Origin of the sequence: Martelella alba (assembly GCF_006516955.1) — a bacterium.
Lineage (GTDB): Bacteria > Pseudomonadota > Alphaproteobacteria > Rhizobiales > Rhizobiaceae > Martelella > Martelella alba.
The window spans coordinates 1-55,442 of the sequence record NZ_VHLG01000008.1 but is presented as its reverse complement, the minus strand read 5'-3'; the positions used below and the strand labels follow the sequence as shown (position 1 = coordinate 55,442).

The window sequence follows — 55,442 nt, the reverse complement described above, 5'->3', positions numbered from 1 at the left end:
GCCGCGCCGATCGCACCGGTGCGCGCACCGGGCTTTACGGCAGCAATGCCGCGCAGCAGCGATTCGTATGTCACTTCGAGCAAACGCTCGGCATTGCGCTTGATCGTGCCAACCGGATACATGCGGCTCGAATCGCCATGCCAGCCGTCCTGGTAATAGGTGACATCCACATTGACGATATCGCCTTCACGCAGAGGCTTGTCGTTGGGCATCCCATGGCAGACGACATGGTTGATAGATGTGCAGCTGGAATATTTATAACCGCGATAATTGAGCGTGGCGGGGACGACCCCGTGGTCGAGGCCAAATTCCAGGACGAAACGATCGATTTCGGCTGTGGTTACACCCGGCTTTACCAGATCGGCCAATCCATCAAGGCAGGCCGATGTGATGGCGCAGACCGCGCGCATCGCGGCAAAAGCCTCTTCGTTATAAAGTCTGATCGAGCCGTCATTTTTCAGCGGCGCTGTCGCCGCGTCAACATAAGTCACCATTTCACTATCCAATCACGCGGCTTTGCACCGCATCCAATTCCAGCCCGACTGTAGCATGCGCAGTGATGCTGTCACGCCTTACGCGGCATTTAATGGCATAGACCTCAACGCCAGCGTCAAGCGCGACCGCGAAAGCCCGAGCATAGGCCGGGTCCATGTCGGTTGCAATTTTGAACATGCTGCAATCATCCCTTTGGATGAGATATAGCATTGCTGCACGCTTGCCTGATGCCACCATGGACGAAAGTTCCGCAAGATGCCTTGCCCCGCGCTCTGTCGGTGTATCGGGAAACTCGGCCAGGCCTTTCTGCCGGATGAAATGGACATTCTTCACTTCGACGTAAAGGTCCGGGCGATCCGGCCCGCTCAACAAAAGGTCAATTCGGCTCTTAAGGCCATATTTCTGTTCACGCCGTGTCGTCGGATAGGTGGCAAAATCCGAAACAAGCCCTGCAGCGATGGCCTCCTCGGCAAGGCGGTTTGGCAAGCCGGTATTGATGCCGACTATGGTGCTGTCCGCTTCAACCAGTTCCAGGCGGTAAGGATATTTGCGCTTGGCCATATCATCGCGCGAGAGCCAGATGCGTGATCCCGGTTCGCTCAGCCCGGCCATTGAGCCGGTATTGGGGCAGGAGCCGGTTATTGCGCTGCCATCCGCTTCAAGAACGGCGTCAAACAGAAAGCGCTTATAGCGCCGCACGAGGCGTGCGGGGAACAGGGGCGGATCAAAGATCATGCTTCCGCTTTAGCGGTTTCGCGGCAGGACGAAAAGCAAAAGATCACGAAATTGTAACTTGTATTCGAAAATACGAATATTAGTATATAAATAGTCCGGTAAATATCGCAGGCCGGTTTTGGAGGAGACGACCATGTCCCAGATTGCTAAAAAGCTGACGATTGCATTTGCTGGCGGCCTGCTGGCCTTTTCGGCCCTGACGGCAGCGCCCCTCACGGCTTCGGCCGAGACCCTGACACCCGCCGCCGTCGAGGCGCTCAATCGCGCTCTGGCCGATGAATATCATGCCGAAGCCTTCTATGCGGCGGTCATTGAAGCTTACGGCCCGGTGCGTCCCTTTACCAATATCATCGAGGCTGAACGCACCCATTCGGCAGAAGTGGCCGCGCTGATGGAGGCCTATGGCATTCCGGTTCCCGAAAATGACCAGATCGGTGCTGAAGACATTGTTTCGGCTGTCCCGGCAAGTCTTGCCGCCGCCTGTGCCGCCGGCGTGCAGGCCGAAATCGACAATGCCGCACTTTATGACAATGATCTTCTGCCCTCCGTTGCCAGCTATCCCGATATCACGACGGTGCTGACGTCTTTGCGCGATGCTTCGCAGACCAAGCATTTGCCGGCATTTACCCGCTGTGCTCAGCGGTAGGGGTTCTTGCCTAACGCAGCCAAAGCAGGCAATCTCTGGCGCGGGAGCGGCTGTGCTGTCGCTCCCGCACTGGATTTGCAAGGAGCGAGACGCATGATGGCTGCGATGCGGCATAAATTGGCCATGACCCCGGTTCTGGCCCTTGTTCTGGCGATGCCTTTCGGGCTTGCCGCTTGCGCAACGCCGCCATGTGATCAGCCGGACATATGCGACAAGGCTGAGGGCGCACTTCCGCAGCTGACGGATGAGCAGGTGACCCAGATGCAGGACGATCTCGGTGCGCTCGCTGGCGACAGCGCGCAATAGCGCTTGCCATTCGTCATTTCATCTTCGTCAAAGAAAACTTGCGCATCGTTACCGGTGAGGCGTAAAGAGAAACGGAATTTTTGGATTTTTGCCCCAAAATGGACGCAAGTGCGAAGAATTCTTGCGTCAGGGCATGCCAGAATGCTCCGCTTTCGATGATCCTGCGAAAAGGATCGCAACATAGTTCTCATGAGGACGACGATGGAAGAGTTTCATAAGGTTCGGCGTTTGCCGCCCTACGTTTTCGAACAGGTCAACCGTTTGAAAGCGAGCGCGCGCGCCGCCGGGGCCGACATCATCGACCTTGGCATGGGCAATCCCGATTTACCCACTCCGCAGTCGATCGTCGACAAGCTCTGCGAGGTCGTGCGTGATCCGCGTACCCACCGCTATTCATCTTCGAAAGGCATTCCGGGCCTGCGCAAGGCTCAGGCGAATTATTATGCCCGCCGGTTCGGTGTGAAGCTCGATCCCGACACCGAGGTTGTGGCGACGCTCGGTTCGAAGGAAGGCTTTGCCAATATGGCGCAGGCGATTACGGCGCCGGGTGATGTGGTTCTGTGTCCCAATCCGACCTATCCGATCCATGCTTTCGGCTTTTTGATGGCGGGTGGCGTGATCCGCTCCATGTCGGTGGAGCCGGATGACAGTTTCTTTCCGCCGCTGGAGCGCGCGGTACGCCATTCGATCCCCAAGCCGTTGGCGTTGATTATCAACTATCCGTCAAATCCGACGGCGCATGTCGCATCGCTTGATTTCTATAAGGAAGTCATCGCCTTTGCCCGCAAGCACGAGATCATCGTGCTCTCGGATCTGGCCTATGCGGAAATCTATTTCGGCAATGAGCCGCCACCCTCGGTGCTGCAGGTCAATGGCGCGAAGGATGTCGCTGTGGAATTTACTTCCATGTCCAAGACCTTCTCCATGCCGGGCTGGCGCATCGGTTTTGCCGTTGGCAATGAGCGGTTGATTTCGGCTCTGACGCGGGTGAAATCCTATCTCGATTACGGCGCCTTCACGCCGATCCAGGTGGCCGCGACCCAGGCGCTCAACGGTGATGGCTCGGACATTGCCGAAGTGCGCTCGATCTACAAGCATCGCCGCGATGTGATGCTTGACAGCTTCTCCAAGGCTGGCTGGGATGTAACCGCGCCTGAGGCGACCATGTTTGCCTGGGCGAAGATACCGGAAGCCTTTGCCCATCTTGGATCGCTCGAATTTTCCAAGCTCCTGGTGGAAAAGGCCGATATTGCGGTTGCTCCGGGTGTTGGTTTTGGTGAGCAGGGCGATGATTATGTTCGTATCGCGCTTGTGGAAAACGAACATCGCATCCGCCAGGCCGCCCGCAACCTGAAACGATTCCTGGCTTCGAACGATAGCGACACACATAATATTGTGTCTCTTGGCGCACATCGCTAAAAGGGTGGCGGTCGCAAGAGCGGCCGCCATGAAACTTCGGCCAGTAGGATTGACTGATGGCAGATGCCTTGAAAATTGGCGTCGCCGGTCTGGGGACCGTCGGCGCTGCGCTTGTGCGTATTATCCATGAACGGCAGAACAGCCTCGCTGTGGCCTGCGGACGCCCGATTACCGTCGTGGCGGTGTCGGCACGCGACCGGACAAAGGATCGCGGCGCCGATCTGACAGGCATGACATGGTATGACAGCGCAGCTGAGATGGCCCGTCTTGCCGATATTGACGTGCTGGTGGAGCTTGTCGGCGGCGCGTCCGGGATTGCCCGCGAGGCTGTCGAGGCGGCACTAGAGCGCGGCCTGCACGTGGTGACGGCCAACAAGGCGCTGCTTGCCGATTGTGGTGTCGAACTGGCATCGCTGGCGGAAGACAAGGGCGTGCTTTTGAATTTCGAAGCCGCCGTTGCCGGCGGTATTCCGGTGATCAAGGCTATCCGCGAATCGCTGACCGGAAACAATATTTCCCGCGTTTACGGCATCATGAACGGCACCTGCAACTACATCCTGACCAGGATGGAACGCGAGGGTCTGTCCTTTGATGCCTGCCTGAAAGAAGCGCAGCGTCTCGGCTATGCCGAGGCTGATCCGACCTTCGATATCGAGGGCAATGATACGGCACATAAGCTGGCGATCCTGACGTCGCTTGCCTTTGGTTGCCAGATCTCTGCCGATGACATCTATCTCGAGGGGATCTCGAATATCACGCTCGAGGATATTCAGGCGGCGTCCGAGCTTGGCTACCGAATCAAGCTTCTGGGTGTTGCCCAGCGTACCGAAGGCGGTATCGAGCAGCGTGTTCACCCGACCATGGTGCCGCATGACACGGTGATTGCCCAGGTGGATGGCGTAACGAATGCCGTGGCTCTCGAATCAGATGTGCTCGGTGACCTGTTGATGGTCGGGCCCGGTGCCGGCGGCAATGCGACGGCTTCCGCAGTGCTTGGTGACATCGCCGATATTGCCAAGAGCCGCCCTGGCACGCAGAGCGTTCCGGCACTAGGCCGCCCGGCGCGATCGCTGGAGCCCTATCGCCGCGCCCGCATGCGTAGCCATGAGGGCGGCTATTTCATCCGCCTGCGCGTGGTCGACCGCATCGGTGTGATCGCCGCCATTGCAAGGCAGATGGCGGAAAACCAGATCTCGCTCGAATCAATCGTTCAGCATTCGACCAATGGTGATCTCGACCAGCCGATCAAGACCATCATCCTCGTGACCCATGCCACGACCGAGCAGTCGGTTCGCCAGGCCGTCAGTGCCATTGAGGGCGAGGGCTATACGGTGGCCCAGCCGCAGGTCATCCGAATCGAGAAGCCCTGACGAATTCCGTCTTCTGCGCCGGTTGCTCTGCAAGGGGCAGGCAGGGTGAATACCGGCTTTCTGGATGGGCCGGGGCTATTTTTCACAAGGGCCGGGGATGTAACGTCTCCGGCCCTTGTGTCTGTCGGGGCGCTTGCGGCATTCACATTACATTCATGCAGTGGGGGGTAGCTTTCAGTCAATTTAATTGACCGTGGGGTTGATCATGCGGGAATTTCCCTCATTAGGCGAAATAGTCAGGATCGAAATTGAAAATCGCACAAGGCGCCAGGCAAGCGAACGAGGTCTTCTTGATCGGAACTGGGCGCTGTTGTTGATCCTTCTCGGCAGCACTGTCTTTTTTGTGTCGGCAATGGTCGAACTCATCCGGTGGCTATAGCGGACGGGTCGCGTGACCTGTCGCAGTCATGTCAAGGATCAGCTTGAACCTTGCCGGACTTGTGATAATGGAATGTTGGTGGCAACACGCATGTCAGCAAGATCAAACGGAGCTGGTTGAATTGGTCGGAATTTACACAATTGTTGCGCTAACATATCGATTTCTATCGCTATGTTGTCAGCGACTATGTGGCGCCATGGGCCTGTTTGACCGGAACTGGGCGGTGATCCTGACGATAGCCGGCAATCTTGTCGTCATCGGTGCCATCGCGGTTCTGCTGATTTAGCCGAGAGCAGCAAAGCGGGTTACTTTTGCCGCAAAATGACGTTAAACCATGGCCTTATTTCCCTATTTTGGAAGCGGGGAGCCATCGTGACGGACAGCACCGACAAGATCGTGAAGAAGCAGCGGGCTTTTCTGGGCGTTGAGCAATCGGCGGCCGGCTTCCGCTGGGTTGCGCGCCTTGACGCTGCAGGCGAGAACAGGGCGCTGGCGATTGCCCAGAATCAGGGCATTTCGGAGCTGATTGCCCGCGTCCTTGCGGGGCGGGATGTGGCGATTGAAACCGCGCAGGATTTTCTCAATCCGACGCTGCGCCAGCTGATGCCTGACCCCTCGACGTTGACGGATTGCGATGCGGCCGTGGAGCGGCTTGTCGCAGCCGTGCGGGAGCGTCAAAAGGTGGCCATCTTCGGCGATTACGACGTGGACGGAGCCTGTTCGTCGGCCTTGCTTTACCGGTTTCTGCGTCACTTCGATCTCGAGGCGGAAATCTACATCCCTGACCGCATTTTCGAAGGTTACGGTCCCAATCCGGCGGCGATTGAAAAGCTCATCGCGGGCGGTGCGCAGCTGATCGTGACCGTTGATTGCGGCTCTACAAGTCATGATTCACTGGCGCGCGCGGCTGAACTTGGCATCGATGTCGTGGTCATTGATCATCATCAGGTCGGTTCCGAGCTGCCGGCCTGCCGCGCGCTGGTCAACCCAAATCGCGATGATGACCTTTCAGGTCAGGGACATCTCTGTGCGGCCGGTGTTGTCTATCTTGTCATGGTTGCCACGCTGCGGGCGCTGCGCCAGGCGGGTGACCGGCGGGCGCAGACGCTTGACCTTCTTGCCTGGCTGGATCTTGTCGCGCTTGCCACGGTTTGTGATGTCGTGCCGCTGAAAGGGCTCAACCGGGCCTATGTGGTCAAGGGCCTGATCGTGGCGCGCAGTCAATCCAATGCCGGTCTTGCGGCGCTGTTTCGTGTGGCCGGGCTGAGTGGACCGGTGACGCCCTATCATTTCGGTTTCCTGGTCGGGCCGCGTATCAACGCTGGTGGACGGATTGGCGATGCTGCGCTCGGCAGCCGCCTTTTGACCATCAGTTCCGAGGATGAGGCTGGCGAGATCGCCGCACAGCTGGATGATCTCAATCGGCAGCGGCAGGCCATTGAAGCCGCCATGCTGGCCGAGGCGGAGGCCGAGGCAATTGCCGAATTCGGGACGGGCGAGGGGGCTGGTGTGATCATCACAGCGCGTCAGGGATGGCATCCGGGTGTGGTTGGTCTTCTGGCCTCGCGACTGAAAGATCGCTTCCAGCGTCCGGCTTTTGCCATTGCCTTTGATGCTTTCGGCCGGGGAACCGGCTCAGGACGCTCCATTGCCGGTTTTGATCTCGGACGGATGGTGCGAAAGGCCGTTGAAGCCGGGCTGCTGGTGAAGGGCGGCGGTCATGCCATGGCGGCCGGGCTGACCGTGGACAAGGCCAAGCTTGGTGCGCTCAGGGGCTTTTTTGAGGCCGAGGCCCATGACCAGGTGCTCAAACTGGCCTCCAATGCAACGCTCAAGCTTGATGGTGCCGTAAGCGCCTCAGGTGCGACCCTTGAGTTCGTCGACCGGCTCGAGCAGGCCGGACCCTATGGAGCCGGCCATCCGCAGCCGGTCTTCGCTGTTCCAGACCACAAACTCCGCGATGCCCGTGTGATCGGGGCAGGCGGCCATGTGAAGATAAGCCTCGAATCGCTTGATGGCCGCCACCTCGACGGGATTGCCTTCCGCGCGGCGGAAAAGCCGCTTGGAGAACTGCTTTTGTCGTCGCGCGGGCAACGCCTTCACGTCGCGGGTTCGTTTTCGGGCGATTACTGGCAGGGATCGCGCCGGATTCAGCTGCGCGTAACGGATGCGGCCATACCACGATAACGTTTCTTGGGGGCGGAGGCTCAAGATGAGTATGGGCCGATGTCCGGGCCGGCGTTGCTGGTACGCCCTAGGGGAATCGAACCCCTCTTTCCAGAATGAGAATCTGGCGTCCTAACCGATAGACGAAGGGCGCATCGCGGGATCCGCGCTGCGGCGTGGCGTCAGCCGCCTCGATTTTTCGAGGGAGGAGGTTGGCGTCGGGAGACAAGTGGCACGCCCTAGGGGAGTCGAACCCCTCTTTCCAGAATGAAAATCTGGCGTCCTAACCGATAGACGAAGGGCGCATGCCTTGTGCAGGGCGGCTTATAGTGAACCTTAAGCCGTCCAGCAAGCGAAAACTTCACTTTGAAGGAAATCCTTCAAGCCATTTTTTCCGGTACCGAAATACCAGTCGAAATGGCACGCCCTAGGGGAGTCGAACCCCTCTTTCCAGAATGAAAATCTGGCGTCCTAACCGATAGACGAAGGGCGCGTGCGTCTCGCTGGGCGCCCTTATAATCAGGCCTGCGCGGTGCTGCAAGCGCAAAAAGTCACTTTCTTCAAAAAAATGACATGTGTGAAGAAAATCTTTCAACTGGCCTTAATCGTTTGATTTGAAAGAGGAAATGACGCGCGGGACGACGCTGTGCCGCGCGCCGGTCTTTATGTTTTACCAGCTGCCGCTATTGCCCATCGATATCCAGGGCTCTTTCGGCTCGAGATCGCCACCTTTCTGGATCAGCTCGATGGAGATTCCGTCCGGTGAACGGACAAAAGCCATATGGCCATCGCGTGGTGGCCGGTTGATGATGACGCCACTATCGGAAAGCTTCTGGCAAAGCGCATGGATATCCTTCGTGCCGAAGGCGAGATGGCCGAAATTGCGGCCGCCGCCGTATTCTTCCGGATCCCAGTTATAGGTAAGCTCGATCTTGGGGACGCGGTCACCGTCCGCATCCTCCATATCGGCAGGTGCGGCGAGGAAGATCAGCGTATAGCGGCCCTTCTCATTTTCGATGCGGCGGACTTCCTTCAGTCCGAGGAGCTCGCAATAAAAGTGAAGTGAGGCGTCGATATCCGTGATTCGGACCATGGTGTGAAGATATTGCATCGGGTCTTCCAGTTGTGGTCAGCTTCGTTGAACGGTTTTGATGGTGCTGATCAATGCGGCCTTGCATCAATGATGCTGGGTGCTAGATGTTTTCCTCGTAGAGGGAATCAGCTAACCTGATCGTGATCTTTTTCAAGGAGCGGGGCAAGAATGGCCGAGCGGTCTTCATCAGATAAAGGCTTAGAAGCCCGGGAAGAAGCTTTCGAGCCGACTGATCTGATTGAGATCACAGGCGTCGTCAAATGGTTCGATGTCGGCAAGGGCTTCGGTTTTATCGTGCCTGACAATGGTAGGGGCGACGTGCTTCTTCATATCACCTGCCTCAGGCGTGATGGCTATCAGACCATTCTGGAGGGAACGCGCGTCGTCGCGCTGATCCATCGCCGTGAGCGCGGTTTTCAGGCGTTCCGCATTCTGTCCATGGATCAGTCGACGGCGGTTCATCCCTCGCAATTGCCGCCGGTCAGAACCCATGTTCAGGTGGAGGCCACCAGCGGGCTTGAGCGTGTCATCGTCAAATGGTTCAACCGCGAAAAGGGCTTTGGCTTCTTGACGCGCGGCGAGGGCACGGAAGATATCTTTATCCACATGGAAACGCTGCGCCGCTTTGGTATCACGGAACTTCGCCAGGGACAGAGTGTGCTGGTGCGCTTCGGTGATGGTGCCAAGGGTTTGATGGCTGCTGAGATCCATCCCGACAATCCGACCGATATCGTGCGTTCACACTAGCGCGCCGTGCATCCATTCGGATGCACATGGCACGATGCTGTAGGCTTTGATCGTGTTGATGGCAGACGGCCCTGTTTTGGGCTGGTCTGATGGGCTGAGCGGTGCTCTCCTGGTCTGATATGAACACTTCGCGTTGCATATTTTCATTTTTTGCCTGAAAGGTTGCCGGATGTTGCGTTTTGTAGCGGTTTCGATGGCCGCATTCCTGTCGTTTTGCGCGGTGGCTTCGGCACAGGAGCCTGTCAGTTTCGAGAAATCGACCCTGATTTTGCACACGATGAGCGGTGATCACGCCCTGAATATCGAACTCGCCAGGACTGAGAAGCAGCGCGAACGCGGGTTGATGTATCGCGATAGCCTGGATGCCGGTTATGGCATGCTGTTTGATTTTGGTGGGACGCGGAACGTTTCGATGTGGATGGCCAATACCCGGATCCCACTCGATATGCTCTTCATCGACAGGGACGGGGTTGTTGCTTCGATCTATGCTGGCGCTGAGCCCTATTCCAAACGGATCATTTCGTCGGGCGGCCCGGTGGCTTACGTGCTGGAATTGCCTGGCGGTGACGCCGGCGCCTATAGCGTTGTCGTCGGCGATACGGTCAGCGGCGCCGACATCGGCAGCAAATAGAACGGGTATCAATCAGTCTGGTTCATTTTTCCTGTTGCGATCCTCGGTCGTTCAGTGTATCCGGGCCACGTCTTTGGCGGAGTGTAGCGCAGTCTGGTAGCGCATCTGGTTTGGGACCAGAGGGTCGGGAGTTCGAATCTCTCCACTCCGACCATTTTTATCATTTGAAATCGATAGCCGTTTTTCGCCCCGTCACTACGGGATGCCATTTCCGTGGGGCGATGAGGCATTTCCAGAGGCTGTCTCCAGATTCTCGGCGATCGATGCGGTGGTGCGCATCGGTTTTCGGAAGAGCCAGGATCAAGCTTTTTATATCAGTCGGCTGCTCTGGATCTTTTGCTTCAACATGGCCTCGCCTTTTTCTTGCTTTTTCAACACCGGCGCATCGGTCCGGGCGTGATGCCATTCATGCGCGATCAGCGCATCTATTCGGGATTTCTATGAAATAGGTTTTTCGATTCAGATAAATAGGGCGAAATCGCGGTCGATTCTGCCGGACTATTTCTGGTGTTTTATATGTCCGCCGTCATTTACATAGCTACCTCGGTTGACTCAATAACCTCCCTGGCGTTCATCTCTGCAACATCATATCTGGGAGGCGATTGATGCTTGACGCTCGTTTTGACTGCCCGTGCTGCAGCCCTGTTCTTTTCAACCTGTTTTCCATGGTCCGCGGCAATGCAACCGGCTCTGCCAGCGGACTATTCTGCGCGGCAGAGACGACAGGTGCGACAGTCGCCGGCAGTCCGGATCGCATCCGATTGTTTCACGGTGGAACGATCCTGACAGTGAATGCCGCGTTCTCCGAGGCTGAGGCCATCGCCGTCAAAGGGGACCGGATTATCGCCGTTGGAAAACTTGCTGATGTTCAAGCCGCCGCCGGTCCGCAGGCCGAGCGCATTGATCTCGAAGGCCATGTGATGCTGCCGGGTTTCGTGGAGCCGCACACCCACATGATGACGGGGTCGCTGATTGCCGACCTCACCATATATGTCGGCGCTTCGAAATTTGCCAGGACGTCGGATGTTCTTGATCATCTGAAGCAGGTTGCCAGCCAGACGGCGCCAGGAGAGTGGATTGTCGCCCGCAATTTCGATCCCTCGCTGCAGGAGGGGCCCGAAGCCCTGACCTTTGCCGAGCTTGATGCGGTTTCGACCCGACACCCGATCTTCATTCTCAATTCGTCCCTGCATCTGGCCTATGCCAATCGCGCAGCCTTTGCCGCTGCTGGGCTTGGCGAAGATGTCGAAAACCCGCAAGGGGCTGAATTTGTCCGCGACGGCGACGGCCGGCTGACCGGCACGATCAAGAACAATGTCGCCTATCTGAAGATCCTGAGCCACTATCCAGCCTTCCGGACGGCAGATCCCGCTGAAGCCCTGATACGGCAAACCGATGCCTTTTCCAAACTCGGTCTGACAACGCTCAGTGATCTTGGTATGGGCGGTCTTGCCGGTATCGAAGACTGGAATGCCTTTCTGAAGGCAGCCGCCTCGGGCAAACTCCATGCCCGTATGCGGGTCTACCCCTTCTACACGCAGGACAAGGCCTGGGATGATGCGGGGCTGCTGCCCGGTGCAGGCAATCCTCATGTCCGTGTTGCCGGATACAAGCTGATTGCGGATGGCTCCAATCAGGGCTTCACAGGTCTTCAGCGCGATCCCTATCTGCATAGCGAGACCCGTGGTCTTGCCTATATGTCACCAGAAGAAATGACCGCTCTGATGATCAAGCGTGGCGGTCAGGGCTTCCAGATATCCGTCCATGGCAATGGCGACCGGGCGATCGACAATATTCTCGATTCGCTTGAAGCAGCGCAGGCGGCAGGTGTTCAGGTTGCGGAGTTGCGCCCGCGCATTGAGCATTGCTCAATTCTGCATGATGATCAGATTGACCGATTGAAGGCATTGGGCGTTTCGCCGAGCTTTCTCATCGGCCATGTCTATTACTGGGGGGTCGCCATGCGCGATCTTCTGTTTGGTGCGGAAAAGGTTCAGCTTCTCGATCGCTGCAAAAGCGTTGAGGATGCGGGCATCGGCTTCACCATTCATTCCGACTTTCTGGTCACCGATCCAGATCCGCTGCTCATGATCCAGACCGCGGTGACGCGCAAGACCTGGAAGGAACCGGATTTTGTCGTCAATCCCGACGAGCGTGTCAGCGTTGAAACGGCGATCCGGGCGATGACATCGGAGGCCGCATGGCAGCTGAGTTCCGAGCATGAAATCGGGAGCCTCGAAACGGGCAAGTTCGCCGATATGGTCATTCTCGAAGAAGATCCCCGCAAGGTCGATCCCGATACGATCAAGGATATCAAGGTTCTTGAAACGTGGATGGGGGGGCAAAGGGTCTATGCAGCCTGATATTCAGGGCGGCAGGCAAAGCTGCTGCGGCACTGCCTGAACCGCTTCTTGTCTGGGCCATCGTTTCAACCCGCTATCGGGGGTAACCATGTCGTTTAAATCCACCCTGAAATGGCAGGGATTGATCATTCTGCTGCTGGCACAGTTTGGCACCATGGCCGATAATGCCGGTGTTTCGGTGTCGGCAACGTCGCTGGCGCTGGCGCTTCATGCGCAAATGTCGCAGATTGCTGTGGCGAATGCCATGTATCCGCTGATTGCCGGTTCATTCATGGTCAGCATCGGCACGCTGGGGCTGTTTTTAGGGTGGACCCGCACCTTCCAGATCGGTGTTGCCCTGCTGATCCTGGCCGAGCTGATTGCGGCAACCACCCATGAGATCGCAATCTTCAATTTCGGAGCCCGAAGCCTTGCCGGTTTTGGCGCCAGTTTCCTCATCCCGTCAGTGCTCGGCCTTGTCTCGGTGCTTTATTCCGGCCGCGACCGCGTGGTCGCCTTTGGCGCTATTGGTGCTGTTGTCGGCATCGCCAATATCATTGCGCCGATGATCTTCGGCTTCATCATTGATGCTTTCAGCTACCGGGTCGCCTTCCTGAGCCTCTGTGGTTTTTTCATCCTGCTTCTGGCCGCGAGCCTGCTGCTGCCGGGGGAAGCCCACAAAGAGGATCTGAAAACCTATGATCGCGGCGGTGCCGTTCTGGTCTCGCTTGGATTGCTGCTCTTTTCCGGCGGTTTGATGCAGACCAGCAGCTGGGGTCTCGTTCATCCGATCAACGCGCCCGTCACGCTCTTCGGCATCAGCCCTTGCCTGCCGCTGATGATCGCTGGCCTTCTGGTTCTCGCTGGCTTCTGGCGGTTTGAGGTCCGCCGCTCGGCAACCGGGCAGAGCTGCCTTGTCCCCGTTTCCTTCTTTACGAGCCCGCAAATCCGGGCCGGCGTTTATATGTGCGCCGTCATGTTTTTTGTGCTGGGTGCTTTCACCATTCTCGGTATTCCCTATCTGCAGATGGTTGCCGGCTATTCCGCTTTTGAAACCTCGCTGGTTCTGGTCTTTTTCCCCGTCGGCATGGTGCTCTCCTCGCTGGGCACACCCATCCTCTTTTCACACCTGTCATCGCAGATGATCTGCCGCCTTGGCATGGTGCTGTCGGCGCTTGCCTGCCTGGTCGGAGCCTTCGGCATTACCCGTGATGGCATTGGCCTGCTTTATTTCCCGGCAACGTTCCTGATTGGCCTCGGGACCGGTCTGATCGCATCGCAGGCATCGATTATCGTCACAGAGGCGGTCGACCAGAAGCTGGCCAGTCAGTCGGGCGCTGTTCAGGCTGCCGCGCGCAATATCGGTCAGGCCATTGGTGTGGCCCTGATTGCCTGGCTGCTGATGTTCTCTCTTACTGATGATTTCAAAAGCGATGCCCGACTGAACCAGAACATCAGTGCCTCGGTCCTCAGTGACCTTTCGGAAGTTGCGGCCATCCCCTTGATGTCGAATGATGATTTCGGCGACGCGATGACCCGTTTCAAAATTCCTGAAGATGACCGGTCGACCTTCCTCGCCATCAATCGCGATGCCCGCTATGACGCGGCCCATATGTCCTGGCTGGTTCTTGCGCTGTTGATCCTGATTTCAATTCCGCTGCTGACCCGCTCTGTTCCGAAGCATTCTCTGATGCAGGATAAACAGACGTCAGAGGGCGAGACCTCCGCCATATGAAGCCCATGATCGATCCAAACATCGGGAGATAAGAATGTCAGACAAGAAAATCATCGTCACCGTCATAGGTTCAGGCACCATCGGCATGTCTTGGGCAGCTCTGTTTGCCACCAATGGCTATCATGTCCGTCTCAATGACGTTCGCCCGGATTTTGCCGCGGCCATTACCGGCAAGCTGAAGGACATGATTGCCCAGATCAGTGATGACCCGGACGCGGCTTTCGGACGGATCAGTTTCCATACCGATCTGGCCGAAGCGCTTGAAGGCTCGATGCTGGTTCAGGAAAACGGGCCGGAAAACCCCGCCTTTAAGCAGAAGATGTTTGCCGATCTCGAGGCGATGACCAGTGCCGATACGATGCTGGTGTCATCATCATCCGGCATCACACCGGATGTCATCGGTGCACAGATGAAAAATTCGGCCCGGGTGATGATCGGCCATCCGCTGAACCCGCCGCATATGGTGCGGCTGGTGGAGATTTGCGGTGCGAGCGGCGCCGATGATGCCGTCGTTGAAAGGTTGATGGCGTTTTACGAGGATTGCGGCCGTGTTTCGGTCCGCCTCAACAAGCCAATTCCCGGCTTTGTCGTCAACCGTCTGCAGGTGGCACTGGTGCGTGAAGCCATTCACATCATTTCCGAAGGTGTGGTTGATGTTGAAGGGCTGGACAAGATCGTCGTCAACTCGCTCGGCGTCCGCTATGCCTCGATCGGTCCAATGTTGACAGCACAACTAGGTGGTGGCGCTGGCGGGCTGAAGGAGATGGTCGAGAAAATCCTCGCCGGACTGGTGGCCGCGCTTAATCTGCCTCCGGTTGATGCCGAGACTGTCGCGTTGCTCGATTCGCAGGCAAGTGTGACCTATCCGCTCGACCGGATCGCTGAATTTGGCGCAGTGCGCGACGTCCGCCAGTCAAAGGTCATTGCCGTGCAGGATGAAACGCCCTTGCCGAAGGTTGATTGAAGGGAGCGGCTCATGACAACGCAAAATCAACAGGCCCCCAGCCGGCTGTTTCAGATGTGTTCCTGTACGACGGAGCCGGCGACCGGCTTTGTCGAGGTTTTGAACGAACCCCGGCACTTTCACCGGTTTCAGAACGACTATGTTCGTGTTTATGACGTTCGTTTCGGTCCGGGCGAGACATCGCTCTATCATCGCCATAACATCGATACCATGTATGTGACTGTGAATGATGCCGAGGTCTATGATCACACATTCCAGTCGGATGAGACGACAGCCAAGACCCATCACCTGACGGCGGGGCTGTCCATGTGCCGCCCGCATGGCAGTGATCCGCTGATCCACAAGGTTCGCAATGATGGCGACGGGCTGATGCACATGATTGGTGCGGAAGTGCTGAAGCTGCCGGATCTTGTTTCCGAAAAGCCACTTTCAGCGCCCTGCCACACCCAGCTCGACAACCTCTCGGGCGCCGAACGGCTGCGGTTCTACCGCATAGCGCTGCAACCGGGCGAAACAACCGGTGAAATCACCTACGGCTTTTCCGGGCTCACGGTTTCGATCTCTGATGCCAGTGTAGCCGTGGCAGAGCCTGGCGGTAGCAGCCGTGTTCTTTCCTTTTCCCCCGGAAGCCATGTCTGGCACGACGGGCCGGTGACACAGATGCTGACCAATGTCGGGGAAACCGAATTCGTCGCCATCCTTGGCGAGTGGTGCTGAACGCCGCCTGAAGTCTGGCGCTGTTTCTGGATGATTGCGGAGCCTGTCGTCATGGGCTCTGCATTTCTTGGTATCAGTCATCCGGCTCTTGGAATTGGCGTCAGGAAGAAGCGCTCATAGCTGATGAATGGAGGGCTTGCCTTGAAACGTGCGTTTGCAGCCATGCCATCCGGGTCCTTCGCAACCCGCTCACGATATTGCAGGTAGGAATCCTCATCCGGAAAGGTGAACAGAGCGATCGCCACTGAAGCGGAGCCGTCCTTGCCCAGACCGGAAAAGCTCACGCCAGCCTCTTCGGGCTTGTCGCGCGGAATGAAATAGCCGTGATGGGTTCCACCATGGCGTTCGATGAGTTCAATCCAGGTCTGGGCATAGGCCTCGAACTCGGAAATCCGGCTTTGATCGATAAGATAGCGAACTTCACATGTGACGGGTCGATTGCGCATAGTGGTCATCTTTACATCACGGACAGGCAGCTGGAAGCCTGGTTTTCGCGGATTGTGACCTGTTATGGCATGGCGCGTAGTTCGAAAACAGATCTGACGCAATGAAGGCCAGTGCTGACTGCGGCCGATGACTAAGCGGGGGAGGTGCCCGGCAATAAAGATCAGCCGCAGTTTGCTGATTGAAAAAGCCCGCATCCTTGACGGGCAAACAGCACTTAGTGCTGTTGATCCGGGGGTGCCATGCGCGTGCGGATCTGATCCTCCCGACGGGCGATGTTCATGTAGCCACGAACACCGCTATAGACGACGGTTCCTGCAACGATAGACAAAACGAAGGTCATTTTCTGCTCCTTTTCGCTTCTTGCCAGTTTGCTGGCGTAACGCTGATGGGTCGGCCGAAACTTAACTTCTAAACGCCGTCCTATTTCTCAAATGTGGCGAAAATCGAACCAGTGTTTTCTATCTAATATATTGAAATTGTTGAATATAAATATGTTCCTACCATAGCGGAACGAAATTCTGCGCCAGACTTTCATTTTGAAATTTATGAGAAGAATTCCCGCAGAATACGGATAAACAGAGATGGAAGCCGGAAAACGGGAATACCGGCTTGTGACCCAGCCTGGCGATGTTGGGAGCGCTGAAATCGTCGCTCACAGCTGAAATGCGAGCACATTCGATGTGTCACTGATGAATAATTTCCGGTTTGTTTCCGCCTGTCCCGGCCGAGAAAGCCGTGCATTTTGGGATAGGGCGCGTCTTTTTCCGTTCCCGGGGGTATCTCGAAAGGACCGGACCCGGCATCATTGAGGGCGACAGAAGGAGCCCGCTCTTATGCCGCATATGTTCGTCAATCGTCCTCGCCTGCATGATGTGATTTCCGATGACCCTGATACACGGAAACATTTTCGCTGGGAGACGATTAACGCGCTTGCCTACCAGACAGGCGGGTTGACTTTCATTTTCGGCAGCATCTGCTTCTTTCCGTCTCTGTCTGCATTCGCCGATATCGGTGCCTGGATTTTCTTTTTTGGATCGCTGCTCTATCTCCTCGTCACCGGTCACGATCTGCTCGAAGTTTTCAAGCATGCCAGACAGCGTGACGGTTCTGCTACGCTATGGGACAGGCTGGAGTTCTGGGCTGCCTGGACCTATGTTGTAGGCACACTGCTCTTTGTCGCGGGCAGCCTATTCTTCCTGTCTGCAATTGGGTTTTACACAGCAGGCGCCTGGTGCTTTATTGTCGGCAGCGTTCTGTTTGTCGTCGGTGCGGTTATCAATGTCCTGCAGATCGTTGAGGCCGATGATCTGGTGACCCTGCAGATGATGAACCTCACCGCGCTGACATTCGTCGTCGGGTCGGTACTGTTTGCAGTCGCCTCGATCCCCTATCTGTGGGAATTCGCCAGCACGGCAGATGAAACCAGGCTGGATGGCTTTCTGGCGTGGCAATATCTGTTTGGCAGTGGGCTGTTCTTTGTGGGCGGGCTTATGAATTACCGCCGTGCCTATCGCGTTGTTGCCACTGCGCTGGGCAAGCCGACGCCAATCGCCTCAATGCCGATAGAACCGCTTGCGCGACGCCGGACAAGGTCCTGAGCCCCGAAGTTGATTTGGCAAATTTCTGGATATGACGGCCGTCATGCTTCCTTACCGCGCTGGCCCCAAACGCTCCTTCGCTGCAGCTTCATTGCGATGAAGTTTCATGTAGTTGCGAGCGACGTTGAAGATGACGAGAGCAACACCGATATTGGCAATGGCGATGATAAATTCCTGAGACATATGTTCCCTCCCTTGCGAAGCGTGCCGTTGATTGCGTGATCTTCTGATAGCAGATCGCCCCTTGTCCGGTTTGGCGCAGAAGGCTCTGGCACGCTCTCGAAAGTATAGTGATGGCCTGCGAATGGACTGGTCATGGTGCCTGAGGGTTCGGTCGTATTATCAAAACGAGCGAAAAAAGGCCCTGCATTTCTGCAGGGCCTCAAAAACCGGATGGCGGCGCCCGTCCGGTTGAAAATGTCGAATCTGCTTAGTTGAACGGCACTTCGAGTGCGGTCCACAGTTCCTCGAAAAGTTGGGCATTGCCAGCCGAGGACAGCGAGACCAGCGGATCGATGGCGAAGCCTTCGTAGATCTTGGCCTTGTCTTCGGCCATGATGCCATCAAGCACGATTTTCTGGATCGTGAGGTTGCGGTCTTCGAGTGACTGAACGGCAGCCGGCAGAACGCCGCAGGCGATCGGTTCGATCTTGTTGAAAGAGACGCGGCCGTAGCTTTCGACGATGGCGCCGACTTCAGCGTCACGGTTCTGACCCTTGTTGGGCAGGTTGCATTGTGTGCGGCATACGGCACCCTCAGCTCCGGCCAGCGCTTCGATCATCAGTACGCCTTCTTCACCGGAAGGCTTCAGGTCGGCGTCGAGGAAGGCCTGGCGTGCCTTGTCCTGCTCCTTGGTGCGGCGGACGCGCCATTCATAAGGCGTCATGGCAACGCCCCAGCTGTTCAACTCTTCCTTGGACGTCAGATAGAAGGGCACGAATTCGGCGAGATGCCGGTCGCCAGCAGCACCCAAAACGCCGAAGCGGTTGAGGAAATCGGTGGCAACGCGGAAGTCGCAATCGAACCAGTTTTCTTCAGCTTCGCGCGCCAGTGCGTTTTTCTTCAACTGTTCGCGGTCGTTGGCCGGCTGTTTGTCCTTGAATTCGGCCAGAATGCTCTTGCCGTTCCACATGGCTTCGGTGGCGAAGGTGAAGTGGTTGACGCCGGAGATGTCAAGCACGATATCATGACGCTTCGGCAGATCGACCTTGTAGGTGTCGCGTACCCAGCGGCAAAGCATTTCCTGGGTATGGAAGACTTCATGGCAGCAGCCGACAGCCTTGATATCGGGCTCGGCGGCAAACAGCGCACCGGTGCACCATGCCATCGGGTTGGTGTAGTTGATCACCCAGGCATCGGGGCAGACAGCCATGATGTGGTGGGCGAAATCGGCCATGACAGGAACCGAGCGGATGGCGCGGGCAATGCCACCGGGGCCGGTCGTGTCACCGACGCTTTGATAAATGCCGTATTTTTCCGGGATCTTGAGGTCGATGAAGCGCTTTTCAATCGGACCGGGTTCGATGGAAATGACGACGAAATCGGAACCCTTGAGGGCGGTATCGAGATCGGCCTCGACTTCCACGGTGAACTTGCCGGTGGCTTCCGGGCGGCCGAAGATATTCTTGCTGATTTCCTGGTTTTTCAGGGCTGCGGCATTATCGATGTCGTAGAGCGTCAGAACACCCGAAAGCGACTTCGAAAGCGCGAGATCGGCCATCAGGTGCAAAGCCCATTGCTGGCTTCCGCCACCGATATACGTGATCTTGATGTCCTTCATCACATCAATTCCTTTGTTTTTCTGATCAGAGTTTACGGATGGCCGGGGTGAGTAGGCCCGGCCATCCGTGCCTTGCGGTCGCAGGTTGGGAGATCCCGGTGGAGAAAGACGGGAACACTGCGGCCTTCTTGTCGGCCCCGGGAGGGCGGGGCCGAGCGAGTTTCATCTCAAAGCCCGAAGAGACGCGGCAGGAACAGGCTGACTGCGGGGATATAGGTGACCAGCATCAGCACGCCGACCAGCGCGAAGAAGACGGGAATGAGGAAGGGAACGACCTTTTCGATCTTGACCTCGCCAACGGCGGCGCCAACGAAGAGCACGCAACCGACCGGCGGGGTGATATTGCCGATACCGAGGTTGAAGATCATCATCACGCCGAACTGGATCGGGTCCATGCCGAACATCTGGGTGCAGATCGGCATCAGGATCGGGGTGAAGATCAGGATCGCCGGTGTTGCATCCATGAAAGTGCCGAGGATCAGCAGCGCGACATTGATGATCAGCAGCAGAACAATCTTGTTGTCGGTTACGTTCAGCAGGAAATCGCCGATCATCTGCGGGATCTGCGCATAGGCCATGATCCAGCTCATCAGGCTCGATACCGCGACCAGGAACAGGATGACACCGGTGGTGACAGCTGTGTCCATCAACGTCGAGATCAGCATCTTGCGATTGATGTTGCCGTAGTAGAAGGACAGGCCGAGGCTGTAGACCACGGCAACGGCTGCACCTTCCGTCGCGGTGAAGACGCCGCCGACAATGCCGCCCATGACGACGACGATCAGCATCAGTGCCGGGATCGAGTCGAGCACCAGACGGAACTTCTGGCCACCTGTCAGCGTCGATTTTTCGGTCGGAAGATTGTATTTCTTGGCCATGACATAGGCGACAGCCATGACAGCCAGGCCCCACAGGATGCCGGGGATCCAGCCGCCCATGAACAGGCCGGCAACCGAAACACCGCCCGAGACGATCGAGAACAGGATCAAAAGGCCGCTTGGCGGGATCAGCATGCCGACCGGGCCGGATGCGACATTGATGGCGGCCGAAAAGGCGGGGTCATAGCCCTTTTCGCGCTGGATCGGCGCCATGGTGCCGCCAATGGCAGCCGCACAGGCCATGCCTGAGCCGGACAGCGTGCCGAACAGCATGTTGCCCATGACGTTGGCGTGGGCCAGTGCACCCGGCATACGTCCGCCGACCATCAGTGCGAGGTTGATCAACTTTCGCGCAATGCCGCCATGGTTCATGATGTTGCCGGCCAGCATGAAGAAGGGCACGGCCAGCATGGAGAAGCTGTCGATACCGCCGAACATCTTCTGCGCGCCCTGGAAGAAGATCTGGTCAACCGGCAGGATGACGGCAATCGCGGCAAGGGAGGAAAGGCCGATACCAATCGCGATCGGCATGCCACAGAGCAGGAAGATCAGGAACAGGGGTATGAGAATGGCGGCGACGATTTCAGTATCCATTTTCTTCGCTCCTGATTTCCTTCACGACGTCGCGGAAATTGAGCGTCTTGAAGAAGAGGGACAGAAAACCCGCAATCGGAATGATCGAGTAGACGAGGTTCATTGGCAGATCGAGGCTGTCGGAATGCTGACCGACGCCCATCGATACGAGACTGAAGCCGCCCTTGATCAGCACCAGCACGATGAACAGCATCACGGCGATGTAATTGAAAGCTTCGAGCGCAAGGCGCTTGTTGCCCTTGAACATTTCCTTGATCAGGCCGAGCGACATATGGCGATCGGTCAGGCCGAAGGCGTAGGACGCGCCGAGATAAACCGACCAGATCATGGTGTAGCGCAGGGCTTCATCGGTGAATTGGGAGGGTGAGTTGAGCAGGTAGCGGGCGATGACCTGCCATGTCGCCATGATCACCAGCAGGGCCAGAAAGACGGTGATGAGAGTGAGGACCGTCCTTTCCAGTATGGTTCTTATGTTATTCATGAGGAAACCTCAGTGATAGTGGAAGGCTGGAGAAGACCTGGCTTCTCAACATCGCCCCTTGTGGCGGGGCGATGTCGCTTGTCTGCGCCGTCAGGCGAAAGCTTTACTGCTGGGCAGCGATGATCTTGTCGACGATGGCCGAAGCTTCCGGATTGGAGGCGGCGATTTCGTCATAGAGCGGCTGAACGCGTTCCTTGAACGGCGTCATGTCGACATCGGTGAAGACGACGCCGGCGTCTTTGCATTCCTGCAATGACTTTGCGTTCTTGGCAGCTTCCAGCTCGTCAACACGCTTGGTGTAGATTGCTGCTTCGTCTTCGAAGATGGCCTTCTGCTCATCCGTCAGCTTGTCCCAGCTCTTGGTCGAGATGATCATGACGTCCGGGATGAGGAAGTGGCGGTCATAGCTGAAATATTTGACGATCTCGACCTGTTTGGAATCGATCAGGGCAGCGGGGCTGCCTTCCGCGCCATCGACAATACCCTGCTGCAGGGCGGTGTAGGCGTCGCCAAAGGGGATCGGCGTCGGGGTTGCGCCCAGAAGCTGCACGGCGTCGGCCATGGAACGGCTGTTGGGAACGCGGATCTTCAGGCCTGCGAGATCCTCGGGCGTGTTGATCTGCTTGTTAACGGTGTAGAAGCTGCGCGAGGGGGCGATGTTCCAGGCGACGCCCATGAAGCCGGTGTCGAGATGGGTCTGGAAGACCTCGTCCTTGACCGCATTCATGGCGACGGTTGCGCTTGCATCGTCGTTAAACAGGTAGGGAAGCAGGAAGGCGCTGTAGACCGGGTTGAACTTTTCCAGGTCGGCCGGATTGGTGCGCACAATATCCAGAATGCCGGTGCGCAGCTGGTTGATCATTTCCGCTTCGGTGCCGAGAACGCCGTTCGGGAACACCTTGAACTTGACTTCGCCATTGGTGCGTTCATCGAGATGCTGACCCATTTCCTCAAGGGCAACCACGGTGGAGTGGTCGGCATTGTGCGAATCGGAGACGCGCAGTGTGAGGGCCGAAGCCGAGCTGGCGAGTGCGCCAAATGCGAGGGCCGTTGCGATGCCAAGGCCGAGCTTGCTGTATCTGTACATAAAACCTCCCAGAAAACTGGTTGCCGATGTTTCAATCGAAACCGGGATATTTGGCCGGGCACTAGCGGTGCCCTTGGCTGTGTGCACTTGCGAAGAAGCCGTGACTTCAGCGTGTGATCGATGATTTGTAATCTGTGCGATCCGACGTGAAATTGTTTCAGCGCAGCGCTCTCCCCAGACCGAAATACCTCCCGATTTTTCTACCGAGCCCCGATGCGAGGTCATTTTGATTTACGTACCTCACTAGCTCGTGACCTATGGATACGCTGATCGGGAAAAAGCCGCAACAAATGTATGCTAGCATATTAGTTTTGAAGGTTTGCTCAGGGTTGCTGCTTTAGGTGTGGGACATTTGCTGAATGAGGTTGATAGATTAAGATATTGAAATATAGAGATTTTATCAAGGACATCTGCGGTTCTAGTGCTGCCTTGGATTGTAGATGTGAATAGTAAGTACTTTTTAATTGCGATCTTAGGGTTGCAGAAATGATAAATGTCAACTCTAACGAAAGTTGTGTGCTAACACGTCACAGCAAGGCGATTTCACGTTTCCGTAAAAATGCTCACTACTGCCGGAATGTCGTGGGTCAGTTCTGTAACGGTTCAGGTTTGTGAAAGAGATAACTCTGTCCAAAACCAACTCCGAGATCGGCCAGCCTTATCGCCGTTTTCGTGTCGGGGACGAATTTTGCAATGCACTTCAAACCGAGAATCGCAGTGACTTCGACGAAGGAGCGGATCGTTGCGGCATTGAGGGGATCTTCCTCCAGCCCCTGCGCGAATCGGCCCTCGAATTTGAGGAAGTCGACCGGCAGCCGCTTGAGATAGCCGAACGAGGATCCTCCGGCGCCAAAATCATCGAGTGCGATGGCGACGCCCAGGGCGCGCGCGGCCTCTGCGAAGGCGGCGACATCCGTCATGTTTGAGATTGCGGCCTGCTCGGTGATTTCGAAGCAGAGCCGTTCCCGCACAGTTTGGGTTGTGTGTTCGAGTACTTCAATGACGAAACGGTGAAAGGCGCGGTCGCCGATGGCACGGGCTGAAATATTTACGAAATAGCGCTCTATTGCCGCCTTTTCAGCAGAATCATGCTGCTCCAGATAGCTGATGACATGGGTAACGACCCAGCGATCGATCCGGGTGATCAGGTTGAAGCGTTCGGCAGATGACAGGAAGGCATTGGGCCGGATGATCTCGCCATTTTCGCCTTTCAGCCGCAGCAGAACCTCAGCATATTTCGGCGTGTTCTCCTCTGGCAGGCCGAAGATATTCTGCACATGCAGTTCGAAACCCTCCTGTTCGAGGGCCTGTTCAAGCCGGGCAGACCAGCGGGTTTCACCCCGTTCACTCTGCTTGCTGTCATTTTCGGGGCTCCAGATCTCGACCCGGTTCCGGCCAGCTTCCTTGGCGGCGTAGCAAGCGGCATCGGCCGCCTGCAGGATTGCGGGCACGCTGAGTGAGGCAGCGGTGATCGGAACAAGTCCGATACTGGTGCCGACCCTGAAAGCTCTCCCGTCGTGAACAAAGCGGAAGTCGTTCATCTTGTCACAGATGGCCTGGGCAATCGCGGTTGCAACCTCGGGCGTGCAATATTCGAGCAGAATGGCAAATTCATCGCCGCCAAGCCGCGCCACAGTATCTTCCGCGCGAACGGTCTCGATCATCAGGGCGCTGACCTTGCGCAGGAGATCATCGCCGACAGAATGGCCGCAGCTATCATTGACGATCTTGAACTGGTCGAGATCGATGAACAGCAGCACGTGTTCGCCGCGACCGTCCATGGTCTTGTCGAACAGGCGGGTCAGGCGGCGGTCGAACTCCGAGCGGTTGATCAGGCCGGTGAGCTGATCATGGCTTGCCCGATAGGACATTTCACGAGACAGGCGTCTTTGCTCGCTGACGTCGTGGAACACGAGGACGGCTCCCAGCACCTCACCATCCTTGCTGCGGATCGGCGCGGCGGAATCCTCAATGCCATATTCGATGCCGTCACGCGCCAGCAGCAAAGTGTCTTCCTGAAGGCCGACGACAGAGGCCAGCTCAAGGCAGGCGCGGATCGGATCCGGCGCCTGTTGCCTGGTTTCCTCGTGGACGATGTTGAACACCCGGCTTGAGGCCATGTCACGGGCTTCGGCCAGTGACCAGCCGGTCATGCGCTCGGCAACGGGGTTCAGCCATTGCACCACGCCGTCGGCATTGGTGGTGATCACCGCGTCACCGATGGAATGCAGCGTCACCCGCATCAATTCGTGCTGTTCTGCAAGCTCCAGCGCCAGTTGCCGCTCTTCCGTTACGTCCCAGGCCGCGCCGATCATCCGGCCAGGCCCTTGTTGTTCCTCCACCACAACACGTGCTGCTATGTGTAGATGGTGGACCGATCCATCCGCCCAGACGACGCGGTATTCCTCGTCCAGCAGTGATTCTTCGGCAATGGCGGTTGCCACTGCTTGGCGAACCCTTTCGCGATCTTCCAGGTGGACCTGGCGCTGCCAGATCGCAGCGACGCTTTCGTCAGCGACACCGGAATGGCCGTAAAGCTCATACATGATCGGGTCCCAGCCGGGTTCGCCCGTCTCGATATTGAGCTCCCATATGCCAATTCCGCCACTCGTCGTGGCAATCGCCATGCGTTCGCCGAGCAGAAAGCGCTCTTCCTCCTCCTGCTTCTGGCGGGTGATGTCGGTATGGGTGCCGATCATCCGGGTGGGATTGCCATCTTCGTCGCGTGCTGTCACGCGTCCGCGATCAAGGATCCAGACCCAGTGGCCATCCTTGTGGCGCATGCGGAACTGTTCTTCGAAATAGGGGGCCTCACCCCTGATATGGGCGACATCGGAGTTCTTGGCCCGCTCCATGTCGTCGGGGTGGATGAAATTCAGCCATTCAAACCCGTTGTCCGGAACTTCATCCTGCCGATAACCGATCAGGGAACACCAGATCTCTGAATAAAGGGTTTTGCCCGTGACCAGATTGGCATCCCATATACCGATCCGGCCGTTTTCGGTGGCGACGGCGATGCGTTCATTGACCTCTTCCAGAGCCTTGCGCTGGGTTACGCGGTCCGTGATGTCCTGAAAGGCGCCCGCCATGCGAACGGGTTTGCCATTTTCAAACTGGGTCGAGCCAACTGAACGGACGAAGATATGTTCGCCATTCGCCTTGATCAGCGGCAGTTCGATATCAAAGCTCTCACCGGTGGCGATGCTGCGTGTCACCGCTGCATCGACGGCCTCGCGGGCTTCCGGCGCATAATAGCCGATAGCCTCCGCCAGAGCTGGCTTGTACCCCGGTGCAACACCATGGATGCGGCAAGTCTCGTCAGACCAGAACAGGTCTTCGGTCTCAAGATTAAGCTCCCAACCGCCAACGCCGGCCAGCCGTCCGGTGCGATCAAGAAACTCGCGGCTCTTGCGCAATTCCTGTTCTTCGGCCTTGCGCTGGCTGATATCCTGATGCGTGCCGAACATCCATTCCGGCTTTCCGTCATGGGTTCTTGAGATGACCCTTCCACGGCCAAGGACCCAGACCCAGTGGCCGTCACGATGCTTCAGGCGCACCTCGCATTCATAGCTGTCCGTCTTGCCGGAAAAATGCTCCGACAGCCGGTCCCGGCTTGGCTGATCATCATCGGGGTGCAGTCGTTCGAGCCAGGTCTGGATGGTAATATTGCCGAGGCCTTCCGGTGTTTCACCGATGATGGCCGCCCATTGCCTGTTGAGGCGTAATTCACCCGTTTCGACGTTCCATTCCCAGGTGCCTGCCTGGGTGGTCTGGATGATCTGGGCCAGCCGGCGTCTTTCTGTGCGCAGGGCTTTTTCCGCTTTGCGCCGCGCGGTGATGTTTTCGATGATGGCCATGCTGCGCAGCGGTTTACCTTCGCCATCACGTTCCAGAATGGCCGACAGCAGAACGTCAATCACGTTGCCAGCGCGGGTAACCATCTGATATTCGATATCCTCACAATGGCCGTCCCTGAGGAAGGCCGGAAGCATCTCTGTCGTTGACTTGATGTGCGATTCTTCAGTCATGAAGGACGAGGAAAGCCGGCCGATGACTTCATCGCGCGTATAGCCCATGACTTCCAGCCAGCGATCGGAAACGCTCAGCAGTCTGCCCTGTGGATCGATCGAATGCAGCATGGCAGGCGTTGACTGATAGAGCCGGCGAACCCGGCGCTCTGCGTCCTCAAGCTCGCGACTGGACTTCACGATATCGGATATGTCGCGAATGATTTCGGTCGCGCCGACCATCGCACCTTCCGAATCAAGCACAGGGCCGATGGAGACCGAAACGGGCAGGCGCGTTCCATCCTTGCGCCGCCGTTCTGTTCTAAGCGACCGGCTGGTCTGGTCGCCACTGAGACGCTTGCGCAGATTGCGCTCGCTCTCACGATTTTCCGGTGTCAGGATCAGATCCAGCAGCTGCCCTTCTGCCTGCGCGGTGGAGTAACCGAACAGCCGTTCGGCTGCACGGTTCCAATGCTGGATGTGACCGCTGCAATCCATGCTGAGAACCGCGTCAAAGCTGTTTTCGAGGATCGACTGCGCCCGCCATTCAAGTGAGATCAGTTCTTTCTCATGAAGCGCTGCCATGCGGATTTCGAGTGCGCGCACCGCTGCGGTGGCCAGATGGCTGAGGATCGCTTTCTGTTCTTCGCTGAGCGCCTTCACTTGCGTATCGATGACACAGAGTGTGCCGACATTTTCTCCGCTTGAAAGGGTCAGGGGGACGCCGGCGTAAAAGCGGATTTCCGGTGATCCGGTCACCAGAGGATTGTCGCTGAAACGCGGATCCCGTGTCGCGTCCTGCACCTCCATCAAGCTGTCATCCTTGATGGCGTGGGCACAAAATGAGACAGAACGGGGCGTTTCGGTCATTTCACCAAGGCCGACATTGGCCTTGAACCATTGCCTGTCGCGCTCAATCAAGGTGATCAGCGACATGGGCGTTCCGCACACAATGGCTGCGGCCTGAACCAGCGCTTCAAATTCCGGTTCCGGCGCTGAATCCAGGACTTTCAGATCATAGAGCGCCTTGAGGCGCTTTTCTTCCAGCCTTTCGGATTCTTCCACGTTTCAGTCCTGTGCCGTTCAAATTCATTCTGCCGCAACTGCCGCCATTATATTAGCACTATATGTGCCGTGTCATGGCTGTGGGTAGGGTGAGAATGTGCTTTTGGCAAATAAATCACAAGTGATGGCAGGTGGGAAACTGCTCCGGGCGGGCCAGCCGGGGAAAACGGGCCTTGAGGCTGGATTGGCTTTGCGTTACGCGCCAATATGCGTATCGGGCCGCACTACACTTTGCGGCAGGAACAGGGGGCGCGTTCATGCTGCGCATATTGCCGGCGGGTGACCAGGCATTGAGTGTCGAATTTGGCGATCAGGTAAGCGAGGCGGTGAGCCGGCGCGTGATTGCCTTTTCCTGCCAGCTTGAAGCGGATCCGATGCCTGGCATTGTCGAGGTAGTTCCGACCTATCGTTCGCTTCTGGTGATGTATGATCCGGCGGTGCGGCGGGGTGCTGAACTGGCAAATGATCTGCGTGCGCGTCTTTCATCCGTCAAGGCAACGGCTGCCGCCACACGTCGCTTTAGCGTTCCCGTTTGTTATGAAGGGGAGGCGGCGCTTGATGTCGCCTGGCTGGCCGAGATGAAGAAACTGGATCCCGAAGCGCTGATTGCTCTGCATGGCGGTGCCGAATATCGCGTTTACATGATTGGTTTCATGCCGGGTTTTGCCTATCTTGGTGGCTTGCCCGAGGCGCTTTTCACGCCGCGTCTCGATGTGCCGCGTCCGCTGGTTGCTGCCGGTTCCGTCGGGGTGGGCGGACAGCAGGCCTGTATCACGTCCTTTGCCGGGCCGAGTGGCTGGCGCTATCTCGGGCGAACGCCTGTTCGTCTGTTTGATATTCGCCGTCGTGAAGCAAGCCTTCTGGCGCCGGGGGATCGCGTCACATTCAATCGCATCGGCCCGGATGAGGCTGACGCGCTTGACCGCCGCGCCGCCGCAGGTGAGGCACTTGTGGAGCCCTGTTACGCATGAACGGCCTCACTGTCATCACGGCCGGACTGTTGTCCACGGTCCAGGCGAAAGCGAGACTTGGCCATATGCGTCAGGGCATATCACCCGCCGGTCCGATGGATCCGGACGCTTTTGCCATTGCCCAGGCGCTGGTTGGAAACGATCATGCGGCGGCCGGGCTTGAATTTGCCCAGTCTGGCGGGCGCTACCGGGCGGAAGAGCCGTTACGCTTTGCCGTCACCGGCGGCGCCGTTGATATCCGCATTGATGCGCGTCCGGTTGCTGCCTGGGAAAGCCATATGCTGATGCCGGGAGAAACGCTAACGGTCGGTTATCTAAGGGATGCGATCTGGGGCTACGTCGCCTTTTCTGGCGGGATTGATGTGCCTGAGGTGCTTGGCTCGCGGGCGACCCATCTGCGCAGTGCCATTGGTGGTTTTGCGGGCAGGGCGCTTCGTGACGGCGACCAGATGCCGCTTGGCGTTACGAATGAGGCGCCGTGTCTTTGTCTGGGACTGCCTGTTCTCCGGTTTTCGGGGCCGGTTCGGGTGATTGCCGGTCCGCAGGATGATTATTTTGATGATGATGCATGGGCCTTGTTTCTTGGCAGCGACTTTACCGTCTCGAACAGCCGGGACCGGATGGCGAGCCGTCTTGACGGCCCCCTGCTTCACGCCTTTCGCGGCCATGACATCATTTCCGATGCGACGCCGCTTGGCTCGATTCAGGTGCCAGGCTCTGGCCGTCCCTATGTGCTGACGGCGGAGCGACAGACGACGGGCGGCTATCCCAAGATCGCAACGGTGGCGTCCGCGGACCTGCCGCGACTGGCACAATTGCCGTCTTCAAAGCCGTTCCGCTTTTCACGCATATCGCAGGCGCTTGCCGAGGAGGCTCTGCTTGCTGCGCGTTGGCACCTTGCAGACGTTCTAGCAACGCTTGTGGAGAAACCGTCTGGCTGAAGGCGATGAAGGGCGGGGCAGCGCGAAGGCGGCATGTTCAAGATTGCCGGGAAGGGCTTTTGGGTTGCCGATCGGCAAAAATCGCGGCATAAGCAGATATGCGCCGGTGACCGGTGCCGAGACAGAATTTTTACATTTCGGGAGCAGATGCGCGATGCCGGCAAAGATTTACCGTCCTGCCAGAACGGCGATGCAGCAAGGACAGGCAAAGACCCATGAATGGGTCCTCGAGTTTGAGCAGGCTGCGCCGCGCAAGATTGATCCCGTTTTCGGTTACACCTCTTCGACGGATACACTTCAACAGGTGAAGCTGAGATTCGAAACACAGGAAGAAGCCGAGGATTATGCCCGTCGCCACGGGATTGCCTATCGGGTCATGCAGCCAAAGGAGACGACACGCAAGGCGGTCTCCTATTCGGACAATTTCCGTTCCGACCGGGCTCAGCCCTGGACGCACTGAAAGCAACCGCGATCTTTTGTGTGAAGGCCGCTTTGGCGTGCCGACAAATGGACGAAATGTTCGGGCAAAGCGCTTCGGTGTTGTATTTCTTGCCCGAATAAGGCATTGACGTCCCGTTTCTCATGGATACGGCCCCTTAGCTCAGCTGGATAGAGCACCGGCCTTCTAAGCCGACGGTCGCAGGTTCGAATCCTGCAGGGGTCGCCATTCTTTTCAATAACTTAGCCTATGGCCGATAGGCCAAACACAGGCCGGTTTACACATCGGTTTACGGTTTTCGTTTCCGCTGTGTTCTTTCCATCCTCGTAATCACCGCATCGCTGGCCTGCTGATCGTCTGCCAGATAGTGCTTTTCCAGCACCGAACTGACCTCGGAAATCGAGTGTCCCGATATGCTGGCGATCTGTTCGACGGTCGAGCCTTCACGGCGGCGGTCGGTGATGAAGGTGCCGCGCAGATCATGGAATGTGACGCCTTCAATGCCGAGATCGCGCATCTGCTTTCCCCATGACGTCTTGAAGCCATCCTTGGTCCACGGCCGGCCCCGGCTGTTGGTCAGGATATAGGCGGAACGTATCTTGCGGTTCTCGGCCTCGCTCTTGAGACGGTCGATCAGTTTCTTGAGTTCCTTGTGCACGCGGATCTTGACCCGCTTGCCCGTCTTTCCCTGCCTGATCAGCAGGTGCTGGCCGTCATATTGGGGCCAGGTCAGGGCCAGAATGTCGCCCTGGCGCTGTCCGGTATAGACCGCGACCTCGAGGGCGGCGACAATGTGGGGCTTTCCCCTGGAGCGCACGCGGGCGATGAAGTCGTCCGTCCAGACGAATTCGCGGCGCGACCCGCGATAAAGCCGATCGATGCCGGTGCAGGGGTTCTTTTCGACATATTCGTTCTTGATCGCGTAGGAAAACACCTTGGAGAGCGAGAACAGCAGCTTGTCGGCCTTGCGTGGGTGTTCGGCAAATGACCGGTGCCACGCGATGATATCGCGCTTCATGCCGCGCTGCTGCGTCAGCCTTGCCGGCAGGCGCGGCCATTTCTCACGAATCAGGCGAAAGGCATAAAGGTGATCGCGCTGGGTGCTTTCGGACAGAGCGAGGAAATCGGGATTGGGCTTGTCATTCGTTCCGGTGAAGACCTCGATCAGACCTTCAAGCGTCAGCACACCCTCGGTCTTTGCCGTCATCGTCAGGTAACGAAACTCGGCAATGAAGGCGTCCTTGTCCTTCTTTGGATCGGCCATGATCCGCGGACCACCGCGCCAGGCGTAGTGGTAGTAGACCACCTTGCCGCTGGCGAGCGTCTTTCTTACGCGGTGCACGCCCTTCAACTCCGTCACGACGCGCACTCACGATCCCTCCAGGCCCGATAATCATCGAAGCTGGAAAGGTTTTCAGGCTGGGAACGGTCGACAAGCTCATTCTGCTGGTTTTCCCCGTTATCCCCATTAATCACAACCGTGCCGTCCTGGCGGACGCTGACGGTCCTGATCTCGACGCCGGCGGACTTCACCGCCTTGATCACGCGCCGCACGGAATCTGCGGTAAACGGTATTACTCTGCGTGCCATTGAGGGGCGCCTTTCAAACGATGAACAGGTAGGCGAGCATGCCAACGGCGCCGAGGCCGAGGCAGAAGCCGGCGAGCAGGCCGGTCACCAAAGCCTCGCGCATATCGTCAGCGGTTCGCGTCGCGACGGCAAAAGTGCGGATCTGATGCTTCATGAGTTTCCCTTCCCGGATCAATCTCCCGCCGCAGGCTCATGCTTGGATCGTGAGTGCTGCGGCGGGTGCTGGGGTCAATCGGGCAACAGAGGGGCCGCCCGACAAATGGAAAGGTATTAAATGTACCAATCTGGGTCAAGCGGAAATGGTATAAAATATACCATTCTACTTTCGATCGGCGTCGGGGCTGTTCCAGTGGCAGGCGTCCCGAAGCGGTTTGATGGCGTCGCTAATGTCGAATTCCGCTCTCCCCGTATGGAGTGAGCTCCTTAGGGACCTCGAGATAATGCAACGGCAATTTGGTCTATTCGTCGCGACAGCGAACGCATTGAGCAAGCGTTTTCGATGAGGCGCTAAGGATCCTAGTGGGGAGGCCGTCCCAAAATTCTAGCGAGTGATGGTATAGAGATTTGTGGGCGCACCGTGGAGCATCACCTCGCATTCGAAGCTGAGCCCACACTTTTCCAGCACTTTCCTGGATGCCGGATTTGCGGAGCGCACCAGTCCGATAATGCGACGGGCTTTCAGTTCTTTGAACGCGAATGACAAGAGCTCGCGAACGAGCTCTGTTGCATATCCATTTCCCCAGCTTTGAGGGTCGAGGTGGTAGGACAGGTTCAGGCCATCGAACTCTTTCGAAACTGTGAGGCCGCCGAAGCCGATCAGGTTTCCGTTCGCGATAACTGCCCATCGCCCAAAGCCGTGTTCCTGCCAGTGCGCCATGTCTTTCTTCAGCCTGGCAGCGCATTCATCCGCACTATCGGGCTGAGGAGTTGGACGATGAGCAACCATCTCAGGCTTTGCAAATAACGCCGTTAGAAATGGAAGATCGCCCACGCCCGGAGGGCGCAGCTTTAGGCGTTCGGTGTGTCGGGCTACTGAGATTAAGGGATTGTGATGATTGATCATTAGCTGGCTCGGTAGGAGAGAATTGAGAGATGGAGGTTTCCAACCGGAAGCGCTCACCGGTATGATGCCTCATGGGGCATCATTCTGGAATAGACCGCTCACAACTATTACTTCTGCCGGAGGCGGTAGATGGTTTTGTGGGGCCGGATAACCCGGTCCGCTTCATCAAGGCTGTAGGCTTTTTTCGGAGGGCAGGTCAGAGCAATCGGGCCCTGCGGAAAAGTTCGATATTCCAGCTGCTCTAGTTGGAAAAGTCGAGCCAGGTTCGGTGAACCCGCCCAACGACGTTGACAGGGCCACGCGGGAATATCGTCTCGTGGTCCTTGTTGGTCGACTGCGGCTCCAGTCGATCCGGGTTAGTGCGGAATTTCTTGTAGGTCGCATCGCCGTCGTCCGTCATGACAACATACAGACCGCCGTCAACGACGTCTTTTTCCAGTCTGTTGACGAAGATGATCGATCCTGGTGGCGAATAGAGGTCCATCGAGTCCCCCTCGACCTTCAGGGCGATCCAGTCGCCGTTAGGGAGGTTACACCGAGGAAAAAGAGTCTGGCTTTCCGGCTCGGAGTGACCATTGGGTTCAGAGAGTTTGCCAGCGCTGATGAACGATACCAGCGGGATCATCTCTTCCTTGTCGGACGGAGTGGGACTTCCTTCGCCAAGATAGAGCCAGTGAAACGAGACCTTGAAGGCGCGGGCATATTTTCGACCGTCGGTCACGGTGAAGCCGTTACGTCCTGATTCATGGGCCTTGTAGTTGTTCTCATTCCAGCCAAATTGAGCGGCTGCCGAAGTGACGCCGCCAAAGCCGGCCATGCGCCGAGCCTCCTTGAGGCGCTCAGCCCTTGCTTCCCTCTCAATTTGCTCTTGGCGACTTTTCATGGTGCAAATTGTACCGATATCGAAAGGTATAAATAATACCTTTTCGCTTGACGTTGAATTGGTATTAATTGTACCTGTTTCGGCATGGGACATGTTGAAATCATAAATGGATGGCCGTCTCTCTCGGAGTTCGCACGCGACATTGGCGTGCGATATGAGGCGGCAAAGGCAATGCGTCGTCGTGGCTCCATTCCTGCGGCCTATTGGGTTCGGTTGGTCGATGCCGCCAAGGGGCGTGGGATTGAAGGGGTGTCATTCGAGCGGCTTGCCGAGCTTGTCGCGTTGGTGCCTGAGGCGCGCCGATGATTTCCACCAGATGCACTGTTTCCCCTCGCTCACCGGTCTTTTCCTCCCGGATCGGTTTGAGCCAGCGCCGGGCGGGAGCGTGGTTTTTGGGCTCTTGCCACGCTTCTGCCCGGCGCATTTCGATTTTTCTTTCGGCCTTGCTGCTGATCGCTTTTTCACACCGTGGCTCAGACCTCACCGGTTTAGCGCGGTGTTTTCGCGTGCGCAGTGAATGCCTCCCCAGAACCGATTCACAAGACAGGAGAATTTGATGCAGCGGCTTCTTGGTGCGCGGGCATGTGACGGGCTGCGTGAGACGACGCGGCGTTCGGTGGTGCAGGGCGGCGGGCCTGAGCGCTTCCAGTATGTCACGCGGGTCAATCAGGGGCAGCTGTCCAAATACTGGACCTTTGACCCGGATCGCCGCAGCCAGCTTTTCATGCCGATCGACATAGCAATCGAGGCGGACATGGAAGCGGGCGCGCCGATCATCGTCGGGGAAATGGCCCGGCAGCTTGGCTACCGGCTGGTGCGTGACGAGGATCTTGCAGGGCCGTCCGGCGAGCTTGGTCATGAGGATCTGCTCGCCTTTGAAGAGGCTGCTCATCATGTGATCCAGACCGTGCTGCGATCCGTTGCCGACGGTCATGTCGACCGCGGCGAGGGCGCCGACATTCTGGAAAAGGTGGCGCTGTTGCTGCGCTATGCCGGGATCTTGCAGCAAAAGGCGGAAAGTGCGCGCCGTGGCGCTGGGACGGGCGAGGAATGAGCAAGCCTTGCCGGATCTCTTATGGCGCCGGGTTTTATGCCTGCAGCACCTGCAAGGCCAGCGATTACCCCGGCGACCGGCCCTTTGCCTGTGCAGAGCCTGATTTCAGCCTGCCGCCGAGCCCTTCTAGCAATCACAAAACCGATCTCAAGAGGACAGACCGCATGGCCAAGAAGGCAGCAACAGCAACTGTTTCGACACCCATGGTGAAGGCGGACCCGCCGCCGGTGATGAAACGCGATGACCGGCGGATCATCGCGGCCAAGCTGGACGATGTCTATTCCACGGACGCCTATGTCGAGCCGTGGACGGACGCGGCGGTTGCCAAGGACCTCGGGGTCCCGCGCGCCTGGGTGAGCGAGGTGCGCGAAGCCTTCTTTGGCCCGGAAGGTGGCAATCCGCTCGTGGTGAAGATTCGAGAGGGGATGGAAGCTTCCGAGGTAAGGGGTGCGAAGTTGCGTTCGGAACTCTCTCACCATTTCGAGCAGGGCAGGATGTTGCGCAACGCCTTGCTCGATCATCAGGCGAAGATGGACGAGTTACGTGCGCTTCATAATCAGTTTTTGCGTGAGGTGAAGCGGTGAGCGGGCCTCGTATCATTCGAATTGTCTGCCCGCATTGTCAGGGCAGGGGCTATTTCGCCGATGGCGTCCGCTGCACGGTTTGCGCTGGCAGCGAGCGGATCAGCGCCGACGATGCACGCGCCTTTGCCATTGATCAGCGCCGCGCTGCCGATGCCAACGGGCCGGGCGAACTGTCCTGGCCGCAGAAGCGCAAATGCGCGGCCGTCGCGGAACAGGTGTTCGAGACATTGCGCGAACTGCCGCCATGGCGCCGGCACTATGCGAGGGAGCAAGTACGGTGAACAGCGACGTCGCCACATTGATTGCGGATATGGTGCGGGCAGGGGTTGATGCCGATCTGATCGGCCGGACGGCGGAAGCGCTGGCCGGTCGTGTGATGGTTGACGCCCCGGCTGCATTCGAGGACGAGGCGCGTTCGGCGGGGGCAATCCGTCAAGAGCGTTACCGTGCCCGCAAGACGGCGGCGAAGCAGCGTAACAGGGCGTCACAAAGCGTAACGCGTGACGTAACGCGTTACGCTTTGCAGGATGGCGAGAACAGGTGGCAGAACGGCAAAGAGCCCGAATTTACGGGGCTTTTCGCAAATGGCGGTAATGACGACAGGCGTAACGCGGCGTCACAAGGCGTAACGGGTGACGTAACGCGTTACGCCGAGGGGCAAAAAGAGAAAGCCCCCCACACCCCCCTAGAGAAAAATTCTCCCCTCAAAGAAAAGACCCCTAAAGGGGTCCAAAAGAAAGTTCCCCTCATCGCCGGAAACGAGGCTTCCGAGGCGAGACGCAGGGCAGGCGATATCGCAGGGCTCAGTGCCGAGTTCGATGATCAGTTCTGGCCAGCCTATCCGCAGAAGGTGGCCAAGCCCGCAGCGCTCAAGGCCTTCATGAGAGCCCGGACCCGTGCCGATCTCGAGACGATCCTTGCAGGGCTCAACCGTTATGTCGCCAAGCGCGATGACCGGCCGTGGTGCAATCCGGCGACCTGGCTCAATCAGGACCGGTGGAACGATGCGCCGGTCAGCGCACCGCAGCCGATGCCGCGATCACCACCGGCTTTCCGGGAGAACCTGCAGGAACGGCAACAACGAATTTCCAGAACCATGAGAGGCGAAGATGACGACGGAACTGGTGGCAAAATCATCGACATTGGTCGCAGAGATTACCGCGCTTGAAGACAGGCTGACCCCGGCGACACCGGAACAGGCCGGCGAGATCGTCGGCAGCCTAATCGATCTCGGCTTCATCGCGCCAAGCTCGATCAAACCGGGGCTGGAACTGAAGGCCTACCGGATCGCGCTGAACGCGGCGCCGCTTGAAGCCCTGAAGCATGTGGCGAACGGCCTGATGCAGGGACAGTTTCCCGAATTCCGCTCGTTCCTGCCGCGCCCGGCAGAGCTTGCCGTGCTGGTTGCCGATGCCGCAAAGGCGGATCGCTGGGCACGGGCGAAAGCAAAACGGGATCTCGAGGCGGCGCAGGAACGGGAATCGCTGCAGCTGGAACTGACCGAGGCGGAGAAGGAACGCCGGAAGGAAATGGCAGCGAAGGCGCGCAAGCTGATTGCCCAGATCACGGCCGGGCGCTCGCTGGAGGAACCTGCCCATGCGCGGTGATGCTGAAAACCGGAAGGCGCTGCGCAAGGCCTTCATGCGGTTCTACAAGCTCTGGCCTGCCTGCGGCGATGATTCCTATGAGCGGGCGTTTGCCGAATGGCAGGCGCTTGCCGAGGAAGACCGACAGGCCGCAGCAAGCCAGCTTGAGGCCTATCTGGCCTTTGAGGCGATCAATGGCAGGCAGGTGAAACATGCCGCCTCGACCTATCTGAAGGAAAAGCGCTGGTCCGTGGTGCCGGAACGCGTCGCCTCCACCAATGGCCCGACGATCGGCTCGACCTTTGGCCGTTCATGGATGGCGGAACGCTTCGCTCGTCTTGCCGCACCATGCCGACGCCTGCCACCGCTCTCGGCCTTCTATCAGCGCCAGATCGCGGCAGGGCTTTATGACGGGGCCGCGGTGAAGCTGGAGCGCATGCGCAAGATGGGCTGGCCTGCAGTCAACGACATGCATGCGCAGGCCATTCGTGAGCCTGCCAAGGGCGTTCGGGTGAGCCGGGCGATCGCCATGCTCGGCGATGGCTTCGAGGCTGTGCGGGTTGATGGCGAGATCTGGCAGGTATGGCAGGCAGAGCACGATAAGCGCGGCTGGCCATGGCTGCCGGATACGGGGCGGCAGGACTGGGTGTACTTTCCGCCGCTTCAGGGTGGAGCGCCAAGCGTGGCGCTTGAGGCATTCTTCGAACGGCTCGAACGGGCAAGGGCAAGTGAGGCGGTGGCATGATGGTGCGGCAGGATATCGACGGGCAGATCATTCGGGATGCGCGCCTGAAGCTCGAGGAGCGGCTGAAGGCGATCAGCATCCGCCAGCGTCCGGCATTGCGCGAACCGGTGGCCGATGATGCACCGTGGTTCGTTGCCGAGGTGCAGCAGGGGCACGAATGCACGGTGGAAAAAGATCTGATCGCAGCCGGTGTGCAGACGGCGCTGCCGATGCGAAAAGGACCAGCCCGCAAGCGTCGTGGACGGATCATTCCTGCAAGCGACATGCCGCTGATGGGCGGCTATCTGCTGGTCAGATTTGCCGTCTCGAATGAGGCGCTGAACGCCTTCTACGGCTTCGATCACGTGTCGGGTCTTCTTGGCGGATGGGATAAACCGTTCACGATAACGCACTGGAAGGTAACGGAAATCCTTCGACGCTCACAGACGGGCGATTATGACTGGCAGCGTCAGGCGGCAAGCCGGTTCCAGCCGGGGGAATCTGTTCGGATCGGCGATGGTGTCTTTGCCGGGCTGTCGGGAGAGATCGTGAATGCCCGCTCAGACGGTCGTGGGGACGCTGTGGTGGAGGTTGAGCTGATGGGACGAAAAACGCCGATGCTGATCCCCCTTGCAATCCTCGAGAAACTGTGAATCTATATGCGCTAACGGATGATCCGGTTCTCAGTGGAGCTTGCTCTCACGCCCGGACCCAGCCCTGAAACGGCCGAACAGAGGCCGAACCACTTCAGGGCCAGTGCGTGAGCTATGCCTCCCTTTCAGACGATGACGATTGAACACTCCTCGTCCTCAAAATGGGTGATTGCGAGTTCACTCGTAGTCTTCCCGAAACAACTAAATGTAATTACATGTAAGTTTGTATCGCTTTAGTTGTTGCTTGCATTGGTTGTCTTCGCTATATTCACACTACCTTTTTGAGCCTGGGATAGAGGTCCCCAAATTCGCCGTCGCCCCCATGACGGCGAATGGGTGTGTGTGCTCTGAAGGCCCCTGAGAGATGCGACCATACCCCCAAGGTCGCCTCTCATTTTAGGTTTTGTAGTTTAGGCCGATGCCTTAAATATTGATTTACTAAAATACAAACTGAGGGGCAACGGCAGCTTGTCTTTGGGTAGGTCGTGGCGTACCCATGGGTTCGATTTCAGTATTCATTTGACGACCTTGGCGCAGAGACCTGATGTTGTGCCATGGTTTTACGAAATCTTACGGCGCACCCTGATTTTTAGGACGGCGCCCGTCTGGCGTTTGCCAGACGGGCTATTCGCTTATGTTTTCAGCCCACATCGACATCGACCTTTCCCGCTTCGAGGCGAAGATGACCTCGGTGCAACGCGAGCTTATGCCGAAGGCGGAAGTGCTTGCGTTGAACTGGCTGGCCTATGACGCCATGCGCGAGGTGAAGACCCGGATGAAGACGGTGTTTGACCGGCCGACGCCTTACGCGGTGCGCGGCATCGTCTACGACAATGCGACGCTTTCGAACCGGAACTCCGCTGTTGTCGCGACGGGTGACCGTACGAAAGGCGGGCTTCCGGCCACGGCCTTCCTCGGCCCGGAAATTCAGGGCGGCATGCGCGGGCACAAGGCGTTTGAACAACAGCTGATCGGGCGCGGACTGATGCGGCGCAATGAGGTTGCCGTGCCAGCAAGGCAGACGCCGCTCGACCGATACGGCAACATGACGCAAGGCTTTTTGAACCGCGTCATGCGTGATCTGAAGATCGACTATCGTGGTTCGGGCACCACGCGTGTGTCGAAAGACAGCAAGCGGCGGAAGCGCAAGGCCAGGGCCTATCAGTTCTTCGTGCCTGAGGGGCGGTCTGATCTGGCGCGGGGCATCTGGTTCTCAGGCCGTGCGCCGGATCGCAGCTTCTATCCGGTCATCCTGTTTGTCACGGCCACGGCCTACACCGAACGGCTGAAGCTTGCCGAGATCGTGGCCGAGGTTGTTCGCGCCAAAAAGGAGCGTACCTTTGAACGGGCGTTCCGCAAGACCTTCGCCAAGCACTGACGGCAGGGCTTCAGCCTCTCGGCAAAATTCGGCGGGTCCTACCTGGGGCCGGTGGCCACGCGGGTATTTGGCACCGCGCGGTCTGGCCAGTCTGAGCCGGATTTTTGAGCCTAAAGTCCAAGCCTAAACTAAAGACAGGGTGAGTTTAGCCACCATGGAACCCATGCCTGAGAGCATGACCAAGGCCGCCTTTGCAGCGCTGATTGCTGTCTCACCCGGCCGGGTCTCGCAATATCTAAGCGCCGGGCAGATCCATGGCGATGCGATCGAGGGCGAGGGGCGCTTTGCCCGGATCCGTCCTGGTCGAGCCATCGCCCAGCTCGGTCTTTCAATCGATCCCGCACAAGGATTTGGCGCCAACGGGAAAGCAGCGACAGCCACAGTTCGCAAACAGGCTGATTTCCCCCGTGCCGAAGCGCGGCCGGGCGGGGCGGGGCAATTGCCGCTCCGCCCGCCGTCACCTGAGGAGGATCTTGCCGAGCTTCTCGCCCGCGAGCGGCTGCAACAGCAAAAATACAAGACCGCCCAGATGGCGCGGCAGGAACGTGAAGAGGCGGGCATCTATGTCCGCACGGAAGACGCAAAGCGCGAGACCGGTCGGGGGATCTCGGAAGCCTTCAAGGTGATGGAGCAGGGGCTGCCGGATCTGGCAACGGCGCTTTCTGAAGAGTTCGGCCTGCCGCAGCGGGACCTGCAAAAGGCACTGACCCGCAAATGGCGGTCGATCCGGCAGGCCGCAGCCGAGGCGTTTCGCGCCATCAGGGACAAGACGCCGGAGACGCTTGAAGCGCCGGATGACGAGGACATGCCAGACCATGACGATCCTGTTCAACCCGCTGCGGCTGATCTATGAGGCGCTGGCGGAAGTCTGCGAGCCGCCACCACCGGTCGACTATCTCGCCTGGGCCAAGGACAACATCGTCTTCTCCGAGCGGATCTCGGCCTTTCCCGGCCCTTACCGCGAGGACATGTTTCCATTCTTCTCGGAGATCCTGAAGGCGCTTTCGCCGGATGATCCCTGTTCGATTGTCTCGCTGGCCAAATCCGCACAGGTCGGTGGCACGGTGCTGGCCAATATCTTCCTGCTCGGCACGCTGGAGCTTGACCCCTGCGACTTCCTCTATGTCCACCCGACAGAAGAAAACGCCTCGCGCTGGTCAAAGACCAAGCTGATGCCGCTGTTGCGCGAGACGACCTCGGTCAGGGCTCTGTTTGCCGATGGCAGCCGCGACGGTGGCAATTCGATCCTTTACAAGGAACGGATCGACGGGCGTGGCGCGGTGCAGGCGGCGGGTGCCAATTCGGCCGCCGGCCTGTCGATGATCTCGCCGCGCGCCCAGGTGCAGGACGACCTTGCCAAATGGGGGATGAATGAAGCCGGTGACCCGGAGGTGCAGGCCGATAGCCGGTCAAAGGCCTTCTTCAACCGCAAGGTCTTCAAGATCTCGACCCCGCTGATTGCGCCGGGTTGCCGGATCACCGAGAACTATCTCGCTGGTACGCAGGAGCGCTATCATGTGCCGTGCCCCCATTGCGGAGAACTGCAGGTTCTCGAATGGGAGAATATGCGCGATCACATCGATCCCGAACACCCGGAGGCTGCGCATTTTTGTTGCACGGCATGCGGCTGCGAGATCCACGAACACCATCGCGCATGGATGGTCGACCCGAAGAACGGGGCAAAATGGATTGCCAAATATCCCGACCGGGCGCGTTACCATCGCTCGTTTCATATCTGGGTGCCCTATTCGCCGCTTGAAAGCTGGGAGGCAATTGCGCGGGCCTGGCTGAAGGTTCAGGCCGGTGGCGCCGACGATAAGGACAAGGGCACCGGCGCCGAACAGGTATTCTTCAACGACACGCTTGGCCTTGCCTTTGAGGCAGACAATAAGGCGGTGGACTGGGAAGACCTGCGCGACCGCGCTGATGCGACCGGCTTTAAACGTGGCATCGTTCCGGCCGATAGTCTGGCGCTGACCATGGGCATTGACGTTCAGGGTGATCGTGTCGAGTGGCTGCTGCGCGGATGGGGCCGTAACAAGATCAGCGCGGTGATCGATTACGGTGTGATCGACAGCCGGGCGGGCAGTCATCTTGCCGGCTATCGTGAGCATTCCGGCCATATCTCAGAGCCGCAGGTGATGAAGGCGCTCGATCAGCTGATTGCCAGACGCTGGCCTGATGAGAATGGCAAGCCACGCAGCATTGATCGTGTCGGCATCGACGGCAATGCCTATACCGAAGATGTCTGGTTCTGGGTTCGCGGTTATCCGCGCTCGAAGGTGATCATGGTGCGCGGTGACAATCGCGATACAGCGCCTTTGCTGAGCCAGGTGCGGGAATATGACAAGAACGGCCGGCCGAAGAAACAGAAGTGGTCGACCCGCTTCTTCAACTTCAACGCCTCGGTGATGAAGATCGGGCTTTACCGGGACTTTAAGAAGGATGACCCGGAAGCACCGGGCTATATCCGCTTTGCCACCGGCCTTGGTGATGCCTTCTATCAGCAGGCAACATCTGAGGTTCGCGTCAAGGAAAAGGACCGCAGCGGTTATCCGCGCTGGCGCTGGAAGCTTCCCGAAGGCCAGCGCAATGAAGTGCTCGACATGATGAACCAGTCGCGCGCCGCCGCAATCCGGCTTGGCGTTCCCTATTGGAGCGATGAGGCCTGGGATGTTCGCGCCGAGGAACTGGCGAAGCTTGAGCCGGAACGGCAGGGCGATCTCGAAGATCTGATCGGCAATCTTGCCGCTGTTGCCGAGGCCGTCAGCCGGGCGCAGGAAGAACGTGCCGAAGCGGCTGAACCTACACAAACAACCGTCCCGGATCGCGTTGCCGCAGCCATGCGGCGCGCTGGCCGGGCGGCACAGAGAAACGGCAGGACACCATGACGACAGAGGAACGCATCACGCTGGAAAGCCAGCTTTCCGAGGCACGGCTTGCGCTCCACAAGCTGGAAACCGGCCGCAGTGCGGTGACGCTTTCCTATGACGGTGAGACGGTCACCTATTCCGGCGCCGACCGGGCGTCGCTCCGGGCCTATATCCGCGGCCTCGAGACAAAGCTTGGCATTCGCTCTTCCAGCCGTCCGCGTGGGCGAGGGGTGATCTTCGGATGACAGTGGAACTCTATGGACCTGACAACAAGCCGCTGCCTGCTGCTGTCCGGCAGTCGGCCCGGCTTCAGGCAACGCGGAACCGGATGATGGTGAGTGTCTCCGGTGCTGCGGTGACGCGGGCACCCTATCAGGGAGCGGCATCTGATCATCCGAGCTTTGCCAGCTGGAAGGCGGGCAACTATTCCGGCCAGTCGGCGCTGTCGCTGTCACGCCCGACGCTTGTGGACCGGCTGAATGATGTTGCCCGCAATGACGGCTGGGGCGCTGCCGGCACATCGCGTCTGGTCGATAACATCATCGGCGCCGGCTGGAAGCTTGCCGCCCGTCCCAATCATGTGACGCTGAAGCTGACCTTTGATCAGGCCGAGGCAATCGCGACCCAGATTGAGGGGCTCTGGCGGGACTATACCCAGGACGTTGATATGTGGTGCGATGCCGAGCGCACCAAGAACATGGCCGGGATCCTCGGCCTTGCTGCGCGCAACCGCTTCGGCCCGGAAGGTGAGGCCTTCGGTGTTGTGGTCTGGCAGGATGATGCGCCACTGTTCCAGACCGCCATTCACATGATCGATCCAGCCCGGTGTTCCAACCCGAAAGGCACGCTCGACAGTGAACATCTGCGCGACGGTGTTGCGATTGATGATTATGGCGCACCGCTTGGCTATCACTTCCGCAAGAGCCATCCGGGCGACCTTTTTGCCGGCAACACCAAGCTCTGGTCATGGGAATATGTGGCCCGCGCCACCGAATGGGGAAGGCCGATTGTCGTTCATGCCTTCGATCCGAAGCGGCCGGGAATGACACGCGGGGCGTCCGACTGGGCGCCGATCATGCGGTCGATCAAGCAATCGACGGATTACGAGGATTTTGAAAGCCAGGCGGCAATGCTGAACGCCATCATGGCGGCCTTTATCGAGACGCCATTTGATCCCGAGGAGATGATGGCCGCCCTTGATGCCGAGGGCGGTGATGGTGCGCTCGGCAAGCTCTATGGCGAGATGTCGGAAGCGCAGAAGGCCTATTACGGGGCAGCACCGATCAACCTGCCCGGTGTTCGCATCAATACATTGCTGCCGGGTGAGAAAGCAAACCTGACCAAGCCCGAGCACCCGAACGCCAATTTTGAGGTGTTCGTCAATGCGGCGCTCCGCAAGATCGCATCGGCCGTGGGGCTGACCTATGAGCAGCTGACCATGGACTGGAGCCAGGTCAATTATTCCTCGGCCCGTGCGGCACTGCTGGAGATCTGGCGCGGCTTCACGGCGAAGAAATCGGGCTTTGCCGCCCAGTTCATGGCGCCGGTCTATCGGGCATGGCTTGAAGAGGTGTTCGACAAGGGCCTGATCGAACTGCCTGAGGGGGCGGTATCGTTTGAAGAGAACCCCGCCGCCTGGTGCCATGCCGACTGGATCGGGCCGGGCAGGGGCTGGATTGATCCGCTGCGTGAAGCACAGGCTGCCGGTGAGCGGCTTGACCGGCGGTTGACGACGCTGCAGCAGGAATCGGCCGAACAGGGCCGGGACTGGAAGATGGACGCCGATCAGCTGGCACGTGAGGCCCGCTATTATCGCAGCCTTGGCCTGACGCATCCGGCCGAGGCTGAGGCTGTGCCCGCAGAGGGTAATCCCCCGGCGCCGTCGCTGGATGAGGCCGATCAGGACAGCGAGGTCGAGGACAGTGTCAACGGCCGCAGCAGCGGCCAGCCGAGCGGAAGCGGGCGGGGCGCCCGCCGTCATCCGCTTGGTATCCCCGCCATTCATGGAAGGGCAAGACAATGAACTATCCCGAAATCGCCAGCCGGATGTTCAACACCCCGCTGATGCTGCATCCGGGCAAGGCCGAAACCATCGGCCGGGCCTTTGGCCCACGCGTGCTCGGCCTGCCTGAGGCGGGATCCGAACAGATGGGGCTGATCGGCGAGACGATCCGCGAGGCAAAAGATGGCTGGGGCAACAAGGTCTATAATGGCGTGCGCCGTGCCAGCGACGGGATTGGCCTGATCGAGATTGAAGGCTCGCTGGTCAACAAGGGCAGCTTCATCGGCAAGTCCTGCGGTGTCACCTCCTATGAGGGGATCGGCATTCAGGCCGATGACTGCCGCCTCGATGACAGTATCAGGGGTGTCATTCTCGAAATCGACAGTTTTGGCGGTGAGGTCACCGGCGCTTTCGACTGTGCCGAAAAGATTTTTGAGCTTTCCACCGCCAAGCCGACCATTGCCGTTCTGACCGATCATGCCTGTTCGGCCGGTTATCTTCTGGCCGCGGCCGCGCGGATGATCGTGATCCCGTCAACGGGTGTCTGCGGCTCCATCGGCGTTGTCTCGATGCATGTCGATGTCAGCGGCTGGCTGAAGAAAGAAGGCCTTGCGGTCACCATCCTGAAGGCTGGCGCCCACAAGGCCGATCTCAACCCCTATGAGGCCATCCCCGAAGATGTGCTTTCGCGCGAGCTTTCCGAACTGGAAGAGATGCGCGTCGAATTTGCAGAAACGGTTGCCCGGTATCGCGCCGGGCGGCTGACGACAGAGGCGGCCCTTGCCACGGAGGCGGGCGTCTATCGCGGCATGAAGGCGGTTGAGGCTGGTCTTGCCGATGCCGTTCAACGCCCCTCGCAGGTGCTTGCCGCCTTCGAGGCTGCCCTTGGCCCTGCGGCCTGATCCACCAACCAAACCCAAGAGGACAAACAGATGTCACAGATCACGCGCGGGTTTACCGCGAACGTGCTGGCTGCCGTGCGCGGCCAGAACCGCATGGAAGGCGATCCCGGCAATGCCGACCCGGAAAAGGATAACCCGCCTGCAGAACTGGAAGACGATCCCAACGACGCCAATAACTCCGACGATCCGAGTGCTGAAGGTGAGGGCGAGGGGAACCCGGAAGACGAACCTGATGGCGACGAGGGCAGCCAGATGTCGGCGCGGACGGCCGAGCGCAAGCGGATCCAGGCGATCCTCATGCACCCGAAGGCCGAGGCCAATGCAGGCCTTGCAGCGCATCTGGCGTTCAGCACCTCGCACAGCTTTGCCGAGGCCAGCGCCATTCTGAACGCCTCGGCTGCAACGTCGAACGGCAACCGCCTTGCGGGCCGGATGGCCGGCAAGACGCCGAAGCTCGGCGCTGGCGGTGCCCCCTCTGCCGCATCCGAAAAGCAATCCCTTCTTGCCGCCGTCGGCAGCGCCATGAAAGCCCGTCACGGCCGCTGATCGCGGCAGATCCTGAACCTCCCGCTCTTTCGGCGGAAATCCTCAATGGAGTCTTCTCCCATGAATACGGCAAGCTATGCCCCCAACGACCTGATTGTTTCTGACATTCCGGTCACCACCCGCACGGTGACGATTGCTTCCGGTCAGGTTCTCGACCGCGGCGCCGTTCTCGGCGAAATCACCGCTTCGGCCAAGCACATTCTGTCGGTCGCAGCGGCCGGCGATGGTTCGGAAACGCCCGATTGTGTGCTGGCCTTCGATGTCGATGCCACGGGCGGCGATGTCCAGGCGCAGGCCTATTTCTCGGCCGGTGTCGCTGCCGACAAGCTCACCTTTGGCGATGGTCACGATGCGACGACCGTTGAGCAGGCATTCCGCCGCAACGGCTCGGGCCTCTATGTCCGCACACTGATCTGAGCGCCCCGTTCTTCCTTCTTCTCGACAGGATAAATTCCGATGGAAAACTTTCTTCTCAATACGGCCGAACTGGTCACGGTTCTGCCGCCGCGCGATCGCCCTGAAGCCTTCCTGCGCAATCGCTATTTCTCGACCACCGTGCTTTCCGAGCAGGAAGAAATTGTCTTTGACAAGATCATTCCCGATCGTGAGCTTGCTCCCTTCGTTCATCCCGACGTGCCGGGCAAGGATGCCGCCAATCGCGGCTTCAAGGCCACCAGCCTGAAGCCCGCCTATGTCAAGCCGCAGAATACGCTACGGCCGAACGGCAATCTGATCCGTGTTCCGGGTGAAGCAATTGCTGGTGTCATGTCGCCGGAAGAGCGCTATGCCTATAACATTGCCGCAATCATCGACGATCAGGACATGCGGATCACCCGGCGCGAAGAGGCAATGTGCTCGGCGGTCCTGCGCACCGGCAAGGTGGTTGTCGAGGGCGAGAACTATCCGACGCAGACGGTCGACTTCGGCCGCGACGCATCGCTGACCATCGCACTGACAGCTGCGGCCCGCTGGGGCGAGAGTGGCATTGACCCCTTCGATGATATCGAAGACTGGATCGAATTGCTGGCGCTGACTGATGGCTTCACCGCCCGTGAGGTGACGCTGGGGCCGGGGGCTGCGACGCTGCTGAAGCGTTCCGAGCGGTTCCAGAAGATGCTCGACAACCGCCGTCAGGCGTCTGGCTCGATGGAGTTCGGCCCTGTTTCGACCGGGGCTGAGGGAAAGTATTCGGCGGTTCTCGGTGTGATCGGCGAGATCACCTTCGTGCAGTATTCGCAGGGCTATACGACCGGCGGCGTGAAGGGCAACTTCTGGCCGAGCTATGGCGTTGGCGTGATGGATCCGCAGGGCTTTATGGGCCACTTCGGCTATGGCGCCATCCTCGATGACCAGGCGCTTTTGCCGATGGCCCGTTTCCCCGACATGTGGACGGAAAAGAACCCCTCGCGCACGGTCTGCCAGACGCAGGCCGCCCCGCTGCCGATTGCGCCGGAGCCGAATGCCAGCCTGTTTGCACTGGTGCGCTGATCCTGATCGCCGGGCGGCAACATCCGCCCGGCACCCCTTCCAAAATATGGAAACGATAACAATGGCAAAGACGCGAAAGTTCAACACAACGGTGAAGCTTGGCAACAAGACCTATGCGCCGGGTGAGGATGTACCGATCACCGACAAGGGCCTCAGTGATGCTGCTGCCGACAACCTCGATCAGGTGTTCGGCCTGTTCAGGACCTCGGCCGAGGGCAGCACCAGCGACCGGCGGATTGCAGCGCTCACCGAAGAGCGCGACAGTCTTGCCGATCAGGTCACCAACCTGACGGCCGAGCGGGATGCACTGACCAGGGCCAGCAAGAGTGGCAGTGCGGATCTGACGGCACTGACCGCCGAGCGCGACAAGCTGGCTGCAGATCTCAAGACCATGACGGCCGAGCGTGATCAGCTGGAAGAGGATAACGGCACGCTTGCCGATGAATTGCAAAAGCTTCAGTCCGCAAATAGCGGTGACACGGGTGACAAGACATGAGCATCGCCCGGCCACAGCTGTTTGCCGGCCTCGGTGAGGAATTTGCCGGGGCATTCGGCAATGTCGATTGCCTGTTTACGATCGACGGTGTCGTGCAGGCAAAGCCGGTGCGCGGGATCCTGCGGCAGAAAATCGGCCGCGATCTCGGTGACGAATTTGGCCAGGATGTTGAGGGCATCACGCAAACGCTCAGCGTTCCGGCAACTGGCCTCGATGATCTCGAAAGCCAGCGCGACAGCGTTCAGATCAACGGCCAAACCTTCGAAATCGCCAATCAGGCCGATGACGGCCGGGCGATGAAGGTGCTCTTCCTGAAAGGCAATGTCTGATGGCGCATATGCGAACACAGATTTTTGACGCGCTTCTCGCCCGGCTTTCGGCCATCCCGGAATTCTCCGGCGCTGGCAAGGTCAAACGCGCCCGCACCGAGGCAATCCGCGAAAGCCTTCTTCCGGCGCTGACCGCCACATGGTCGGAAAAGCAGGAGACGGCAACCATTCGCCCCTGTGCCGGGCCGAATGGTGAGGATGGTTACGACCGGCGCCTGCCGATCGATATCATCGTCCACTTCAAGGCCGAAGATCCCGATATCGAGTTTGACCGGCTGGCGGTCGAGATCGAGACGGCGCTTGGCGCTGCAATCAAGCTCGACGGTCTGGTGATTGAAATGGTGCTGGACGAAAGCCGGCATTATGTCGATCGCGCGACTGGGATCTCGCTTGGGATTGGGGCGCTGACTTATGTGGTGGATTATGTGACGCTGGCGGGCAATGCTGACGCCAGTGCCGAATAGTAACTGACCTATCTTATCTTTTATCGCGTGAAATCGAATAGCCTTAATGATTGCTTTGGGGCTGAGCGTGCCATTGCCAGCCTCCTTTGTTCGTTTTCTTCATGCTATAAAGCGCTTGGTCCGCTTTCTTCAGTACGTCGCTTAAATTTGGACCGTCCTCGGGCCATTGACTAATGCCGATTGTCATTCCGAGACGAATATGGTCACTAACGTGTTTGAAAGGGGCGCTGATCGCTTGCTTTATATGCGTGCACTGAAATTCCACCTCCTTGGCCGTAACCAAGCCTGTAAGCAGCACGACAAATTCGTCTCCGCCAAAACGGAAAAGTGCTCCATTGGCTTGAAGGGATTGCTGAATTCGCCTGGCGGTTTCAATCAGAATAGAATCGCCAATGTCGTGTCCGAGGCTGTCGTTGACCGCTTTGAAACCGTCAAGGTCTAGCATCAGCACTGTCAGCGGCAGCGTTTGATCTCCCAGTCGCGCCGACGTTTCTTTTTCCCATTGCATCTGGAGGGCGCGTCTGTTTCCTGCTCCGGTAAGCGGGTCCTCGAAGGACAGGCGATGAAGTGCTTCTTCTGCTCGCTTCTGAGCAGTGAAGTCCTCAAACGTGGCAATCGCGATCCCGATATCATGAAGGAGCGTTCCCCGGTGGATGACCGTCACGATGGAGCCATCTGCACAGCGAACATCGAGTTCAATCGGTAGAACTTCGGAAATTCCAACGCCCGCTGGCTGCCAGATATCTTGCCATCTCTGTCTCGTCAGCTTCCTGTCCGATTCTTTGACGTAACTGTTTTCAATCCAGTCAGCGACCGTCTTGAAGCTGTCATCGCGGTAGCCAAAAAGCTGCTTGAAGGCGAGATTTACAAATTGGATCTCGCCGCTCGAGGTGTAGGCCCAGGAAATAGGAATTGGCAATGCGTCCAGAATAATATGAAGGTCACGTTGCGAGGCATGGGTTCCATGTTGAGCTCGTTCAAAGAGTTCTCTCATGTCATCGGCGGGTCCAGTTGAAACAGAGAACCAGATATATAGTGCGATAAATTTTATTGAATAGCGTCAATTCTGGAGTTTGTATATCGACTTTAGAGTTTTATGATTAATCAATTGATATTATTTGCTTTTATTTAGGATGGTCTGTCTATGTCAGCTTTTTCTTGAAGTTTCAGTGCGACGAACAGCCCGAGATAAAGGTCGGTCTGGCGACGAAGACGGCCAAATCAATCATTCACTCTCCGGTTTTCAGAACCGGTCCCCAGGGAGAAAACTCCATGAACCCCACATCCAAACAGGGCGGTCTTGACCAGCCCTTCTGGTTCGGTGCGCCTGTCGTGCCGGATGACGATACCGATTTGCCGCAGGCCTCGACGCTCTATCTCGGGCAGGGCGGTGACATCTGCGGCATCACCAGGGGCGGCACGGAAGTGACGCTGAAGAACCACCCGACCGGCTATGTGCTGGGCGTCTTTGCCCGCGTGAAGGCGAGCGGCACCACGGCTTCGGATATCGTCGCGCTCTGGTGAGCGTTTCCCCTCCATCATTGTTTCGAAAGGATCCTGGGTATGGCCCTGGGCAGAGAACTTATTATCAAGCGCAAGAATGATGCCGAAACCTTCGATATCGTCTGCGTAGTCGAACAGCGTTCACTCAACATCAACAATGAGGAAGTCGATACGACCAGGCCGGATTGCGACAATCCGGGCGGCGTCCTCAAATATTCCTCGATTGGCGGCGTCCAGTCGGTGCGCTGGTCAGGATCCGGCGCCTATGTCTCTTCGGCAACGCAGGCGCTGGTGCTGCAGGATATCCTCGGGCAATCGCTGAACGACTATCAGGTCACTGTGCCGGGCGTCGGGACGTTTGAAGGTCCGATGCGGATGCTTTCTGCCAACTTCCAGGGCGACAAGACCGCCGAAATGACCTGCGATCTTGCCGGCGTCTTCGATGGCGATGTCGCCTTTGAGGCGGCGGCCTGATGACGACGGCCTTCGCAAACCCTTTGCGCGGTGAGGCAGCGGTCACGATTGGCAACAAGGCCTTTGTCGTGGCCGTCACCTTTGGTGGGCTGATGCGGCTGTCACAGGCGATTGGCGCCCGCTCGATGGATGAGATCTATCAGCGCCTTCTGGGCTTCGAACCCTTCGCTGTTTCCTGCGCCATCCGCTGTCTTGCCGTCACCGAGACGGATGAACAGGCGGCCGAGCTTGCTGCGAAAGTGCTCTCCGACAAAAACATCTCGGCCGCCGACCAGTCGAACTGGCGCAAGGCGATCGAGAAGGCGTTGACCGCCCATATCGAGGCGGGCAATAGCTTGCGCGAAACCGTGTCTGTCTCCGAGCAGGTAGAGGCAGCCGTCTCGGCAAAAAAAGACCAGCCGGTGTCCTGATCGCGGATCATATCCGCACGCTTTTCCAGATTGCGATCGGTTCGGAAAAGATCGGCTGGACGCCGGCGACATTCTGGGCGGCGACGCCTGCAGAGCTTGTCATGGCCATTGATGGCGTGACCGGGAAAGCCAGTTCGCCAAGTCCGGTCAGTCGTGATCGGATCCGGGCAATCGTTGCCGGGCACGGTCCGCAGAAATCCATTCGCAAGGGGAAGGCTCCATGAGCAGACCGGATATTCCTGTCAAAATTGGTGCGGATGATACCGAATTCAAAAGCGCCATGACTCGGATCCGCATGCAGGCGCGGGTGGCGGCGAATGATACTGCCAGCTCCTTCATGGCGATCAAATCGAAGATCGGCGGTCTCGGGAATGTCTTTGGCGAGGCCTTCAGCGTTCTGAGTGCCGGCCCCGCCGGCATCGCCGCATCGCTCGGCCTTGGCGCAGTTGTCTCCGCTGTGCATGAAACGGTGGATGCTGTGACCGATCTCGGAAAGGCGGCTAAGACCGCCGGTGTCGATTTCGAGGCGTTCCAGGAACTGCGATACGCCGCGGTAAAATCGAAAGTCGATGTTGATGCGCTGACGGATGGTCTGAAGGAAATGCAGCTTCGCGCCGATGAATTCGTCAAGACGGGCGGCGGCTCTGCTGCTGAATCCTTCCAGCGTCTCGGGCTGAATGCCCGGCAGCTTTCCCGCATGCTCAATGATCCGGCAAAGATGTTCGAAACGCTGATCGGAAAAATCCGGCAGCTGGACAAGGCGGCGCAAATCCGTGTGCTTGATGAGATGTTCGGCGGAACGGCTGCCGAGCAGTTTTCCTCGCTGATGGATGACAGTGCCCAGAGCATTGCCGATGCCCGTCAGGAAGCCCGTGACATGGGCGCGGTGATGGATGAGGAATTGCTGAAGAAGGCAGAGGATATCAACGCCCAGTGGGAAGCCATGGCGCTGATCGTCAGCACCAACTTCAAATCCGCCGTCATCGATGTCACGACCAAGGTCGGCGAGCTTTTGCAGGGCATGCGGGACTTCATGGCGCTTGTCGAAAGTGCGCATGACAAGGTTGTCCAGGCGCAGGCCGCCGGCGCGAAAATGGGTGCTATGGCCCATGGTGGATCTGCCGAGGACGATACGGTGCTTGATCCTGTGGATGTCACGACCGATGGCGCCGTCGCGCGGCGCATGGCAGAGCTGGATGATTACAATGCCGGGCGCGAGGCACTGGAAGCCAAGCTTGCTGCAAACCGCAAGGTCAGTGCTGAGATTGACCACCAGAACAGCCTGACAGCCGATCAGCTGTCTCTCGAGCAGGAAATCGAGCGGATCCGTGCGCAATATACCAAGGCCGGCGGCAGCGCGACGGAAGAGGAGCTTCAGGCCAAAGCTGAGGCCAGTCTTGCGGCAAAGAAGGCCCGGCTTGCCGAAACCCGCAAGAGCGGCGGTGCCTCAACCAAAAAGGAAAAGGATGCCGTCAAAGACCTGATCCAGGCGCTTCAGGACGAACTCGACATGTCGACCATGTCGGCCGAGCAAAAGAAGGTCTTCGCAAACCTTCGCCGGGCTGGTGCCGATGCCACGGAAGACGAACGGGCGGCGATCGAAAAGCTGACCAAGGCAATCGAAGCGCAGGATAGCAAGCAAAAGAAGGCGACCGACACCGCCGAATTCTTCCGCGATACGGCCAAGGACAGCTTTATGGCGCTGGTTCCCGCCATTGAGACGGGCAATGATGCGCTCGACACCTTCATCAACAAGATGGTTGAGGCGGCCGCACAGGCGGCGCTCTTCGGTGATGGCCCGCTCGGCGGGCTGTTTGGCGGCGGGCTGCTATCCAGTCTGATTCCGGGGCATGCAACCGGGACAAACTTCACACAGGGCGGGCTTTCGTGGGTGGGGGAGCGCGGCCCTGAGCTTGTTAACCTGCCACGTGGCGGTCAGGTCATCCCCAATCATAGGCTTGCTTCCGTGCAAACATCTGCAAATTCGGGCGCAGTCAGCAATTCCATTTCCTTCGGCGATATCAACGTCTCTGTGCCGGATGGCACGGATCCGAAAGACGCTGCTGCCATGGGGCAGGCCTTCCGAAAGCAGCTTGAGGCGATGGTTGATTCACGGCTGCGCGATAATCTGCGGCCGCGCGGGCTTCTGGCGGGAGGGGCTTTCTGATGGCAGACAAGTTTGAGCCTCCAGCCTGTCCTTCGATCCAGAGTTCGAAGGACATTACGATCCGCACACTCGAAAGCAATTTCGGTGACGGATACAGCCAGCGGGCAGGGGACGGGCTGAATACGACCGGCATTGCGTTCAACGCTATCTGGCCGGGCCTGACGCTTTCCCAGGCTGATCAGATTGAAGCCTTCTTTCTATCATTGCGCGGTGTCCATCCGTTTGAATGGACCCTGCCGCGCGAGCACGAGGCAAAGCTCTTCCGCTGCAAACAATGGTCACGCACCGGCGCCGGTGGTGGCCATGACACGATCACAGCGTCGATTGAGCGCGTTTATGATCTCTGAGGTGACTGCATGACCAATCTCAACGTCAACGACGCCAGTGGCGTCCAGCGCCCGATTGCGGCAGAAACCAATGATGACGGATCGCTGAGCCCGCGTCATGGCCTGTCTGATACGGCAACGGCACTGCAGACGGCAATCAAGGTCGCCAGTGAGGCTACACGCGCGGCGGCGGAAGCGATCAATGCCGCGACGGCTGCGATCAGGGCGGCAAGTGAGACGACCGCGGCGGCGACCGATGCTATGGCGCCGGCGGCGAAACACGCCTCTGTCATGCCGTCTGATACGACGGTTCTGACCGGCGTTGTCGCTCTGCATATCGGTATGGGCGGTGCGGTGGTGGTCGAGATGGATGGCGTCACCGCTTCCTATCTGGTTCAGGGCAATACCGTCCTGCCGGTGAAGGCTCAAAAGGTTCTGGCGACCGGCACTACGGCTGCCGAGATTGTGGCGCTGATCAAATGACCGGTTCGCATTTTGGCGTGATGCTGGTTGCCGAACAGTCCGGCAATTCGCTCACCGGCACGGCACAGGGCCTTGTCGCCGATGATATCGTCCATCTCTATGAGCTTGACGCCACGGTGATCGGCGGCGGTGTCTATCGCTTTACCTCTTCGGCCTTCGAGGAGGCGCAGGTCTCCTTCGGCGGTCATCCCTATGCCCCGACACCAATCGAGACGGATGGCTGGGAAATGTCCTCGCAAGGCACCATGCCACGCCCGACGCTGAAGGTCGCCAATGTCAATGGCGCACTGTCTGCCGTCATCAATGAGTTCGGCGATCTGGTCGGCTGCACCTTTCGCCGGATCCGCACCTTCCGGCGCTTTCTAGACGGGATGGAAGATGCGGACCCGGATGCCTTCTTTCCGATCGACACCTATCGGATCGAACAGAAGACCAACCAGAACCGCGTGTTTATCGAGTGGACGCTGGCTGCCGCCATGGATCAGCAGGGCCGTCAGCTTCCCGGCCGTCAGGTGCTGCAAAGCGCCTGCACGCATAGCTACCGGCGCTTCAACAGCGAGACGGGGCAGTTCGATTATGCCGGCGTGACCTGCCCCTATACCGGCTCGGCCTGCTTTGACCGGGCGGGCAATGCCGTCTCTGTCTCGGAAGACAAGTGCAGCAAGCTCTTACAGTCTGGCTGCGTCAAGCGCTTCGGCACTTCTGGCCTGCCGACGCGGGCCTTTCCCGGTGTCGGCCGGGCATCCTGAAGGATCACAACCATGTTTGACGAAACAGTCGAGGGGGCGGCGCGCGCCCACGCGCTTGAGGTATGGCCGCAAGAGGCCTGCGGCGTGGTGTCGAAGGGCGTCTATGTCCGTGTAAAAAACATTGCCACAGACCCGCAAGACGGTTTCGAGATGCCGGCCGATACCTGGCTGACGCTGAAACCCGAAGCGGTGATCCATAGCCACAATGCAAAACGTCATCCGCACTGGCCGTCCGGCGCCGACATGCAAAGCCAGATCGCCGCTGCTATCCCCTTCGGCATTGTCAGCACTGACGGCGAGGTAACGACACCGGTGCTCTGGTGGGGTGATCAGATCCTCGACACCGATCTGATCGGCCGCAGCTTCATTCCGGGGATTTTTGATTGCTACGGGCTTGTGCGCTCATGGTACTGGCAGACCCGAAAATTCCACCTGCCGGACTTTGCCCGATCACGGGAATGGTGGAATGACGGCGAAAACCTGCTTGTCGATCACTTCACTGAAGCTGGCTTTGAGGCGATCGACGCGAAACAGGCCCGGCCGGGCGATGTGTTCTTCATGAAGATCATGGCAAAGGTACCCTGTCATTCCGTAAGCGCTGTCTGCGCCCCACATTGCCGACGATAGGCGTCGTTGCGAATTGATACGCATCCGAAGAGAAGGAGTGCGTTTCGCAATGTTC

60 protein-coding genes and 5 tRNA genes (1 of these 65 running past the window's edge) are annotated in these 55,442 nt (G+C 58.4%); 45 read left to right on the top strand and 20 right to left on the bottom strand.

The window, feature by feature from the left end; all coding sequences use genetic code 11:
* On the bottom strand, positions 1–494 hold the 5' portion of the coding sequence (gene map / locus FJU08_RS12990; protein ID WP_141149445.1) for a type I methionyl aminopeptidase. It extends 340 nt beyond the left edge of the window; 494 of the gene's 834 nt are visible here — the first part of the coding sequence; it begins with the start codon at positions 492–494; its stop codon lies off the left edge, out of view.
* A gap of 4 nt (positions 495–498) precedes the next feature.
* Positions 499–1,230, bottom strand: coding sequence for a DNA/RNA nuclease SfsA (sfsA, locus tag FJU08_RS12985; protein WP_141149444.1), 732 nt, complete (start codon positions 1,228–1,230; stop codon positions 499–501).
* A 133-nt stretch (positions 1,231–1,363) separates the two neighbouring features.
* Here sfsA and FJU08_RS12980 point away from each other — a divergent pair, with 133 nt between their 5' ends.
* From FJU08_RS12980 to recJ, 5 genes are all read left to right on the top strand, one after another.
* Positions 1,364–1,876, top strand: coding sequence for a ferritin-like domain-containing protein (locus tag FJU08_RS12980; RefSeq protein WP_141149443.1), 513 nt, complete (start codon positions 1,364–1,366; stop codon positions 1,874–1,876).
* Between the two features lie 93 nt (positions 1,877–1,969).
* Positions 1,970–2,182, top strand: a complete 213-nt coding sequence (locus FJU08_RS12975; protein ID WP_141149442.1) for a hypothetical protein — start codon at positions 1,970–1,972, stop codon at positions 2,180–2,182.
* A 201-nt stretch (positions 2,183–2,383) separates the two neighbouring features.
* On the top strand, positions 2,384–3,601 hold the full coding sequence (locus FJU08_RS12970; RefSeq protein WP_141149441.1) for an LL-diaminopimelate aminotransferase: 1,218 nt from the start codon (positions 2,384–2,386) through the stop codon (positions 3,599–3,601).
* A 56-nt stretch (positions 3,602–3,657) separates the two neighbouring features.
* Positions 3,658–4,971 carry a homoserine dehydrogenase gene (locus FJU08_RS12965; RefSeq protein ID WP_141149440.1) on the top strand — a complete coding sequence of 438 codons (1,314 nt, stop codon included), beginning with the start codon at positions 3,658–3,660 and terminating at the stop codon, positions 4,969–4,971.
* Between the two features lie 751 nt (positions 4,972–5,722).
* Positions 5,723–7,537 (top strand): single-stranded-DNA-specific exonuclease RecJ, encoded by a 1,815-nt coding sequence (recJ, locus tag FJU08_RS12960; protein WP_235890685.1) that lies wholly within the window; start codon positions 5,723–5,725, stop codon positions 7,535–7,537.
* Between the two features lie 58 nt (positions 7,538–7,595).
* On the opposite strand, the gene FJU08_RS12955 is transcribed toward recJ, so the two are convergent.
* The 4 genes from FJU08_RS12955 to FJU08_RS12940 form a co-directional block, all read right to left on the bottom strand.
* Positions 7,596–7,670: transfer RNA gene (locus FJU08_RS12955), tRNA-Glu, on the bottom strand.
* Between the two features lie 76 nt (positions 7,671–7,746).
* Positions 7,747–7,821 (bottom strand) — tRNA-Glu (locus tag FJU08_RS12950).
* Positions 7,822–7,934: 113 nt separating this feature from the next.
* Positions 7,935–8,009: transfer RNA gene (locus FJU08_RS12945), tRNA-Glu, on the bottom strand.
* Positions 8,010–8,186: 177 nt separating this feature from the next.
* The gene (locus FJU08_RS12940; RefSeq protein WP_141149438.1) at positions 8,187–8,627 is read right to left on the bottom strand and encodes a VOC family protein; all 441 of its coding nucleotides are present in this window, start codon (positions 8,625–8,627) and stop codon (positions 8,187–8,189) included.
* A 150-nt stretch (positions 8,628–8,777) separates the two neighbouring features.
* Between FJU08_RS12940 and FJU08_RS12935 the strand changes: the two genes are divergently transcribed.
* The 7 genes from FJU08_RS12935 (at position 8,778) to FJU08_RS12905 (ending at position 15,745) form a co-directional block, all read left to right on the top strand.
* Positions 8,778–9,356: a cold-shock protein gene (locus tag FJU08_RS12935; RefSeq protein WP_141149437.1), complete on the top strand. Its 579-nt coding sequence runs from the start codon at positions 8,778–8,780 to the stop codon at positions 9,354–9,356.
* 169 nt (positions 9,357–9,525) lie between these two features.
* A complete protein-coding gene (locus tag FJU08_RS12930; protein WP_141149436.1) occupies positions 9,526–9,987 on the top strand; it encodes a DUF192 domain-containing protein in 462 nt (153 codons plus the stop codon).
* 77 nt (positions 9,988–10,064) lie between these two features.
* Positions 10,065–10,141, top strand: a tRNA-Pro gene (locus FJU08_RS12925).
* 451 nt (positions 10,142–10,592) lie between these two features.
* Positions 10,593–12,350 carry an amidohydrolase gene (locus tag FJU08_RS12920; RefSeq protein ID WP_141149435.1) on the top strand — a complete coding sequence of 586 codons (1,758 nt, stop codon included), beginning with the start codon at positions 10,593–10,595 and terminating at the stop codon, positions 12,348–12,350.
* A gap of 88 nt (positions 12,351–12,438) precedes the next feature.
* A complete protein-coding gene (locus tag FJU08_RS12915; protein ID WP_141149434.1) occupies positions 12,439–14,064 on the top strand; it encodes an MFS transporter in 1,626 nt (541 codons plus the stop codon).
* A gap of 34 nt (positions 14,065–14,098) precedes the next feature.
* The gene (locus FJU08_RS12910; protein WP_141149433.1) at positions 14,099–15,028 is read left to right on the top strand and encodes a 3-hydroxyacyl-CoA dehydrogenase NAD-binding domain-containing protein; all 930 of its coding nucleotides are present in this window, start codon (positions 14,099–14,101) and stop codon (positions 15,026–15,028) included.
* A gap of 12 nt (positions 15,029–15,040) precedes the next feature.
* Complete coding sequence (locus FJU08_RS12905; RefSeq protein WP_141149432.1) at positions 15,041–15,745, top strand: cupin domain-containing protein; 705 nt, start codon at positions 15,041–15,043, stop codon at positions 15,743–15,745.
* A 77-nt stretch (positions 15,746–15,822) separates the two neighbouring features.
* Here FJU08_RS12905 and FJU08_RS12900 read toward each other — a convergent pair whose 3' ends face one another.
* Together FJU08_RS12900 and FJU08_RS23215 are read right to left on the bottom strand one after the other, a co-directional pair.
* The gene (locus tag FJU08_RS12900) at positions 15,823–16,191 is read right to left on the bottom strand and encodes an NIPSNAP family protein (RefSeq protein WP_181409844.1); all 369 of its coding nucleotides are present in this window, start codon (positions 16,189–16,191) and stop codon (positions 15,823–15,825) included.
* 215 nt (positions 16,192–16,406) lie between these two features.
* Positions 16,407–16,532, bottom strand: a complete 126-nt coding sequence (locus FJU08_RS23215; RefSeq protein WP_268932139.1) for a hypothetical protein — start codon at positions 16,530–16,532, stop codon at positions 16,407–16,409.
* A 493-nt stretch (positions 16,533–17,025) separates the two neighbouring features.
* Between FJU08_RS23215 and FJU08_RS12895 the strand changes: the two genes are divergently transcribed.
* Positions 17,026–17,790 carry a YrhK family protein gene (locus FJU08_RS12895; RefSeq protein ID WP_141149430.1) on the top strand — a complete coding sequence of 255 codons (765 nt, stop codon included), beginning with the start codon at positions 17,026–17,028 and terminating at the stop codon, positions 17,788–17,790.
* Between the two features lie 51 nt (positions 17,791–17,841).
* Here FJU08_RS12895 and FJU08_RS23210 read toward each other — a convergent pair whose 3' ends face one another.
* The 6 genes from FJU08_RS23210 to FJU08_RS12870 form a co-directional block, all read right to left on the bottom strand.
* Positions 17,842–17,973 (bottom strand): hypothetical protein, encoded by a 132-nt coding sequence (locus tag FJU08_RS23210; protein ID WP_268932138.1) that lies wholly within the window; start codon positions 17,971–17,973, stop codon positions 17,842–17,844.
* Positions 17,974–18,220: 247 nt separating this feature from the next.
* Positions 18,221–19,570 (bottom strand): family 4 glycosyl hydrolase, encoded by a 1,350-nt coding sequence (locus tag FJU08_RS12890; protein WP_141149429.1) that lies wholly within the window; start codon positions 19,568–19,570, stop codon positions 18,221–18,223.
* 167 nt (positions 19,571–19,737) lie between these two features.
* Positions 19,738–21,042 (bottom strand): TRAP transporter large permease, encoded by a 1,305-nt coding sequence (locus FJU08_RS12885; protein WP_141149428.1) that lies wholly within the window; start codon positions 21,040–21,042, stop codon positions 19,738–19,740.
* Positions 21,032–21,523 (bottom strand): TRAP transporter small permease, encoded by a 492-nt coding sequence (locus FJU08_RS12880; protein ID WP_141149427.1) that lies wholly within the window; start codon positions 21,521–21,523, stop codon positions 21,032–21,034. Before FJU08_RS12880 ends, FJU08_RS12885 begins: the two co-directional genes overlap by 11 nt.
* Before the next feature lie 103 nt (positions 21,524–21,626).
* A complete protein-coding gene (locus FJU08_RS12875; RefSeq protein WP_181409843.1) occupies positions 21,627–22,610 on the bottom strand; it encodes a TRAP transporter substrate-binding protein in 984 nt (327 codons plus the stop codon).
* 587 nt (positions 22,611–23,197) lie between these two features.
* Positions 23,198–27,682, bottom strand: a complete 4,485-nt coding sequence (locus FJU08_RS12870; RefSeq protein ID WP_141149425.1) for a PAS domain S-box protein — start codon at positions 27,680–27,682, stop codon at positions 23,198–23,200.
* A 257-nt stretch (positions 27,683–27,939) separates the two neighbouring features.
* Between FJU08_RS12870 and pxpB the strand changes: the two genes are divergently transcribed.
* The 4 genes from pxpB to FJU08_RS12850 all read left to right on the top strand — a co-directional run bounded on the left by pxpB (position 27,940) and on the right by FJU08_RS12850 (position 30,261).
* Positions 27,940–28,653, top strand: a complete 714-nt coding sequence (pxpB, locus tag FJU08_RS12865) for a 5-oxoprolinase subunit PxpB (protein ID WP_141149424.1) — start codon at positions 27,940–27,942, stop codon at positions 28,651–28,653.
* Positions 28,650–29,594 (top strand): 5-oxoprolinase subunit C family protein, encoded by a 945-nt coding sequence (locus FJU08_RS12860; protein WP_141149423.1) that lies wholly within the window; start codon positions 28,650–28,652, stop codon positions 29,592–29,594. Before pxpB ends, FJU08_RS12860 begins: the two co-directional genes overlap by 4 nt.
* A gap of 154 nt (positions 29,595–29,748) precedes the next feature.
* On the top strand, positions 29,749–30,054 hold the full coding sequence (locus tag FJU08_RS12855) for an ETC complex I subunit (protein WP_141149422.1): 306 nt from the start codon (positions 29,749–29,751) through the stop codon (positions 30,052–30,054).
* A gap of 130 nt (positions 30,055–30,184) precedes the next feature.
* Positions 30,185–30,261 (top strand) — tRNA-Arg (locus tag FJU08_RS12850).
* Between the two features lie 61 nt (positions 30,262–30,322).
* Here FJU08_RS12850 and FJU08_RS12845 read toward each other — a convergent pair.
* From FJU08_RS12845 to FJU08_RS12830, 5 genes are all read right to left on the bottom strand, one after another.
* Positions 30,323–31,402: a tyrosine-type recombinase/integrase gene (locus FJU08_RS12845; protein WP_141149421.1), complete on the bottom strand. Its 1,080-nt coding sequence runs from the start codon at positions 31,400–31,402 to the stop codon at positions 30,323–30,325.
* On the bottom strand, positions 31,390–31,623 hold the full coding sequence (locus FJU08_RS12840) for a hypothetical protein (RefSeq protein ID WP_141149420.1): 234 nt from the start codon (positions 31,621–31,623) through the stop codon (positions 31,390–31,392). The genes FJU08_RS12845 and FJU08_RS12840 overlap by 13 nt, the downstream gene beginning before the upstream one ends.
* Positions 31,624–31,636: 13 nt before the next feature.
* Positions 31,637–31,777 carry a hypothetical protein gene (locus tag FJU08_RS22775; protein ID WP_181409842.1) on the bottom strand — a complete coding sequence of 47 codons (141 nt, stop codon included), beginning with the start codon at positions 31,775–31,777 and terminating at the stop codon, positions 31,637–31,639.
* Positions 31,778–32,164: 387 nt separating this feature from the next.
* Positions 32,165–32,686 carry a GNAT family N-acetyltransferase gene (locus FJU08_RS12835; RefSeq protein ID WP_141149419.1) on the bottom strand — a complete coding sequence of 174 codons (522 nt, stop codon included), beginning with the start codon at positions 32,684–32,686 and terminating at the stop codon, positions 32,165–32,167.
* Between the two features lie 241 nt (positions 32,687–32,927).
* Positions 32,928–33,662 (bottom strand): S24 family peptidase, encoded by a 735-nt coding sequence (locus FJU08_RS12830; protein WP_141149418.1) that lies wholly within the window; start codon positions 33,660–33,662, stop codon positions 32,928–32,930.
* Between the two features lie 463 nt (positions 33,663–34,125).
* Between FJU08_RS12830 and FJU08_RS12825 the strand changes: the two genes are divergently transcribed.
* From FJU08_RS12825 to FJU08_RS12735, 19 genes are all read left to right on the top strand, one after another.
* A complete protein-coding gene (locus FJU08_RS12825; protein WP_141149417.1) occupies positions 34,126–34,623 on the top strand; it encodes a hypothetical protein in 498 nt (165 codons plus the stop codon).
* Positions 34,620–35,207 carry a hypothetical protein gene (locus FJU08_RS22770; protein WP_181409841.1) on the top strand — a complete coding sequence of 196 codons (588 nt, stop codon included), beginning with the start codon at positions 34,620–34,622 and terminating at the stop codon, positions 35,205–35,207. Before FJU08_RS12825 ends, FJU08_RS22770 begins: the two co-directional genes overlap by 4 nt.
* Positions 35,204–35,488 carry a hypothetical protein gene (locus FJU08_RS12815; protein WP_141149416.1) on the top strand — a complete coding sequence of 95 codons (285 nt, stop codon included), beginning with the start codon at positions 35,204–35,206 and terminating at the stop codon, positions 35,486–35,488. Before FJU08_RS22770 ends, FJU08_RS12815 begins: the two co-directional genes overlap by 4 nt.
* Positions 35,485–36,375: a hypothetical protein gene (locus FJU08_RS12810; protein WP_141149415.1), complete on the top strand. Its 891-nt coding sequence runs from the start codon at positions 35,485–35,487 to the stop codon at positions 36,373–36,375. Before FJU08_RS12815 ends, FJU08_RS12810 begins: the two co-directional genes overlap by 4 nt.
* Positions 36,317–36,814, top strand: a complete 498-nt coding sequence (locus tag FJU08_RS12805; RefSeq protein WP_141149414.1) for a hypothetical protein — start codon at positions 36,317–36,319, stop codon at positions 36,812–36,814. Before FJU08_RS12810 ends, FJU08_RS12805 begins: the two co-directional genes overlap by 59 nt.
* A complete protein-coding gene (locus tag FJU08_RS12800; RefSeq protein WP_141149413.1) occupies positions 36,804–37,538 on the top strand; it encodes a hypothetical protein in 735 nt (244 codons plus the stop codon). Before FJU08_RS12805 ends, FJU08_RS12800 begins: the two co-directional genes overlap by 11 nt.
* Positions 37,535–38,170 (top strand): transcription termination/antitermination protein NusG, encoded by a 636-nt coding sequence (gene nusG / locus FJU08_RS12795; RefSeq protein ID WP_141149412.1) that lies wholly within the window; start codon positions 37,535–37,537, stop codon positions 38,168–38,170. Before FJU08_RS12800 ends, nusG begins: the two co-directional genes overlap by 4 nt.
* Before the next feature lie 634 nt (positions 38,171–38,804).
* Positions 38,805–39,548 (top strand): hypothetical protein, encoded by a 744-nt coding sequence (locus FJU08_RS12790; RefSeq protein ID WP_141149411.1) that lies wholly within the window; start codon positions 38,805–38,807, stop codon positions 39,546–39,548.
* A gap of 154 nt (positions 39,549–39,702) precedes the next feature.
* Entirely contained in the window at positions 39,703–40,401 is a 699-nt protein-coding gene (locus tag FJU08_RS12785) for a hypothetical protein (RefSeq protein ID WP_141149410.1), read from the top strand.
* Positions 40,364–42,439 (top strand): phage terminase large subunit family protein, encoded by a 2,076-nt coding sequence (locus FJU08_RS12780; RefSeq protein ID WP_141149409.1) that lies wholly within the window; start codon positions 40,364–40,366, stop codon positions 42,437–42,439. Before FJU08_RS12785 ends, FJU08_RS12780 begins: the two co-directional genes overlap by 38 nt.
* The gene (gene gpW / locus FJU08_RS12775) at positions 42,436–42,666 is read left to right on the top strand and encodes a gpW family head-tail joining protein (RefSeq protein ID WP_141149408.1); all 231 of its coding nucleotides are present in this window, start codon (positions 42,436–42,438) and stop codon (positions 42,664–42,666) included. The genes FJU08_RS12780 and gpW overlap by 4 nt, the downstream gene beginning before the upstream one ends.
* Complete coding sequence (locus tag FJU08_RS12770) at positions 42,663–44,444, top strand: phage portal protein (protein ID WP_141149407.1); 1,782 nt, start codon at positions 42,663–42,665, stop codon at positions 44,442–44,444. Before gpW ends, FJU08_RS12770 begins: the two co-directional genes overlap by 4 nt.
* Positions 44,441–45,325 carry a S49 family peptidase gene (locus FJU08_RS12765; protein WP_235890683.1) on the top strand — a complete coding sequence of 295 codons (885 nt, stop codon included), beginning with the start codon at positions 44,441–44,443 and terminating at the stop codon, positions 45,323–45,325. Before FJU08_RS12770 ends, FJU08_RS12765 begins: the two co-directional genes overlap by 4 nt.
* A 30-nt stretch (positions 45,326–45,355) precedes the next feature.
* Positions 45,356–45,871: a hypothetical protein gene (locus FJU08_RS12760; protein ID WP_141149406.1), complete on the top strand. Its 516-nt coding sequence runs from the start codon at positions 45,356–45,358 to the stop codon at positions 45,869–45,871.
* A 45-nt stretch (positions 45,872–45,916) separates the two neighbouring features.
* Positions 45,917–46,288, top strand: coding sequence for a head decoration protein (locus FJU08_RS12755; RefSeq protein WP_235890682.1), 372 nt, complete (start codon positions 45,917–45,919; stop codon positions 46,286–46,288).
* A 39-nt stretch (positions 46,289–46,327) separates the two neighbouring features.
* Positions 46,328–47,359: a major capsid protein gene (locus tag FJU08_RS12750; protein ID WP_141149405.1), complete on the top strand. Its 1,032-nt coding sequence runs from the start codon at positions 46,328–46,330 to the stop codon at positions 47,357–47,359.
* Positions 47,360–47,420: 61 nt separating this feature from the next.
* Entirely contained in the window at positions 47,421–47,855 is a 435-nt protein-coding gene (locus FJU08_RS12745) for a hypothetical protein (RefSeq protein ID WP_141149404.1), read from the top strand.
* Positions 47,852–48,184 (top strand): head-tail joining protein, encoded by a 333-nt coding sequence (locus tag FJU08_RS12740; RefSeq protein ID WP_141149403.1) that lies wholly within the window; start codon positions 47,852–47,854, stop codon positions 48,182–48,184. Before FJU08_RS12745 ends, FJU08_RS12740 begins: the two co-directional genes overlap by 4 nt.
* Complete coding sequence (locus FJU08_RS12735; RefSeq protein WP_141149402.1) at positions 48,184–48,648, top strand: hypothetical protein; 465 nt, start codon at positions 48,184–48,186, stop codon at positions 48,646–48,648. The genes FJU08_RS12740 and FJU08_RS12735 overlap by 1 nt, the downstream gene beginning before the upstream one ends.
* A 43-nt stretch (positions 48,649–48,691) precedes the next feature.
* Here FJU08_RS12735 and FJU08_RS12730 read toward each other — a convergent pair whose 3' ends face one another.
* Positions 48,692–49,642, bottom strand: a complete 951-nt coding sequence (locus FJU08_RS12730; protein WP_141149401.1) for a GGDEF domain-containing protein — start codon at positions 49,640–49,642, stop codon at positions 48,692–48,694.
* Positions 49,643–49,920: 278 nt separating this feature from the next.
* Between FJU08_RS12730 and FJU08_RS12725 the strand changes: the two genes are divergently transcribed.
* From FJU08_RS12725 to FJU08_RS12685, 9 genes are read left to right on the top strand one after another with little or no spacing between them, the layout of a single operon-like run.
* Positions 49,921–50,172, top strand: coding sequence for a spike base protein, RCAP_Rcc01079 family (locus tag FJU08_RS12725; RefSeq protein ID WP_141149400.1), 252 nt, complete (start codon positions 49,921–49,923; stop codon positions 50,170–50,172).
* Positions 50,173–50,211: 39 nt separating this feature from the next.
* Complete coding sequence (locus FJU08_RS12720; protein ID WP_141149399.1) at positions 50,212–50,625, top strand: phage tail tube protein; 414 nt, start codon at positions 50,212–50,214, stop codon at positions 50,623–50,625.
* Entirely contained in the window at positions 50,625–51,035 is a 411-nt protein-coding gene (locus tag FJU08_RS12715) for a hypothetical protein (protein ID WP_181409840.1), read from the top strand. The genes FJU08_RS12720 and FJU08_RS12715 overlap by 1 nt, the downstream gene beginning before the upstream one ends.
* Positions 51,032–51,259, top strand: coding sequence for a phage tail assembly chaperone (locus FJU08_RS23315; RefSeq protein ID WP_141149549.1), 228 nt, complete (start codon positions 51,032–51,034; stop codon positions 51,257–51,259). The genes FJU08_RS12715 and FJU08_RS23315 overlap by 4 nt, the downstream gene beginning before the upstream one ends.
* Complete coding sequence (locus tag FJU08_RS12705; protein WP_141149398.1) at positions 51,256–53,202, top strand: phage tail tape measure protein; 1,947 nt, start codon at positions 51,256–51,258, stop codon at positions 53,200–53,202. Before FJU08_RS23315 ends, FJU08_RS12705 begins: the two co-directional genes overlap by 4 nt.
* The gene (locus FJU08_RS12700; protein WP_141149397.1) at positions 53,202–53,549 is read left to right on the top strand and encodes a phage tail protein; all 348 of its coding nucleotides are present in this window, start codon (positions 53,202–53,204) and stop codon (positions 53,547–53,549) included. Before FJU08_RS12705 ends, FJU08_RS12700 begins: the two co-directional genes overlap by 1 nt.
* 9 nt (positions 53,550–53,558) lie before the next feature.
* Positions 53,559–54,011 carry a spike base protein, RCAP_Rcc01079 family gene (locus tag FJU08_RS12695; protein WP_141149396.1) on the top strand — a complete coding sequence of 151 codons (453 nt, stop codon included), beginning with the start codon at positions 53,559–53,561 and terminating at the stop codon, positions 54,009–54,011.
* Positions 54,008–54,760: a phage minor tail protein L gene (locus FJU08_RS12690; protein WP_141149395.1), complete on the top strand. Its 753-nt coding sequence runs from the start codon at positions 54,008–54,010 to the stop codon at positions 54,758–54,760. Before FJU08_RS12695 ends, FJU08_RS12690 begins: the two co-directional genes overlap by 4 nt.
* 12 nt (positions 54,761–54,772) lie before the next feature.
* Complete coding sequence (locus tag FJU08_RS12685) at positions 54,773–55,387, top strand: NlpC/P60 family protein (RefSeq protein WP_141149394.1); 615 nt, start codon at positions 54,773–54,775, stop codon at positions 55,385–55,387.
* Positions 55,388–55,442 lie beyond the last annotated feature (55 nt).

Coding starts and splice junctions, on each gene's coding strand:
- sfsA (WP_141149444.1), bottom strand. CDS start 1,230: ATGATCTTTGATCCGCCCCTGTTCCCCGCACGCCTCGTGCGGCGCTAT.
- FJU08_RS12980 (WP_141149443.1), top strand. CDS start 1,364: ATGTCCCAGATTGCTAAAAAGCTGACGATTGCATTTGCTGGCGGCCTG.
- FJU08_RS12975 (WP_141149442.1), top strand. CDS start 1,970: ATGATGGCTGCGATGCGGCATAAATTGGCCATGACCCCGGTTCTGGCC.
- FJU08_RS12970 (WP_141149441.1), top strand. CDS start 2,384: ATGGAAGAGTTTCATAAGGTTCGGCGTTTGCCGCCCTACGTTTTCGAA.
- FJU08_RS12965 (WP_141149440.1), top strand. CDS start 3,658: ATGGCAGATGCCTTGAAAATTGGCGTCGCCGGTCTGGGGACCGTCGGC.
- FJU08_RS12940 (WP_141149438.1), bottom strand. CDS start 8,627: ATGCAATATCTTCACACCATGGTCCGAATCACGGATATCGACGCCTCA.
- FJU08_RS12935 (WP_141149437.1), top strand. CDS start 8,778: ATGGCCGAGCGGTCTTCATCAGATAAAGGCTTAGAAGCCCGGGAAGAA.
- FJU08_RS12930 (WP_141149436.1), top strand. CDS start 9,526: ATGTTGCGTTTTGTAGCGGTTTCGATGGCCGCATTCCTGTCGTTTTGC.
- FJU08_RS12920 (WP_141149435.1), top strand. CDS start 10,593: ATGCTTGACGCTCGTTTTGACTGCCCGTGCTGCAGCCCTGTTCTTTTC.
- FJU08_RS12915 (WP_141149434.1), top strand. CDS start 12,439: ATGTCGTTTAAATCCACCCTGAAATGGCAGGGATTGATCATTCTGCTG.
- FJU08_RS12910 (WP_141149433.1), top strand. CDS start 14,099: ATGTCAGACAAGAAAATCATCGTCACCGTCATAGGTTCAGGCACCATC.
- FJU08_RS12905 (WP_141149432.1), top strand. CDS start 15,041: ATGACAACGCAAAATCAACAGGCCCCCAGCCGGCTGTTTCAGATGTGT.
- FJU08_RS12900 (WP_181409844.1), bottom strand. CDS start 16,191: ATGCGCAATCGACCCGTCACATGTGAAGTTCGCTATCTTATCGATCAA.
- FJU08_RS23215 (WP_268932139.1), bottom strand. CDS start 16,532: ATGACCTTCGTTTTGTCTATCGTTGCAGGAACCGTCGTCTATAGCGGT.
- FJU08_RS12895 (WP_141149430.1), top strand. CDS start 17,026: ATGCCGCATATGTTCGTCAATCGTCCTCGCCTGCATGATGTGATTTCC.
- FJU08_RS23210 (WP_268932138.1), bottom strand. CDS start 17,973: ATGTCTCAGGAATTTATCATCGCCATTGCCAATATCGGTGTTGCTCTC.
- FJU08_RS12890 (WP_141149429.1), bottom strand. CDS start 19,570: ATGAAGGACATCAAGATCACGTATATCGGTGGCGGAAGCCAGCAATGG.
- FJU08_RS12885 (WP_141149428.1), bottom strand. CDS start 21,042: ATGGATACTGAAATCGTCGCCGCCATTCTCATACCCCTGTTCCTGATC.
- FJU08_RS12880 (WP_141149427.1), bottom strand. CDS start 21,523: ATGAATAACATAAGAACCATACTGGAAAGGACGGTCCTCACTCTCATC.
- FJU08_RS12875 (WP_181409843.1), bottom strand. CDS start 22,610: ATGTACAGATACAGCAAGCTCGGCCTTGGCATCGCAACGGCCCTCGCA.
- pxpB (WP_141149424.1), top strand. CDS start 27,940: ATGCTGCGCATATTGCCGGCGGGTGACCAGGCATTGAGTGTCGAATTT.
- FJU08_RS12860 (WP_141149423.1), top strand. CDS start 28,650: ATGAACGGCCTCACTGTCATCACGGCCGGACTGTTGTCCACGGTCCAG.
- FJU08_RS12855 (WP_141149422.1), top strand. CDS start 29,749: ATGCCGGCAAAGATTTACCGTCCTGCCAGAACGGCGATGCAGCAAGGA.
- FJU08_RS12840 (WP_141149420.1), bottom strand. CDS start 31,623: ATGGCACGCAGAGTAATACCGTTTACCGCAGATTCCGTGCGGCGCGTG.
- FJU08_RS22775 (WP_181409842.1), bottom strand. CDS start 31,777: ATGAAGCATCAGATCCGCACTTTTGCCGTCGCGACGCGAACCGCTGAC.
- FJU08_RS12835 (WP_141149419.1), bottom strand. CDS start 32,686: ATGATCAATCATCACAATCCCTTAATCTCAGTAGCCCGACACACCGAA.
- FJU08_RS12830 (WP_141149418.1), bottom strand. CDS start 33,662: ATGTCCCATGCCGAAACAGGTACAATTAATACCAATTCAACGTCAAGC.
- FJU08_RS12825 (WP_141149417.1), top strand. CDS start 34,126: ATGCAGCGGCTTCTTGGTGCGCGGGCATGTGACGGGCTGCGTGAGACG.
- FJU08_RS22770 (WP_181409841.1), top strand. CDS start 34,620: ATGAGCAAGCCTTGCCGGATCTCTTATGGCGCCGGGTTTTATGCCTGC.
- FJU08_RS12805 (WP_141149414.1), top strand. CDS start 36,317: ATGACGACGGAACTGGTGGCAAAATCATCGACATTGGTCGCAGAGATT.
- FJU08_RS12800 (WP_141149413.1), top strand. CDS start 36,804: ATGCGCGGTGATGCTGAAAACCGGAAGGCGCTGCGCAAGGCCTTCATG.
- nusG (WP_141149412.1), top strand. CDS start 37,535: ATGATGGTGCGGCAGGATATCGACGGGCAGATCATTCGGGATGCGCGC.
- FJU08_RS12790 (WP_141149411.1), top strand. CDS start 38,805: ATGTTTTCAGCCCACATCGACATCGACCTTTCCCGCTTCGAGGCGAAG.
- FJU08_RS12785 (WP_141149410.1), top strand. CDS start 39,703: ATGGAACCCATGCCTGAGAGCATGACCAAGGCCGCCTTTGCAGCGCTG.
- FJU08_RS12780 (WP_141149409.1), top strand. CDS start 40,364: ATGACGATCCTGTTCAACCCGCTGCGGCTGATCTATGAGGCGCTGGCG.
- gpW (WP_141149408.1), top strand. CDS start 42,436: ATGACGACAGAGGAACGCATCACGCTGGAAAGCCAGCTTTCCGAGGCA.
- FJU08_RS12770 (WP_141149407.1), top strand. CDS start 42,663: ATGACAGTGGAACTCTATGGACCTGACAACAAGCCGCTGCCTGCTGCT.
- FJU08_RS12765 (WP_235890683.1), top strand. CDS start 44,441: ATGAACTATCCCGAAATCGCCAGCCGGATGTTCAACACCCCGCTGATG.
- FJU08_RS12760 (WP_141149406.1), top strand. CDS start 45,356: ATGTCACAGATCACGCGCGGGTTTACCGCGAACGTGCTGGCTGCCGTG.
- FJU08_RS12755 (WP_235890682.1), top strand. CDS start 45,917: ATGGAGTCTTCTCCCATGAATACGGCAAGCTATGCCCCCAACGACCTG.
- FJU08_RS12750 (WP_141149405.1), top strand. CDS start 46,328: ATGGAAAACTTTCTTCTCAATACGGCCGAACTGGTCACGGTTCTGCCG.
- FJU08_RS12745 (WP_141149404.1), top strand. CDS start 47,421: ATGGCAAAGACGCGAAAGTTCAACACAACGGTGAAGCTTGGCAACAAG.
- FJU08_RS12740 (WP_141149403.1), top strand. CDS start 47,852: ATGAGCATCGCCCGGCCACAGCTGTTTGCCGGCCTCGGTGAGGAATTT.
- FJU08_RS12735 (WP_141149402.1), top strand. CDS start 48,184: ATGGCGCATATGCGAACACAGATTTTTGACGCGCTTCTCGCCCGGCTT.
- FJU08_RS12730 (WP_141149401.1), bottom strand. CDS start 49,642: ATGAGAGAACTCTTTGAACGAGCTCAACATGGAACCCATGCCTCGCAA.
- FJU08_RS12725 (WP_141149400.1), top strand. CDS start 49,921: ATGAACCCCACATCCAAACAGGGCGGTCTTGACCAGCCCTTCTGGTTC.
- FJU08_RS12720 (WP_141149399.1), top strand. CDS start 50,212: ATGGCCCTGGGCAGAGAACTTATTATCAAGCGCAAGAATGATGCCGAA.
- FJU08_RS12715 (WP_181409840.1), top strand. CDS start 50,625: ATGACGACGGCCTTCGCAAACCCTTTGCGCGGTGAGGCAGCGGTCACG.
- FJU08_RS12705 (WP_141149398.1), top strand. CDS start 51,256: ATGAGCAGACCGGATATTCCTGTCAAAATTGGTGCGGATGATACCGAA.
- FJU08_RS12700 (WP_141149397.1), top strand. CDS start 53,202: ATGGCAGACAAGTTTGAGCCTCCAGCCTGTCCTTCGATCCAGAGTTCG.
- FJU08_RS12695 (WP_141149396.1), top strand. CDS start 53,559: ATGACCAATCTCAACGTCAACGACGCCAGTGGCGTCCAGCGCCCGATT.
- FJU08_RS12690 (WP_141149395.1), top strand. CDS start 54,008: ATGACCGGTTCGCATTTTGGCGTGATGCTGGTTGCCGAACAGTCCGGC.
- FJU08_RS12685 (WP_141149394.1), top strand. CDS start 54,773: ATGTTTGACGAAACAGTCGAGGGGGCGGCGCGCGCCCACGCGCTTGAG.